51 protein-coding genes (1 of these 51 running past the window's edge) are annotated in these 57,671 nt (G+C 50.3%); 25 read left to right on the forward strand and 26 right to left on the reverse strand.

Annotation, left to right across the window (positions count from 1 at the left end; translation table 11 throughout):
- The 10 genes from A0129_RS05910 to A0129_RS05955 all read right to left on the reverse strand — a co-directional run.
- The coding region (locus A0129_RS05910) for a DUF932 domain-containing protein (protein WP_291713272.1) at window positions 1–627 on the reverse strand (627 nt) is incomplete at its 3' end.
- A gap of 118 nt (window positions 628–745) precedes the next feature.
- Entirely contained in the window at window positions 746–913 is a 168-nt protein-coding gene (locus A0129_RS05915; RefSeq protein WP_291713274.1) for a hypothetical protein, read from the reverse strand.
- Between the two features lie 467 nt (window positions 914–1,380).
- Window positions 1,381–3,156 (reverse strand): ATP-dependent helicase, encoded by a 1,776-nt coding sequence (locus tag A0129_RS05920; protein WP_291713276.1) that lies wholly within the window; start codon window positions 3,154–3,156, stop codon window positions 1,381–1,383.
- Complete coding sequence (locus A0129_RS05925) at window positions 3,153–4,997, reverse strand: AAA family ATPase (RefSeq protein ID WP_291713278.1); 1,845 nt, start codon at window positions 4,995–4,997, stop codon at window positions 3,153–3,155. Before A0129_RS05925 ends, A0129_RS05920 begins: the two co-directional genes overlap by 4 nt.
- Before the next feature lie 22 nt (window positions 4,998–5,019).
- The gene (locus A0129_RS05930; RefSeq protein ID WP_291713280.1) at window positions 5,020–6,066 is read right to left on the reverse strand and encodes a hypothetical protein; all 1,047 of its coding nucleotides are present in this window, start codon (window positions 6,064–6,066) and stop codon (window positions 5,020–5,022) included.
- Entirely contained in the window at window positions 6,063–7,325 is a 1,263-nt protein-coding gene (locus A0129_RS05935) for a hypothetical protein (RefSeq protein WP_291713282.1), read from the reverse strand. Before A0129_RS05935 ends, A0129_RS05930 begins: the two co-directional genes overlap by 4 nt.
- A gap of 237 nt (window positions 7,326–7,562) precedes the next feature.
- Window positions 7,563–8,519 carry a hypothetical protein gene (locus A0129_RS05940; RefSeq protein ID WP_291713284.1) on the reverse strand — a complete coding sequence of 319 codons (957 nt, stop codon included), beginning with the start codon at window positions 8,517–8,519 and terminating at the stop codon, window positions 7,563–7,565.
- 181 nt (window positions 8,520–8,700) lie between these two features.
- Window positions 8,701–9,330 (reverse strand): phosphoribosyltransferase, encoded by a 630-nt coding sequence (locus A0129_RS05945; protein ID WP_291713286.1) that lies wholly within the window; start codon window positions 9,328–9,330, stop codon window positions 8,701–8,703.
- Between the two features lie 297 nt (window positions 9,331–9,627).
- Window positions 9,628–10,710 (reverse strand): inovirus-type Gp2 protein, encoded by a 1,083-nt coding sequence (locus A0129_RS05950; RefSeq protein WP_291713288.1) that lies wholly within the window; start codon window positions 10,708–10,710, stop codon window positions 9,628–9,630.
- Window positions 10,711–11,051: 341 nt separating this feature from the next.
- The gene (locus tag A0129_RS05955; RefSeq protein ID WP_291713290.1) at window positions 11,052–12,329 is read right to left on the reverse strand and encodes a DUF3987 domain-containing protein; all 1,278 of its coding nucleotides are present in this window, start codon (window positions 12,327–12,329) and stop codon (window positions 11,052–11,054) included.
- A gap of 431 nt (window positions 12,330–12,760) precedes the next feature.
- On the opposite strand from A0129_RS05955, the gene A0129_RS05960 reads away from it, so the two are divergent.
- Window positions 12,761–13,723: a hypothetical protein gene (locus A0129_RS05960; protein WP_291713292.1), complete on the forward strand. Its 963-nt coding sequence runs from the start codon at window positions 12,761–12,763 to the stop codon at window positions 13,721–13,723.
- 13 nt (window positions 13,724–13,736) lie between these two features.
- Here A0129_RS05960 and A0129_RS05965 read toward each other — a convergent pair whose 3' ends face one another.
- The 4 genes from A0129_RS05965 to A0129_RS05980 all read right to left on the reverse strand — a co-directional run bounded on the left by A0129_RS05965 (window position 13,737) and on the right by A0129_RS05980 (window position 18,438).
- Window positions 13,737–15,065: an integrase family protein gene (locus A0129_RS05965; RefSeq protein WP_291713294.1), complete on the reverse strand. Its 1,329-nt coding sequence runs from the start codon at window positions 15,063–15,065 to the stop codon at window positions 13,737–13,739.
- A 296-nt stretch (window positions 15,066–15,361) separates the two neighbouring features.
- Window positions 15,362–15,748 carry a GFA family protein gene (locus A0129_RS05970; RefSeq protein WP_291713296.1) on the reverse strand — a complete coding sequence of 129 codons (387 nt, stop codon included), beginning with the start codon at window positions 15,746–15,748 and terminating at the stop codon, window positions 15,362–15,364.
- A 113-nt stretch (window positions 15,749–15,861) separates the two neighbouring features.
- A complete protein-coding gene (locus tag A0129_RS05975; protein WP_291713298.1) occupies window positions 15,862–17,463 on the reverse strand; it encodes a hypothetical protein in 1,602 nt (533 codons plus the stop codon).
- Between the two features lie 69 nt (window positions 17,464–17,532).
- Window positions 17,533–18,438 carry a LysR family transcriptional regulator gene (locus A0129_RS05980; RefSeq protein WP_291713300.1) on the reverse strand — a complete coding sequence of 302 codons (906 nt, stop codon included), beginning with the start codon at window positions 18,436–18,438 and terminating at the stop codon, window positions 17,533–17,535.
- A gap of 104 nt (window positions 18,439–18,542) precedes the next feature.
- Here A0129_RS05980 and A0129_RS05985 point away from each other — a divergent pair, with 104 nt between their 5' ends.
- The gene (locus A0129_RS05985; protein ID WP_291713302.1) at window positions 18,543–19,421 is read left to right on the forward strand and encodes a sterol desaturase family protein; all 879 of its coding nucleotides are present in this window, start codon (window positions 18,543–18,545) and stop codon (window positions 19,419–19,421) included.
- On the opposite strand, the gene A0129_RS05990 is transcribed toward A0129_RS05985, so the two are convergent.
- The 5 genes from A0129_RS05990 to A0129_RS06010 form a co-directional block, all read right to left on the reverse strand.
- Window positions 19,402–19,992: a TetR/AcrR family transcriptional regulator gene (locus A0129_RS05990; protein WP_291713304.1), complete on the reverse strand. Its 591-nt coding sequence runs from the start codon at window positions 19,990–19,992 to the stop codon at window positions 19,402–19,404. The two genes, A0129_RS05985 and A0129_RS05990, sit on opposite strands and share 20 nt — an antisense overlap.
- Window positions 19,993–19,998: 6 nt before the next feature.
- Window positions 19,999–20,829 (reverse strand): SDR family oxidoreductase, encoded by an 831-nt coding sequence (locus A0129_RS05995; RefSeq protein WP_291713306.1) that lies wholly within the window; start codon window positions 20,827–20,829, stop codon window positions 19,999–20,001.
- A gap of 61 nt (window positions 20,830–20,890) precedes the next feature.
- Entirely contained in the window at window positions 20,891–22,120 is a 1,230-nt protein-coding gene (locus A0129_RS06000; protein ID WP_291713308.1) for an oxygenase MpaB family protein, read from the reverse strand.
- 55 nt (window positions 22,121–22,175) lie between these two features.
- Complete coding sequence (locus tag A0129_RS06005; RefSeq protein WP_291713310.1) at window positions 22,176–24,257, reverse strand: FkbM family methyltransferase; 2,082 nt, start codon at window positions 24,255–24,257, stop codon at window positions 22,176–22,178.
- A 104-nt stretch (window positions 24,258–24,361) separates the two neighbouring features.
- Window positions 24,362–24,601, reverse strand: coding sequence for a DUF2798 domain-containing protein (locus A0129_RS06010; RefSeq protein WP_291713312.1), 240 nt, complete (start codon window positions 24,599–24,601; stop codon window positions 24,362–24,364).
- 119 nt (window positions 24,602–24,720) lie between these two features.
- Here A0129_RS06010 and A0129_RS06015 point away from each other — a divergent pair, with 119 nt between their 5' ends.
- Window positions 24,721–25,191, forward strand: a complete 471-nt coding sequence (locus A0129_RS06015) for a hypothetical protein (protein WP_291713315.1) — start codon at window positions 24,721–24,723, stop codon at window positions 25,189–25,191.
- Here the strand turns inward: A0129_RS06015 and A0129_RS06020 are convergent.
- On the reverse strand, window positions 25,116–26,819 hold the full coding sequence (locus A0129_RS06020; protein WP_367189776.1) for an acyl-CoA dehydrogenase family protein: 1,704 nt from the start codon (window positions 26,817–26,819) through the stop codon (window positions 25,116–25,118). The genes A0129_RS06015 and A0129_RS06020 overlap by 76 nt on opposite strands.
- 162 nt (window positions 26,820–26,981) lie before the next feature.
- Between A0129_RS06020 and A0129_RS06025 the strand changes: the two genes are divergently transcribed.
- Together A0129_RS06025 and A0129_RS06030 are read left to right on the forward strand one after the other, a co-directional pair.
- Entirely contained in the window at window positions 26,982–27,305 is a 324-nt protein-coding gene (locus A0129_RS06025) for a hypothetical protein (protein ID WP_105028705.1), read from the forward strand.
- A 74-nt stretch (window positions 27,306–27,379) separates the two neighbouring features.
- Complete coding sequence (locus A0129_RS06030; RefSeq protein WP_171098443.1) at window positions 27,380–27,583, forward strand: YjfB family protein; 204 nt, start codon at window positions 27,380–27,382, stop codon at window positions 27,581–27,583.
- Between the two features lie 24 nt (window positions 27,584–27,607).
- On the opposite strand, the gene A0129_RS06035 is transcribed toward A0129_RS06030, so the two are convergent.
- The gene (locus tag A0129_RS06035) at window positions 27,608–28,213 is read right to left on the reverse strand and encodes a TetR/AcrR family transcriptional regulator (protein ID WP_291713319.1); all 606 of its coding nucleotides are present in this window, start codon (window positions 28,211–28,213) and stop codon (window positions 27,608–27,610) included.
- A gap of 127 nt (window positions 28,214–28,340) precedes the next feature.
- Here A0129_RS06035 and A0129_RS06040 point away from each other — a divergent pair, with 127 nt between their 5' ends.
- From A0129_RS06040 to A0129_RS06055, 4 genes are all read left to right on the forward strand, one after another.
- Window positions 28,341–29,483 (forward strand): acyl-CoA dehydrogenase family protein, encoded by a 1,143-nt coding sequence (locus A0129_RS06040; protein ID WP_240965909.1) that lies wholly within the window; start codon window positions 28,341–28,343, stop codon window positions 29,481–29,483.
- Between the two features lie 180 nt (window positions 29,484–29,663).
- On the forward strand, window positions 29,664–30,980 hold the full coding sequence (locus A0129_RS06045; RefSeq protein WP_291713320.1) for a hypothetical protein: 1,317 nt from the start codon (window positions 29,664–29,666) through the stop codon (window positions 30,978–30,980).
- A 168-nt stretch (window positions 30,981–31,148) separates the two neighbouring features.
- Window positions 31,149–31,385, forward strand: coding sequence for a hypothetical protein (locus tag A0129_RS06050; RefSeq protein ID WP_291713322.1), 237 nt, complete (start codon window positions 31,149–31,151; stop codon window positions 31,383–31,385).
- A gap of 129 nt (window positions 31,386–31,514) precedes the next feature.
- Window positions 31,515–31,838 (forward strand): hypothetical protein, encoded by a 324-nt coding sequence (locus A0129_RS06055; protein WP_291713324.1) that lies wholly within the window; start codon window positions 31,515–31,517, stop codon window positions 31,836–31,838.
- A 5-nt stretch (window positions 31,839–31,843) separates the two neighbouring features.
- Here A0129_RS06055 and A0129_RS06060 read toward each other — a convergent pair whose 3' ends face one another.
- On the reverse strand, window positions 31,844–32,653 hold the full coding sequence (locus A0129_RS06060; protein ID WP_291713326.1) for a sulfite exporter TauE/SafE family protein: 810 nt from the start codon (window positions 32,651–32,653) through the stop codon (window positions 31,844–31,846).
- 151 nt (window positions 32,654–32,804) lie between these two features.
- On the opposite strand from A0129_RS06060, the gene A0129_RS06065 reads away from it, so the two are divergent.
- The 3 genes from A0129_RS06065 (at window position 32,805) to A0129_RS06075 (ending at window position 34,652) form a co-directional block, all read left to right on the forward strand.
- Window positions 32,805–33,554: an MBL fold metallo-hydrolase gene (locus A0129_RS06065; protein WP_291713328.1), complete on the forward strand. Its 750-nt coding sequence runs from the start codon at window positions 32,805–32,807 to the stop codon at window positions 33,552–33,554.
- An 87-nt stretch (window positions 33,555–33,641) separates the two neighbouring features.
- Complete coding sequence (locus A0129_RS06070) at window positions 33,642–34,235, forward strand: isochorismatase family protein (RefSeq protein WP_291713330.1); 594 nt, start codon at window positions 33,642–33,644, stop codon at window positions 34,233–34,235.
- An 87-nt stretch (window positions 34,236–34,322) separates the two neighbouring features.
- Complete coding sequence (locus A0129_RS06075) at window positions 34,323–34,652, forward strand: H-NS histone family protein (RefSeq protein WP_291713332.1); 330 nt, start codon at window positions 34,323–34,325, stop codon at window positions 34,650–34,652.
- A 71-nt stretch (window positions 34,653–34,723) separates the two neighbouring features.
- Here A0129_RS06075 and A0129_RS06080 read toward each other — a convergent pair whose 3' ends face one another.
- Both A0129_RS06080 and gltX read right to left on the reverse strand, forming a co-directional pair.
- On the reverse strand, window positions 34,724–35,938 hold the full coding sequence (locus A0129_RS06080; protein WP_291713334.1) for an O-succinylhomoserine sulfhydrylase: 1,215 nt from the start codon (window positions 35,936–35,938) through the stop codon (window positions 34,724–34,726).
- Window positions 35,935–37,356 (reverse strand): glutamate--tRNA ligase, encoded by a 1,422-nt coding sequence (gene gltX / locus A0129_RS06085; protein ID WP_291713336.1) that lies wholly within the window; start codon window positions 37,354–37,356, stop codon window positions 35,935–35,937. The genes A0129_RS06080 and gltX overlap by 4 nt, the downstream gene beginning before the upstream one ends.
- Before the next feature lie 71 nt (window positions 37,357–37,427).
- Between gltX and A0129_RS06090 the strand changes: the two genes are divergently transcribed.
- From A0129_RS06090 to A0129_RS06110, 5 genes are read left to right on the forward strand one after another with little or no spacing between them, the layout of a single operon-like run.
- Window positions 37,428–38,069, forward strand: a complete 642-nt coding sequence (locus A0129_RS06090) for a DUF882 domain-containing protein (protein WP_291713338.1) — start codon at window positions 37,428–37,430, stop codon at window positions 38,067–38,069.
- 40 nt (window positions 38,070–38,109) lie between these two features.
- Entirely contained in the window at window positions 38,110–40,392 is a 2,283-nt protein-coding gene (locus A0129_RS06095; protein ID WP_291713340.1) for an ABC transporter substrate-binding protein, read from the forward strand.
- Window positions 40,392–41,369: an ABC transporter permease gene (locus A0129_RS06100; protein WP_291713341.1), complete on the forward strand. Its 978-nt coding sequence runs from the start codon at window positions 40,392–40,394 to the stop codon at window positions 41,367–41,369. Before A0129_RS06095 ends, A0129_RS06100 begins: the two co-directional genes overlap by 1 nt.
- 12 nt (window positions 41,370–41,381) lie before the next feature.
- The gene (locus A0129_RS06105; protein WP_291713343.1) at window positions 41,382–42,779 is read left to right on the forward strand and encodes an ABC transporter permease; all 1,398 of its coding nucleotides are present in this window, start codon (window positions 41,382–41,384) and stop codon (window positions 42,777–42,779) included.
- A 4-nt stretch (window positions 42,780–42,783) separates the two neighbouring features.
- Window positions 42,784–44,622 carry an ABC transporter ATP-binding protein gene (locus A0129_RS06110; protein ID WP_291713345.1) on the forward strand — a complete coding sequence of 613 codons (1,839 nt, stop codon included), beginning with the start codon at window positions 42,784–42,786 and terminating at the stop codon, window positions 44,620–44,622.
- Window positions 44,623–44,626: 4 nt separating this feature from the next.
- Here A0129_RS06110 and A0129_RS06115 read toward each other — a convergent pair whose 3' ends face one another.
- Window positions 44,627–45,874: a transglycosylase SLT domain-containing protein gene (locus A0129_RS06115; protein ID WP_291713347.1), complete on the reverse strand. Its 1,248-nt coding sequence runs from the start codon at window positions 45,872–45,874 to the stop codon at window positions 44,627–44,629.
- Window positions 45,875–46,038: 164 nt separating this feature from the next.
- Window positions 46,039–46,812: a hydroxyacylglutathione hydrolase gene (gloB, locus tag A0129_RS06120; protein WP_291713349.1), complete on the reverse strand. Its 774-nt coding sequence runs from the start codon at window positions 46,810–46,812 to the stop codon at window positions 46,039–46,041.
- On the opposite strand from gloB, the gene A0129_RS06125 reads away from it, so the two are divergent.
- From A0129_RS06125 to A0129_RS06160, 8 genes are all read left to right on the forward strand, one after another.
- Window positions 46,803–47,621 (forward strand): class I SAM-dependent methyltransferase, encoded by an 819-nt coding sequence (locus A0129_RS06125; RefSeq protein ID WP_291713351.1) that lies wholly within the window; start codon window positions 46,803–46,805, stop codon window positions 47,619–47,621. The two genes, gloB and A0129_RS06125, sit on opposite strands and share 10 nt — an antisense overlap.
- A gap of 33 nt (window positions 47,622–47,654) precedes the next feature.
- On the forward strand, window positions 47,655–48,095 hold the full coding sequence (gene rnhA, locus A0129_RS06130; protein ID WP_291713367.1) for a ribonuclease HI: 441 nt from the start codon (window positions 47,655–47,657) through the stop codon (window positions 48,093–48,095).
- Window positions 48,092–48,814 (forward strand): DNA polymerase III subunit epsilon, encoded by a 723-nt coding sequence (gene dnaQ / locus A0129_RS06135; protein WP_291713353.1) that lies wholly within the window; start codon window positions 48,092–48,094, stop codon window positions 48,812–48,814. The genes rnhA and dnaQ overlap by 4 nt, the downstream gene beginning before the upstream one ends.
- Window positions 48,815–48,825: 11 nt before the next feature.
- Entirely contained in the window at window positions 48,826–51,123 is a 2,298-nt protein-coding gene (locus A0129_RS06140) for an AsmA family protein (RefSeq protein WP_291713355.1), read from the forward strand.
- Window positions 51,124–51,228: 105 nt separating this feature from the next.
- A complete protein-coding gene (locus tag A0129_RS06145; RefSeq protein ID WP_291713357.1) occupies window positions 51,229–52,968 on the forward strand; it encodes a patatin-like phospholipase family protein in 1,740 nt (579 codons plus the stop codon).
- Window positions 52,969–52,998: 30 nt separating this feature from the next.
- Window positions 52,999–53,574 (forward strand): 3',5'-cyclic-nucleotide phosphodiesterase, encoded by a 576-nt coding sequence (locus A0129_RS06150; RefSeq protein ID WP_291713359.1) that lies wholly within the window; start codon window positions 52,999–53,001, stop codon window positions 53,572–53,574.
- Window positions 53,575–53,797: 223 nt separating this feature from the next.
- A complete protein-coding gene (locus A0129_RS06155; protein ID WP_291713361.1) occupies window positions 53,798–55,438 on the forward strand; it encodes a ShlB/FhaC/HecB family hemolysin secretion/activation protein in 1,641 nt (546 codons plus the stop codon).
- Window positions 55,439–55,449: 11 nt separating this feature from the next.
- Window positions 55,450–57,671, forward strand: the 5' portion of a protein-coding gene (locus A0129_RS06160) for a filamentous hemagglutinin N-terminal domain-containing protein (protein WP_291713363.1). 3,157 nt of this gene lie beyond the right edge of the window; only the first 2,222 of its 5,379 coding nucleotides appear in the window; the start codon lies at window positions 55,450–55,452; its stop codon lies off the right edge, out of view.

Here is a 57,671-nt window from a genome sequence, read left to right on the forward strand (position 1 = left end):
GTGTTTGAACCGATCCCAGCCAGAAATACTAATTCCAAGCTTACGTTTTACTTCTTCTGCATCAAAGGTTGTGCTGTGCGGAACCTTAACTGCGTGTGCTTTGTCTCCCACCGCCAAAGCCAGTGTGTTGTTACAAACTACACGTACACTGGTGAATTGGGCAGTAGTGGCCAATGTGCCGTCGCAGGCTGTGGCCAATAGCAAATAACCATTGATTAGGTCATTGCCCTTGACGGAAATACTGTCACCAGTACGTGCCAAAGCCCATATCTTTCGTCCACCTTTGAGCACCCCGGCTGTTTCCATTTCGTAACCAGCAATCTCTGTGAGGTCGCGGTAGAACTCAAGAATCTCCTCTGGTTGAACAACCTGGTAGCGGCTGGATACCACTGATAAAGCAGCCTTGGTGTCTGAACGGTATAGAACCTTCTGGTCTTCAAACGGAAGAATGATTGATTGGGATTCATCGCTCGCCGTTTTGTAATGAACAGGCGAATCCAGAATTTCAAAATTTAGTCCGGCCTTTTCTGCCCAAACTTCCAGTGGTTGTTTGGGTTCCAGTTTTTCGCCCAAACCGTGCCAAGGGGTTGCGTTAACGTATGCCATTGTTTCGATTAGATGTGCCATGGTAATTCTCCTAAAGACGACAAAAAAGCCAGAGCCCCGAACACCCTAATGTGTTGGGACTCTGGCTTATGCCGTTGTTAAATTGGGGCTGTTGAAGTGGATCGAGTTGGTTTGTTACTTACTTGGAAAACAGGTAAAGGCAGTCTTCGCATTCCAGGTTGTCTAGCAGGGTGTCGTCGATGACTTCACCCAGGGCGGCACCCGCCATGCAACCGGTTGTTGCACCGATCAATGCCCCAACAACAGCCCCCAGGCCGCCGCCGACTGGGCTAATGAATGAACCCACGGTCAACCCGACACGAGCGCCACTAAAGGCACTCGAAGCCCCTGTGATAGCGCCGGTTATTGTTCCTGCTAACCCGCCAGTTGTTTTGGCAATTTCTCGGGCTTTGATGTGATGGGATCCACAGCGAGGGCAGGGTGGTAGTTTGGTAAGTGATTGATCTGTAATGGATAAGTGAAGAGGGTTTGTGTCCATATTTTTCCTTCAATGACAGTTTGAGAGGAAGCACCGTTAGGCCTAGATGGCATACCTGGTGCGGCTCAGAGAAGGAATATGTGGTTGAGATTATTTTGATTAGAGGTGCTAGCGGCGCATTTATCTAAGTTAGACCGAGGATAGGCTATTCATTTTTATTAGTTACTTGAGCGAGTTGATTTGGTATTGGTGCATTGTCAAACATACCGCAAGCTTATTCTCACTGTTCTTTCGACGGGTGATATCAATTTTGATTGACTTTGATCTGTCAAGTTTTACAAGTCTCGCCTTGTGTAGGGTACTTGGCCTGCGGCTAATATGGCCGTGCAGCGATTGGCGAAAGCGACTGGCACAGCGAGCGCGCTCAGATGCTGAGCACGCGTCAAACCAACGTAGAGAACACGCTTGGCCTCTGAGTCGGTGCGTGTTTCCCACGAATCGAAAAGAGCTTCACTTCGATTTTCACGAGTATGATTGGGCGGAATCACGACACATACTGCCCCGTACTCATGACCTTTCACTTCATGAATTTTTGCACACGAAAGGCCAAGTTCTGGTGGTATTCGAAGATGGTTCGACCACTGCTCGTTGGCTGGTCGCCGAAAGAAATTGCGCACCGATACACCAGTTGGTGTCGGCAAATCTAATCTTTCCATTTCTTTGTGCACGCAGTTGATCCAAGCGAGCCGATCAGTATCGCTATCACCACAAGCTCTGGGAAGACTGAGTAGGAAGCTCAGCGCACGTCTTCGATGTGCCCGTCGATTCAAACCAAGGCGTTCGATGGCCCTCGATAAATACTCGTTTGGCTTGCTGAGCCCCATGAAATCTAAAAGCAGCATTTCCACTACCTGAAGCACAGCCTCCCTCGTCCGCGCTGTCGTAGCGGGTGACCAGAACTCCGCCACTTTACGCGCCAGCGATTCGATTCGCGAGTTACCGTTTGGATCTTTGGTGATCACCCCAGCAGCCTGCAGCGCGATTTTACCTGCATGAGCTAAGATAATAGCGTCTGTTACCTCCAAGCCAAGTTCAGTAACTTGATCTAGGAAAGCCTGACCGATCGTAGCCATTGGGCTACGGCCTCCGTATGTTAGAAGCAAAACGGGATGTTCAACATTCACTGTATCCCCAAGTGAATGATCTACTTGACCAGAGCTTTTGAGTGTGGCGGCCAACCGGCAGACTACTGGACTGCTACGAAAATTGCCAGTTAACTGGATATGCGAGTCAACGGGATATGTTTCCTTAAATTCTAGAATCCTCGCAGGGCTGCCATGACGAAACTCGTAGATTGATTGATCGGGGTCACAGACGAAAGTAACATGTACACCGTGCGCTCGTAGCCATGAAAGGATCTGCAAATCAAGCGGATTACAATCCTGACCTTCGTCTACCATGATCTCGTGGAAACGAGCTGCCAAAGATCGTCCTAGTGTTGTACCGTTTACTGGATCGCGAATTAGTTTCAGTGCTTGAATGCGGGCGTCGGCAGCACTCATGTAACCAGCTTGCAACAAGCCACGTCTACGGTGCGCAGCCGTCTGTTGATATCGGACTTGATGCAGGCGCACGTGATTTTGCAGCCCAAGATGTCCAATCTTGCTTGGATCAATAATATTGGTTTCCGGGTCGAACAAATCTAAGCTAACTGACTCACCTTTAAACGCGAATTTTCCAGATAGCCGAATTTCCACACCCAAAGTGTTCCAACTGTCGAGGATGGTTGGTCGTATCGAGCGTGTCGCTGCGCAGTGTGGAAGTACAACAAAATGCCGTACGAAAGCATCAAGTGTTCCCATGAAACTGGGATGCTTCAATAGTGAATCTAATCCTGCGATCTGGCAACGTTCGCGAAACTCATCTACTGCGGAGTTTGTGAACGATAACACTGCTACACCACGCCGCGGTGGTAACTCGGAGACGATCCTTGATAAGCGAGCAAGGATCGTGCGGGTTTTTCCAGCGCCAGGGCAAGCATGAACAAAGACCTCGCCAACATGTAAGGCGAATGCATCTTGCTCAGCTGTTAGTCCGCCAATACCGGTCATGCTTGGGATGCGCTACGAATCGCATTGACCAAGTAGTTAGGCACTACAAATTCATCGCCCACAGCAATACGTGACGCGATAGCTTGGGCCAGGTCACCCTTTCTGGTCTTTTTTACCTCAATAAGCTTGAGAAATGCATCAGGGCGTTTGTCTAACTCGATCCGCTCGATTTTGTCTTCCCAGTCGCTGCGCGACTTGCGGTGCAGACTAAGAAATACTTGCTTGAGAAAGACCTCGTTTCCAGCGCTGAAAATCTCATGTTCTAAAGTGTGCTGATTGGTTAGCACAGTCAGTGCTTGCGATGCGCCATGTGTTGCAGCAAGGTTTTCCAGATCAACTTTTCGATTTCCCAACACAGTTGGGTCCGCGTCGGTGATAACTATTAATCGATCAGCGATGCGAGCATCGCCATGTGGACGTAGCAGCACTTCGACATAAGGGCGAAAGTCCACTCCGTCGATCGGTACAATTACCGCACCCTTGAAGCGGAGCCATCCGTCGGTATCATCATTGAGAACGAGCTTTTGGGCTATCACCGGCAAAAGAAGAGCCTCCGCAATTCCTTCTACAAGGATGGCTCTATTACCGAACAGCAGCGATGAGCGTGTTACGTCCAAGTAGCGGCTGATTTTATCTAAGGTTTTTGGCTTCAGTCCTAGTTCCGCAATAGGTACGCTGACAGATTCTGAAACCGTTACCCCGTTTTGTTCGCTTCGACGAGAACGCATAACCACCAGATGTATAGGAGAAACCCATGCTGTCAAGTTCGGCGAATGGGTAGTCACAACGATTTGGATGCGGCCTTCCGGCTTGCCTGGCTCAATATTGCAACTGGTCGACCTACGCGCTTGGTCTAGAAGAAATTCAAGAACGAGTACCTGCAGCTGTGGGTGTAAATGTGCTTCAGGTTCCTCAACGAGGAAAATTGTGAGGTCCGCCTCTTTTGCCTTCGTTAGTTCAACGACCACAGTAGCCATATAGAGTAAGTTGGAGTAACCCAAACCAGAAGCGCGGATGTCTTCGGGCACTAAGCCAGTGTCGGCTAATCGAAACCTTAAATCTCGGGCAACATCGAGTAATGTTTCAGTGCAAAAATCCAGAATCGCTGTTTGGGGACGAACTCCGTTAGTAAGCAAACCCAAGGCTGTGCCTATCTCAGCGTTCATCGTCATAAGGACGTCAGGTCTGTTTTCTCCGCGACTGACTCCAGTCAAAAAGTCTTGTTCTTGGTTCTTTGGTAAAAAATTGCGTAGTAGTGCCATGACTCGGGTCCCGCTACCTGTGCCAAGTGCTTGATACGCATCGCGCAAGGGAGGTAGATAAACATGCCTTATCAGGTCAGATGAACCCGCCTCAGGCTCGTTGGTGTCAAAGCGTCCAGCCCAGAAAGTAGTTTTACCCCTTGGGAGACGTTCTGAACGCGATTCATATCGATAGCCGAATACAGCTTCGCTGTTAGTGAGATCTGGTACCGCTGAAATCAACAGCCCTTTCTGTGTATCGCTTAGGCCCCGGAAAGCGCCTTCAATTTGAAAGTTCGGGACAGCCGCGTGTCGCCTTATATCCTCATCCTCAGGATAACGCTCCCTTCGTCCGCTCAGTGGCAAGGTAAGCAACCGGATCGCATCAATAACGTTGGATTTACCTCCATTATTTTCACCAACCAAGACAGTCAGATCGGGTCGGAGACTGACTGTCACATTGTCGCAAGACCGAAAACGTGAAATTGTTAAACCGCCTAAATACATAAAGACTTCCTTTGCCAGATAAACAAGCTTGGAAATTTGATTTGAATTTCCTTCTCGACCACGCGTACGGTTGCCTACAATCGCTAACCGCAATCAGCCCTCTCCTCGTTATTGTTTAAGAGGGAGAGAACAACACACGATCAATGCCCCAGTAGTCGAGCAGGCAAAAGAGTGTGCTGCGGAGTTCGACACTAGCTGATTCATGCGAGTTAAAGTCTCTCTTCATTGCCAGTTGCTCAAACTCTCTAGCAACGGTAAACAAGGTCCGAGCAACTTCGTTCTTTGAGAAAAAATCACCTAAGACCGCTGTGTTCAGGTGAGTCAACTGTTTCTCAACACTTGATCTCACTTGCCGTGAAATTGTCAGCCCATCGTTCGCATGTTCTTCAACCAATCCCATTGCAACATTCAAGACTTTTTTGAAGCCCGAACTGCCCCTGGAGCCATATGTGAAACCATCTTTCATAAGCAAGCTACGTTCTGACTGCTCGTGGAAGGATAGCTCCTTCATGCAGTAGTCAACTGCAATTGCAACAAAAGAACATAGTAAGTAAAGACACCTAAGAGCAGTTTCGCGCTGGGTGCCCTTGGTGATTGATTGCTCGGCAAAGAATTTCCCTTGACCAAGCCATTCATTGCAACTATCGAACGAAAGTGATTTAGCCAGTAAGCTTTTAGAAAGAACAATTCTTCCACGCCAGTCCCCGTCCAGCTTACTAAGTGAGTATTCATTGATCTTGGAAAAAAACTCTTCATCCGAGAGTCTTGTCTCATTTGGTTCATCTGAATTGGCAAGTTTCCCAAGAAAGGTACCGTCGAGAACCAGCACTCCAAGGTCTCGGCCAAAATTTTTGACTTCTTGACGCCTATCTGTCGTTGCCACGATCGCATTCGTTGCTTTCGTGGCAATACGAAGTCCCCTAATCCAGAAGATTCTTTCTATAGCCTGCGGGGTTTTTTTGTTTTTGGCATCAACCAAGGCGATTTCACGCGACACGGAAGACGTGCGACTGTATAGCCACAGATCAATATCGGTTACGTCAAAACCCTCGTACACAAAAGGGACGCTCCGAACAACGTAATACCCAGCTTTGAGGAAGTAGCTACGCAGCAACTCCTCCATTTTCGGCCCCTTGGACAAGACTCGTTGACTTTTACTCATAGCCCACCTCCAGTCCGGAGGACAGAAAGCATGTCGTTAGTTGCTTTCGGGCTCATCTTGGTTTGCGTCCTCCGAACTTTTTCACGATTGTGCTCAGGGCCACTGAATGTCGTAACGGCGGCAGTTGGTAGTGAGTTTAACGAATGCTCGCTGATATCACCCTGTCGAATCACTTGAAGAGCCAACTCACCAACTTCTGTCTTCAGAAGACGTAGCATAGGGCCTGTTCTTCCCTTCTTGGTTCCTTGTTTTACCTCGACCACTCCCTTTAATTCGAGCACTTTGTAATCTTCAGCAATCGCCCGGACTGGACCAATGCTATCGCCGCGCACCAAAGCACTTAACAGAGCATCAACCATTTGGATTTGTCCGCGCTCGTAATAGCTCTTTGTCATGCCATATGTGACGGAGCTTATAAAAGCTTTCGCAAGGTCGAAGGCATCATCAACCATCGAGTTACTGTATTTTGAAAACGCCGACGGCAAAGTCAGGAAACCAACGTCCTCGGTTGAGTTGCTGACAACACTAATGTCGAATAGGCCGATCGCCGTAACTTTTAGAAATAGGGCCTCACCCAGACAATGTTTTGCATGGTCGGTACTAACACATGCTTGTTTACGCAATGCTTCGGTAAGCTCATTTAGCTTTATCTGTTCTGCCGCGCTCAACGAATCTAATATGGCTTTGATCTTTTGTGTGGTGTCGCGGCGAAACAGGTTACCGTTGAACAACAGCGTCTGATTACTATCAATTTTCTCAGCGTCGACAAAGCCAATCTGCTCGGCCTCTAAAAATAGCTGGCTAAGATCGGCGGTAGCTAACTTGTATGTATCTGCCAAATCACTGGCAACATCTTTTGCAAGAATTGGCGTCATTGAGGCTCGCTCTGCAAGCGCGATTGAAGCAACTTCATTTGCACTGGGGCTGAGCGATTCGAAGAGATCGGAAGTGTGCTGCAACGCAGTGGCGGTTGTCACGCCAAGTACGGCAACTCCGCTGGATGATTTGTCGATCAGCTTCTGCTGCTGCAATACTTCGATTAGCTTTGGAAGCTCAAATGTTGTATTGATGTTGGCTGCCTTCGCTAAAACGGCTAGCCTGTCATTGTTGACAGTAATCTCCCTATTGGCGGAAATGGTTGACAAAAGTATTCCAGCCTTCCCAGCCAAATAGGTTTTCTCGTACCCAGATTGGTTTGTGACTCCTTGCAGTTTATTTGTATGATGAATCAACCACGATCCTTTGGTTTTCTTATCCATTTTTCTTCCTTACGCTGGGAATTAATTCCAGATGGTCTCTAAGGTACCCGCGTTACTTAACTCCTAACAACATATAGACGGCGTTCCAGATACTGCGGGATCTAAATCCTAACATCGACCAAGTTTTGTGAACCAATGCACAAACTTTGCGCCTATGCTCGTGATTCATCAGTATTCTTTTTGTCAATAAGCGTAACGGCCCAAGCTATCGTGATACGCGATTATTCACTCCTAAATTTATTGAATAGATTTTAGTCGATCGAGTAACTCTGCTTTAGAAATCCAATTGATTTGCTGTTGATCAATTCCGACGTTAATGTTCATGCTAGCTACCCCAGTAGAGTGAGTCCATGGAGAAAAAAAATCGACTTCCCCCTCAGGTCGAAGGAAGCGGCAATTTTTTGAACCAATTTTGTTTGCAATTTTTAACGCGGTAAGGATATTGTTGATCGACATATAAACAAGTTGATGCTGTTGGAGAATTCTGTCTAAAGACCAATTTGTTGATATTGTTTTTGCCTGAATGTGATGGTTGCCCAAGTTAGAATTTATAGGGGTAATTTTATAAAACGTAGCCCCATATTTTGAACTCCCCAGGGACTTCATTTTTTCAGGTGGGGCCGGAGTATTTGGGTCCTCTTGCTTTCCAATTGAAAGACCAAATCCCCCTGATCTAGTTCGGAAACCGTGCTTCATCGCATTGTATTCATCAACGCTATCTTGATTTAAAAAGTCTGCAGCCATTCTCGCCCAAAAGTCAGCGAACCCTTCTATCGTAGTTTTCTGTCGATCAGTTCTTGGCATGTAATGTCTGAAAACGAACTGGGAAATTTCATGCCAACTTACCTCCCTAACTAGTAGTTTCACGATGAGGGATTTATCAGAGTTGGCAATTCGATTCACGACTTTACGTAATGTTGAATTTGAGCATTTCGCCAGCCAAGCCTGTGGACAGTCGGGTGCCTGAACATAAGCGCCTATCATGGAGAACATGGTTTCCGTAGCGTGATGTAGCGATAATTTAATTGCCATCACTGCGCGTGCTTCATCGACGGCTTCAACATGTTCGTTGAAAACATATTCAAAGTAATCGGGATCAATGCCCTCAAGAAATTTCTGAGCCTGTCTTTCGAGATTGAAATCCCAGATGCAATAGGGTTCATCGTTTACGGCGAATACACTAGATTGCATCATAAATGGATAACATCATTCAAATAAATTTCGAGGGCAATTGTTGCCAAGTACAGCAAGGACGCTGTATCTGCATTTGTGGATTTCCGAGAGAGTTTGGCACTAAGATAGAACAGAAAATATCGGCTGAAGCCCTTGAAGACAAGCCCGTCAAGAAACCTTGCTTTTGATCCGCTTCACAATCTCAACCTTGCTCTGCTTCAATAATCCGATGTCGGATTGACTCAAAACTCTCGATTTTTTCAAGATATCTTGCTTCTGATTCAGTAAGGCAGTCGAGGCCGTGACCGAACTTACCCAGCCACCAGTTTTCGAGGTCTTCTCCATGCTTCTCTCTAAGTCTTTGTAATGTTTCAATTTCTAATCCTATTTTCGCCGAGTAGGGCTTTCCGGTCAACACGGTAGCTGCTACAACACGCCCTCCTTGACTCAAGATATATCCTCTGAGGTTCGCCAAGGTACCTCCTTGGCCTATGAAATCGTCAACGAGTAGGTAGTTTCTGTCCTTCACAATCGTTCCATCAAACATCGCTTGGTGAGCCATACGGTGCATTCCACCTGCACCTGTGTGACTGACAACGTTAATTTGAACGACATCGGTGTCTGACTCAAACCCAGTTTTTTCCTCCAGCAGTTCTGCCAAAGCTGCAGGAATAGCATTCACGCCACTTGACTCCACAGCGTGAGCCGATACCAGAATAGGTTGCGCACTAGCGTAGTTTTTAGTCAGTTCTTCAATCACCGTCAGGGATACAAGATGATTTACCAAAACAAAAGCAGCATCTGGATCACCCGATTTCGAGGCAGGGTACATCGGGTGCGTCTTAACCGCGCTTTCAGACGCATGGATTGATACGGGTGGAAACCCGTTCCAGGGGTATCGGGGTGGGAAGCTCATGGTGTTATCGCTTACTTGTTAGTGCCGAAGGGGCTGTCATACACGGTATCCAACAGTATTGTCCAAAGTGGGGAATGGGTATGCCCCCTCGTTGCATAGAACGTTTCATGAATCTCCAAATCATCAACGTGTTTCTTCTTGATTTGAGAAAAGTCTGTGAAATCAGGACGCTAAAAATTATTTCGTGAGGAAAAAAAACTACTCACACCTAGGTTATTTCGAAATTTTGGTTCGTTTACGTCCTCTTGGGTCTTTGGTGGGGTCTTTGGCAAACTCCGCGCGAAACAAATGATCTCCTTTTTGCTTGCCGAATTCGATCGCTTGATCGGCTTTGGCAAGATAGCTGAGAGAGTGGTAAAGATTTTTCCTTTTCTGTACGTCGAAATGATCCACTTGGCCCAGTGCCCAACGCTGATACTTTTCATAGAAGGCCTTATTCTTGTTGCAATTGTGAAAGTAGCCTTGCCCCTTTGTTATGACATCTGCCCAATACCGACCTATTTGGTCCGCGTAATACTCATGCTTGTCCACCTTTGATCCGTCAAACAGGAAACATACGTGGATGTGGTACCCGGCTTCACGGGCGCATTCAATTTTCCATATGTACCCCACAAGCTCTCTAAAAAGTAGAGGTTTTCCCTTCCGGTTGGTAAATAGCCGTTTGCGGTCTGCAGCAACGCGTTCAAAGCAGACTTTTCCGATTGGGGATCTAGCTAAAGGAAGATCGTCTATAGCCAAGAGGCTGGAGTTATCAAAATCAGCGAATTCATGATTACTCCAGTAGGCTTGATGATCATCTGCACGACTTTTCAATAACTCATGTATGACTTGTTCAGCCTCTTCATGTGTTAGCACCGCCTCTTTGTAATGAAAGTCTAGCCGAACGACCATGAGCCTGGCATATCTTGCAAAGAGCGTGTCCAACAATTGATTTATTCGTCTTACACGTGCGGCAGGTTTGTTCCTCCAGTTTCCTATTTGCTTCTTGAGCTTGCATTGAATCGCATTCTTCCTCATTGTTGCCACGAAATCGTCGAATATTTTGACGATTTCGTCACTTGGTTTGCCAGCTCTGAACATAGAAAGATTTTCATGATATTTACTGATTTTATGTCTTCTATAATTTTCAAAGAAATATTGAATTTCAGGACAAAACTGATAGTCGCGAGTAAACATGTTGGCGTAGTGGCCTAAGTCGGGTAAGTGTTTTCCCAGTTTGGTGACCTCATAATCATTTTTTAACTTAGATTTTGTTTTTGTGTAGAAGTATTGTGATCGATAAATTACCTCGTTCATGAATGAGATTAGTGAGTATATTCCTTCAAGATGGTTGTTTAGTATGAGTTGTCTATTTTCCTTTAGTGTCAGAGTGTGATTGTGAGTTGATATTTTCATGGTTTTTATTAATTATCATGTTGATCTTGTGAGTTGATGGTCTTCTGTCTTTGCTCAGGTATTTGATTGTTATCATTAATTAAAATATAAGAAATAAAACAATCTTATTATTTAACCATAATTAAAGGTTTATGAGATTAGTGTTTATTTGTGGTTTTTCCTTGGTGGTTTAGTGATTTTTTATAAATCTTTTTGATTTTTTAATATGCTCAAAAATTCAGACGCGAGATGTGAATTAAAAGTTAAAAAATATTAGATATCTCTATCCAAATACGATCTTCGTTATCTTTAAATGATCTAATCTTCCCCTCTGATCCTAAATGAGCCAATACTTTGTCAAGTCGATATTTCGTTAAACCTAGGTTGATACAGCCAGAACGAATGTCTTTAAGCGGTAATCTAAAATATCCCCATTGTTGAAAAAATTGTCGAACTGAGTTTTCAACTGTCATTATGTCTTTCGTGAACTCTGAGGGTTTTTTAGGTTGGTTGCAGATGATCTGAAATGTGTTACTCCAATATTGATCAAATGAAATAGCGGTTGATACAAAATGCTCTGACACCTGATCTTTGGTTCCTGATTCGAAAACATGCATTGCGGTTGCAAATCTTCTAATTCTCTCGCCGCTACGGCTTATGTACTCTTGTATTTGCTCTGTGGTCACCTTATCTCTTGGTGGAAAATCAATGGGCCTAGGCGTTCTCTCGTAGTCCTGAAGTAAGCGTTCAGCTTGCTCTGTCAGAGTTAGTTGTGTCCTAGATGGATTGGCTTGATTTGCTTGTTGAATATTTGCGGTTAGCAAGGCTTGTATCGTTGCTTTGTAGTGGCGAAGTGTCTGATCTGAAAGTTGAACCATTGAGGCCATACTTTGCGTAACTCTCCATCCCCCTTGAGCAAAACAAAATCGATTTACTAGACCATTACTTCGCTTCCCGATACCTAAAAGGCTCTTGATTTCGTCAAACACCGCAGGTTGACCAGCTAAGTGTGCTGAAAATCGATAGTCCTTCAGTTTCACGTTGCCACTTTTGACTCGCGCGTGGTGAAGCGAAGTGCTGTCTAGTAACTTGTTTAGTCTCGCTTGGGCGGAGTGTCCTTTTAATAGGTTAGTGATCGCGCCAAATTCCTCTGAAATTAAGGTGCAATAGGGCCAGGCCATGAGGGTTGAAACAATTGCCTCCTTTGATGTGTCTTCAAGAAAAAACTCTGGCGTAGATTTCGAACTGGAATCTTCGACAAGCTCCCCTAAAGCCCTCTCGATCGGATCCTTCAATATTTTGTTGATCAAGCTCTTTCCTGAAACTGGTGGGGCTATCAAAAAACCGTTGTTGCCAATCCTGGAATCTACGCCGTTGGGTAACCGAACATCCGCGATTCCTTGCGTGAGGGTTGTCATGAATTGCTGAACAATTGCTGAGACGATTACTGGATCAACCTGTCCCCCGCTTAGGTCCGATTGAATCGCCCCAAGAAGTCCAGGTAGTTTCGGCACGATAGGTTGATGGGGTAGGTAGTTCATTGGCCCTCTCCCTGTGATAGAGCGTCGGCTGGCATATCCGGCCAAAGCAGTTTTCTATTCTTGAGCTTGATTGGTGTGATTCCGAAGTAAGACCCAGTTTGGCTGTGGCGCTTCCGAACGGTTTGCGCAGCTACCAAACACTTAGCTGCGAATTGGTCCGTCGATAGTGTGTAGACGGGGGGTGATTGTTCCTGCATTGATGTCTCCTAAAAATGTGATCTAGAGGCATTCCCGTGCACTGGTGGGGATGCGACTGGGTTGGATCTTAGGTGGGAGAAGAGGAAAAATCGAGGTGCATTTGGGTCGCCCCAACCCTACCCTTTTTAACTTTCAGAAAGGTAGGGTATTCACTGGCTTGTTAAAGAATCTTCTAAAAGTGTCGATAGATAAATATTGTTACTTAACCTTTTGACACAAATTTCACTCTACCAATGAGCAAACCAAAGCTAAATAACTGGGTTTATAGATATATTCAGAGTGCTGTTAATAACGCGCTCCATCTCGAGTATGCGATACGTGCTGCGGAATCACTTTATCCAAAGCAAATGATTTATTTAAATTTATTGAAAGAGGAGTTGATTGCTTATTGGTTAAACAAGTCAAAAACTTTAAGTGAGATAGAAGAGTTAAAATTAATTGATATTTCTTTTGATCGATTACAATTTCATTCAATAATAATAAGAAGAAATGATATTTATTTGAGATTTAATAGTTCTTTGCGGGTTGAGCTTGAAAAGCTTTATGATGAATTTATCGATAAATATTTTGATATCGAGATAGCTCCATTTAAATTATTTAGGGCGGTAGACTTGGCATGCGGTAATAATATTTTGAGCATGTATAACGAAGCTAAGCGATGTATGGACATTTCGAAAGATTTGGTATTGAAACCAAAAGATGACTTTGAACTCGATAGAGAGTATGTTATTAGGGAGCCCGTGCATGTTCATCCAGCGTTAACATTTTGCGGCAGTGATCATTTTACTTATGAAGGAAAATTTGGTGCATATTTCAATTTGAAATATGATTTATCGGCAGAGGATTTATTTTTCACTATGCGCGAATTTATGTATCAGTATGCATCTTGGTGTAATGCTGATCTGAAGTTAGGTCGATGGAATTCAAGATCTTTGGTTAATTATTATTTTGATAATGAATTTTTCGACTGTGGGGCTAATGAAGTAAAGGCGCCAAACGGATTGTTAGGGCCTATTTTAGGGTTGTATTGTTACGATAAGCGAGAAAGGCAAAAATTGAAGCCTAAAGTTGCAATTAACGAAACTACAAAAATCCATAAATTTACTTTTGAAACGATGCAAAAAAGGTACAAGAACACTCGAAAAAAGATTAGTCAATATAAAAATAAGTTTAAAAACTTTCCCGATTATTATTAAAATAATTGCCTTTCTAGGCCAAGCTAGCTTCATTTAGTATCCAGTCTTCAATTTGCTCATGCCACTTGCGTAGCAAGTCGATCGGCCGTCTGCGGTAATGTTTTTCAGCAATCGCAGATGGTTTGTGCCCTTGAATTTGTGCAACCACTCCTACAGGCACTTCACACCACTCGGCAAGAGTGCCAAATGATCTCCGTAATCCATGTAGAGTGATGTGAGGAATTCCTGCCTTCTCCAAAGCTTGGTTATGTGCAATTCGAGGTTCGGAAATTTTGCCATCGGCTGAGTTTGGACTGAAAAAGACCCATTCGGATTGTCGGTGCCTTTCCGCAGTCTTACTTTTTTTGCTCCTCAGCTGGTCATTTGTAATTTGTTCCTTGATTTGTTTCAGTTCGAGCAGCAGCGATGCAAGGTATGGAGTCAATGGAACGGTACGTCCGCCTGTTCCTTCAACTTTGTCGTTCAGGGTGATTGTTTTCCAAGTGAAGTCAATATCGCTCCACTTCAGCGCGGCCCATTCCTCGCGACGTGGGCCAACAATCAAGAGTCCCTGAAGGTATGCGCTCATTATCGGATTTCCGAGGGAACGTACAGCTGAAAACCATGCCTGAAGCTGTTCTTTCTGCAGCGAGTCACCTTCTTTGGCTTTTACCCTCGGAAGTGCGTCTTTCACGCTTCTCGCTTTGTAGGCATCGCTGGAGATTGATGTTGCAAATTCAGGATGCTCTGCTGCCCAACGTATGAAACCTCTGACCATCCGAAAGGACAGTGCAACCATGGTGGGCCTTTTTTCTGATTCCTTTTGTAGCCATTCCGTCAAGTGTGGGCCCGAGAGGTCTTTCAGTTTTACGTCCAACAATTGCGCGATTGGCCCGGGTTGAATTACTCCATTACCTTTGGCACGTTTCATCCCACCTCGTTGCGAATGACGAAGGTGATCTTGTAGTGTTCGAGCACCCCAGAATGGCTTTCTGGACTCGATGTAGAGATTCCACGCTTCTTCAAACTGAACTTCCTGCCGACGCGCTTCGTCTCGCCTTGCCGAATGCGCTGCTTTTTTTTCAGCGATGTGTTCTCTCGGATCAATACCCTGATCCACAAGGGTTTGCAGGTATCGTGCTCGTTCTTGTGCTAACTCGATCGACCAGCTTTTCACGTCACCGATTGTCGTACGGATTGTTTGACTATTGAATTTGGACTGAAAAATATACGACTTGCTTCCGCCAGCAGTAGCTCTCAAACCTAGCCCTGGAGATTTGCTATCCCAAACGAAGGTTTGTGACTTGCCAGGATCACAGGTAAAGCTAGAAATTCTTGAAGAGGTGAAATTGATCTTTGCCATTCTTTGGAGCCGTTCGATATTTGCCAGATTCCATGTAACCAGCATGTAACCCGATTATGGCTGCTTTAGTCAATGTGAGTCAATCTCTGAAAAAATAAAAAACTGTATAAGTATTTGAAAAAAAATAAAATATAAAATAAATGCAAGTCAATCAATCTCAATCAACTCAGAAATCCTTCGGACTGTTAATCCGCAGGTCCCTGGTTCGAGTCCAGGTCGGGGAGCCAAATACAAAAAGGGCTTAGCAAACGCTAAGCCCTTTTTATTTTTTCAGCATAATTCCGCATTCCAAATCTTTACTGTTTCCCCGGCCTGAATGGTGGTGCTTTGGGAAACTGAAATACACCTGCAGGAATTTCCGTCTCGGGTGCCTTCTCGCTGGTCCACACATGGGCCATGGGGTTGAACTCAAAGGGTGGCAACAGTTTGTCGGCAGCCACACCCAACAGGCCAGTCAGTGCATCCACTGTGGCGTAAACAAAATCGTTGCACTGGCTGCATCGGCGGTATTGCTTGGGTTTGCCTGAGCCGCCTGTCATGTCAACCGCCAGAAATTCGCCTTGTGCGCATTGCTCTTCGGCTCTGAAAAAAGCGGCTTTCGCATACGGCATGCCGCTCACGGTTTGGCAATCCCGACAATGGCACACCAACTGTGCGACTGGCGCTTGGGTAAAGTTAACCATCAATTGGCCGCATTGGCATTGTGCGCGGAAGGTATTGTTCATCGAGAGGGTCTCACCAATATGGAGATCAAATCACTAGTCAATCACTGGTACATAGGGCTTTCGCAACTCAGTCAGCGCTGAGTCGATTTCTCAGGATAATTCATCCGGATGTCCTCACTGAAGTACAGTTGACCGTCGCGTGTCGAGAACCTTCTCGCACTGGCAAAGTGGAAGCTCATCCGTTCAGCCCACTGAGAATCATCAAGTAAGCGAAGATCGGCATCGTCATATCCTTGCTCGCCTGGTTTTTTCAAGAAGCGGTCAAACCAGGCTAATGTGTAATGGGTAATCATGGGCTTGGCCCAGCCACCTTCGCAGGCATTGTTTTCAATCTTGGGGCACCAGGATGTCGCTGGCAAGGCAGGGCCCGGTGAATAATCCAGGTGAGTACTTCCGGCAATCGTGATGTTGTAAACCGGCACATTGGCAGCTGCCCATTCCTTGAAACCAGACAGGTGCTCATCGCGAGCTGTATCACGTAAGAACGGCACAGGTGTAAAGCCGTATTCCGAAGTGAAGCCCAGTGCGGGTACGCGCGGGCTGATTGCCGGTGCATTCTGGGGAAGCAGTAGGTTGTCGGCGACTGGGTTTGAAGTGGCTGCCTCCGATGCGAGCAGGCTGGTTAAAGTCGCCGATGCAGGCGAATTGCGCGAGCCAAGCGCATCCCAAGCCACGATCGCTTTCAGCGGGTTTTCAGGGCTGAGCAAACCAGGCCAGGGCTGGCTGTCAGCTGCACCGAAGCTTTGAGCCCAGCTTACGCCGGCTGCGCCATAAGAATGGCCCGCCGCCCCGATGCGTGTTTCATCGAGTTGTTGGTGAAACGGATTAAAGGCAAGGGTTTTAGTGGGGTAGGTGCCTTTGCAACTGGTTTCGTGGGGGTATGGTTTTGTGGGGGAAGACATTAAAAAATCAATGTCATTGACCAAGCCTTCATAAAACACCGTGCCGTTGAAGTTGCCGCCCTGTTCGCCGGTTGGGGTCGAGAAATCAGACTTTCCTTGACCACGCGGGTCGTTGGTTAAAACCATATACCCTGCGCGAACCAGCTCCTGTGCAGCCCACCAGTACAGTGCTTCATTCGCTTGAACCGAACCGTTTTTGATAATAATCGCTGGCAGTTTTCTGTTCCCGGTTTTTCTGGGTTTCCACACTTGTCCGCTGATTCGTGCACAGCCTTGGTCGTAATACACCACAGGCAGTACCTCAGCTTCCTGGGTGTAGAACACGTCGCCGTCGGGGCCATTCACACCTGGGTATCGAAACGGGTCGCCCACACAGGGGCCTGCTCCGCTTGCACACAGCGGTGTAAGCCCAGTATTGCCAAAGGCGGGAGGAAGATTCCAGCTAGGGTCCCGTGCACTGCGTTGCAAAGTGGCCTGAATGTTGGCCGCGGTTTGTTGAAGTTGCCGGGTAACAAATCCGGGCATGAGTTGCTCTATATTTGCTTCCAGCGTTTTTGCTGCATTCGATAATTCGCATTGCAGTAATTCAGCCGAAGGGTAACTGGCTTGGTCGCAGCGCAAGTCCAATTCAAGATTAGCGTTGTTGGCGGTGATCTGGCTGGAGGTTGCCGTGCTTTGTGATGCGGTCGTGTCAGTGTTGTCTGATCCGCATGCGCTCAGTAAAAGGGCATTAATGATTAATGCCAGTGACGTGGTGATTTGGATTTTCAATCGTGTCTCTGAATGGGAATTATTTGATCTGCTACCCTTATAAGCCGGAAACAGATTCGACAATGCGTACTAATCAAATGACTGTTTGGCGGTTTGCCTGAACTGCTCAATCGCAAAATCGGCCACGGGCGACAAAGCCCGGTTACTCAAGTTCACAATTGAAATGTTCGAGAACAGTCTCGGAAAATCAGTGGTGTTGAGTTGTACCAACTGCTTTTGGCGTAGCCAGGGTTTTGCAGCGATGTCTGTGGATGCAACCACAGTGTCGGTATTCAGGGCCAGTTGGTGCAGCAGATGGACATCGTCGCACTCCAGCGCCAGTTGGGGCAGGTTACGCTTGCTTTGTTGCAATAATTGCCCCAAGCCTGCTTTGAGTGGATCGGGCAGTTTCACGGAGGCAATGCCATAGGTCCAGGCGTCTTCGAAGGTGTGGGCTTTGTGGGCCAAAGGGTGATCGTATCGCGCATAGAGGTGACCGTACTGGCGCATCAATGGCTCAATGTGCAGAAAGGGTACGGTCACCATGTCGCCGGTGTCGGCGACAAAAAACTCAATTTCCTCTCGTGTCAGCATCGTCAGTAATTCGGCGGGGCTTGCTATTTCAGTTTGTAACGCCACCTTCGGATACTGAACACGAATTTTCTCGATGACACTTCGAGCCAGTGTGGCGCTGGGAAAAGGCCCTACACCGAATGACAATTCACCCACCTCGCCGCGTTGGTACAAGAGAATGTCACGCTGAACTGCGCGAGCCTCCAAGATCAACTGGCGGGCGCGATCAATCAGAAATTGCCCAGCCGGGGTGGGGCGTATGTCGCCGCCTTTGCGTTCAAACAGGACCAGGCCTGTTTGTTTCTCCAGCGCTTGAATACTTCGGCTGAATGCCGGTTGGCTTAGATGGACTTTGTCGGCGGCCTTTGCAAAATGCCTTGCCTCGTCCAGCGCCAGCAGGTGTTCCAGTTGATTCAGATTCATGGCAATTGATGCACCCAGTGCATTGAAAGTAGACTAATTATGCATTGGACGAATAGGTGTCACAAGGGTAAATTACAGGCGTACCGTTCATTACAGGGGTCCCAATGGATGCCGCACAATTTCAAAATGTCCTGATTGGCGTGGCCATTGCTGGTTTCGCATTGATGGAATTTGCGAGTCGTCGTTATCAGGCCACTGTGCATGCCACTGCAAATGACACCAAGCTTGACCTGTTGGTGTTTGTCAGTGTGGTGGCTATTTCCCAGCCACTTGCCATTTTGGCGACACAGAATGCAGGCCAAACCTGGTTTTCAGAATTTCAAGGTGCGTTGGCAGACTGGCCTTGGTGGGCTATGTTTGCCCTGCTGTTGTTGGGTGATGATTTGACCCAATACCTGTGGCATCGGGCGTCGCATTCGCCCTTTTTGTGGCCGTTGCACCGCGCGCACCATTCTGCGCAATACATGAGCGTGCGCATGACCTTTCGCAACAATTTCTTTTACTACCTGATGATGCCTGGCTTGTGGATATCAGGTGCCCTGCTGTTTTTGGGCATAGGGGTTTGGGTGTATGGGTTTTACCTGACCGCGAAGCTGACGATAATTCTGGGGGCGCACTGTGCCTGGCGCTGGGACGAGCCGCTTTACAAAATCAAGGCTTTGCACCCTGTGATGTGGGTTGTGGAGCGCACCATTTCGACGCCCGCAACCCACTGGGCACATCATGCCTTGACCAACAAAGACGGCATCGGCAACTACACAGGCAACTTTGGCAACATGCTGTTTTTGTGGGATGTAATTTTCGGCACAGCGCACATTACGCGCAAATACCCCGAGCACATTGGCCTGATGGACGATCGCATTCACGGCCAGGAACATTGGGTGCATCAAATGTTCTATCCGGTGGTTCATTCAAAACGCGCGGACTCTGCTTTGCGAATTGGCGGCACCATTTACGATGAAACTAAGCATTCAGGAAGCTGACCACCATTTCCACCAACTCCAGTTCCAGTTCCTCGTCGGTGATGAAAGGGCTGGGTTCGCTGATGGCGCGGATCATGGTGAACACAATGGCATTCGCGATAACGAAACTTCGAATCTGAAGCCGTTCCGGGTTGCTGGCCAGTGGGTTTTTCAGCAGGTACATGCGCATGAAATCCAACAGCGTGTCTTGCAGCAGACGCACCACGTTTTGGGTCGGCAGGCGGTACCAGTTGCGAACCAGTTCAACAGCCAAACCGTCGTCAGCGCGCAAAAAACCCATGCCGAAGTGAACTGACTTCTCAACCATGTCCCGCAGGTCGGTGGTTTTCTCCAGCACCAGTTTGTTCAAGCCCGCGCGAAGATTCAGTGTGACCATATCGAGCATAGCCTCGATAAGGTCTTCTCGCGAATCAAAATATTGATATAGCGAGCCCACGCTGACACCGGCCAGCTCGGCCACGTGGTGCGTGGTGAACTTGTCCATGCCATTGATTCGGATCGATTGTGCGGTGGCATCCACCAAACGCGCCACCAGTTCCTTGGAGCGTTGCTGCTGGGGAATTTTTCGCATGGTCTGTCAGAACTTGCCGATGTAGAAGTCCCTTTGAATTTCATTCACGCGTGCGGGGTTGTTGGCGTAGTTCGTGAAGTCGGAAATGCCGGTTTCACGCAGCACTTCCTCGTCCAGCCAGCTTGTTTTGGCAGCGAATCGATCACGCTGTGTAATTAACTCAAAGGCTGCGTCGGCCATCACTTCAGGTTTGCGCGACACGTTCAAGCCTTCTTCGCCGCTGAACATGCCCACAGCGGCAGTGGCGATCAAGGTGGCAGGCCACAGGGTTTTGACTGCGATCCCTTTGGCTTTCACTTCTTGCTGAAACCCCATGCTAAGCAGTGTCATGGCGTACTTGGTGGTGGTGTAGGGAATGAACGCACCCAGCCAGCCCTCGTCCAGGTTGAGTGGTGGGCACAAATTCAGCACGCTGCCCTGGCTTGCCTGCAGGTAGGGCAGGCATTCTCGCATGGTGATCAAAGGGGCCCGGGTGTTGAGTGCGTGCATCAGGTCGAATTTTTTGGTTTCAGTGACACCCAGGGGCGTGATTCCCAAAAAGCCGGCATTGTTCACCAGCAAATCAATGCCGCCGAAGTGTTGTGCTGTGGCCTGTATGGCGCGTTTGATTTGCTCTTCGTCGCGCACATCGGTTGCGATGGGCAGGGCTTTGCCACCGGCTTCAATGACCTCTTGGGCCACCGAATGAATGGTGCCCGGCAATTTGGGATTGGGCGTGTCAGATTTTGCGGCAATGGTGATGTTGGCGCCTTCGCGGGCCAGTCGCAAAATGATTTCCCGACCAATGCCACGGCTGCCGCCGGTGATGAACACAGTTTTATTCGACCAGCTTCCCATAATGCCCCGCAAATTGAATATTCAAACGAGCGTTCAGTTTAATACGACTTTTTGTTCGTATTCAACTCGCATTGACAGAACCTGGGGGCACGGCCTGTTCGGTTTGTCGCTGTTGAAGTTCGGCCACCGCAATTTCCTGGGCTCGTCGGCCGTGTTGTGCAAAACGGCTTGAATAGCCCGGCATACAACGCCCGAGTGCATGTATTGCAGCGCGAACCGGGAGGGCCATCAGCGCGATAAGGGGCCCCAAAGGTGCACGAAGCCCCAGTTTGTAAAACATGCGTGGTCCCAACAGGTACCAGGATGAACTGAGGTGTTGATGATAGGCGAGCTGCCGTCGCAGTACTTGTAGATGTGTATAGTTGCGGCTGAGCGGTTCACGGGCTAGTGCACCGGCCAGTCGATGGGAGGACTCGTCGGGTGGGGAGTGCGTGAATAAAAACTGACGCAGGCGAACCAGTGCTTGTGCCTCGGTGTCCACAAGCCATTGTTCTTTCACACCCATTTGCCAGCCAATCAGTTTCCACAGTTGCATCACGGCCCTGGAATTGCGCGGTGTGACCACAATACCCATTTTACGAAGGCCCAGCAGCATGACTGCACTAAAGCCCAGATAGGTAGCTGCCATGTCCACCTGATTGATGGGCAGGCCCCATTGCCTGGAATCCCAATGGGGGCTGTTGATCAACTGGTGTCGAACCAGGGCGTGCATCCATCGCACGCGCAGTGTGGCCAAGGCGCCATCGCCACCCGCGATATTGGCTCGTGGATTGATCACTTTCAGCCACCATTGCGCTGTGCTGGCCAGTCGGGGTGCTGCGCCTTTTTCAAGTTCGCCCGTCAGTATCAATGTCTTGTTGAAGGCCACCATCAGGTATCCGCCCATCAGGGCCATGTCGCGCAATACATCGGTGGCAGCCCGGCCGGTGCTGTGAATGAAGTGCACACCTTCCTCTATCAGTTTCCAATCAACCCAGTCGGGATTGATGCATGTGGATTGAATCAATTGATGAAGCGCGCCACTGCCGCGAAATGCCAGTGGATTTTCTGAGCTCAGGGCTTGATGAAATTCTCGCCAATCCGCTTTGTGGGTGGATCCATCCAGACGCGCCTTGATGTATTCATCCATGACCGGGTCGCCTTCAAAAAGGCCGTGATGCAATGTCGCGTATTCCTCTGGCGTTGGGGCGAATGGTCGACCCAGCAGTTTTCGGATCAGCCAGGGCGTCTTTGTTTGCGTAAGCTGAAAAGCTCGAAGGCGTGCAGGTTGCGGATAGTCAATGGTTGTCATGGGGCATCAACATGCAGTGTGAATGCCCCAGACTAAAGCGAGTCTTTATTCGCATTCAAGTCGCGTTTTGAAACCAGCGTTTGTCCATGGCGATCAGGTCGAACTCGTAGCGATAAAACACATAATCCTGAGCCAAGAGATCTTGTTCCAGGGCCTGCAGTTCTTCGGCGTTCAGGTTCACGACTTCGAGGTTGATGATGGTGGGGCGGAATTTCGAGAAATCCAGTTGCTTGAACACGGTGTAATCGTAGCCTTCGGTGTCGATCTGAAACACATCGATATTGGGCAGGGCGTTGCGCTCAATCAGGGCCATTAAGGGCATGCACTGCACCTCTTCAACGGTCACATGCTGTTGATAATCCTTCAGCTTGATATCGCTGAACGTGGACATCCCCTTAAGCCAGTCTGGCAGCTTGTGCTTCAAAATGACTTCTGGCGAAATCCGGTACAGCTTTTTGATTTCAACCTGTTCGGTGATGGCGACGTTTTCAAAGGCAAGCCCTGCGCAGCCCTTGTAATTGTTGCGGGTGCGTTCCAGCATGTCGGGCAGGGGTTCAACCAACACACCATGCCAGGCAAAGTTGCGAACGAATGGGTGAATCGGGTCGTAGCTGACACCATCCATGGCCCCGACTTGCAAAAACCGCACTGGTTTTTTCTGTTGGCTGATGGCCAGAAATGCATCGCTGGGTGTGGAATAAGGAAGTTGACCGTGGCGTTGTTGCAGCTCGCGTTTGTAATCCGCGTAGGCCCCAGCAGCATGCTTCTGGTTGGTGACCACCCAGGTCAATGCGTGCTCGCCGTGATTCACATCCATTAACTGATCGGGTGCAGTGCTTGCAAAGCGGATTCCCCATTGATGTTTGAGCGATTCGTGATGGCAGGCTGACAGGGCAATCTGATCGAGAAACCAGAGTGATTTTCCTTTTTGCAAATTGTCTTCAATGAATGCCACCACTTGGGCAATGTAACGCTGCGCGGCCGGTGTGTTGTTCAAGTACACCATGCCAGCGGCCACGTGCTCCCAGAACGGTGCAGCTTTGGGCTGGCACACAATCACGTCATGGTTGCTGGCCAATTTACCCATGGTTTCTTTCCAGGGTTTGCGCCACAGGGCATCGGCGTCCAGCAAGATGACTGGCGCATTGAAGTGCGAAAGCAAAGCCTGGCTGGCTGCAAACCGCCGAGTTGCAAATTCAACCACCTTGGTCGGTGATTTCAGATCGATTGTTTCCTGCGCTGCAGTAATTTCAAGTTGCGGATACTTGGCAGCCAGATCGAGTACATATTGAACAACGCTGGCATTGGGTGTGTACAAGTGAAAATGAACCAGCAAATCAGCGTGGTTGTGTTCAAGCACCGAGTACACCAAAGCCAGTGCATGTTCATAAAAATATTTGTCGTCACAGGCGATCAGCAGCGTGGGTTTGCTGCGGTGGTTTTCTGTGGGTTTGAGCAACCAGTGGTAGGGAAATTCGGGTTTGTTTGAATTGGCAGCTTGCGCCAGGCTTGCGAAATCGACAGGCTCATCGGGTAGTGCACCCAGCTTGTACATGCAGGCCATACTCATCAGCTTGATCAATGAGTTGCTTTGATGGGCACCGGAATCGACCAGCTTTAGAAGGTAGGGCAGCGCTTCTTCGTAACGCTCCTCCATCGTGTAAACCATGGCCACAATTTGTTGAAGGTGCGGTGAAGTGTCGACTACTTTTTCATTTTTACGAACCAAGGCCATGGCTTCGTCAATTTCACCAATGCGATAAAGCACCTGAATGGCGTTGATCAGGTATTTCACACTGGGGACTTTTTGCAGCACACGCACAAGCCCGTCGCGAATCCCTTTTTTGTACGCCGCGGGCATTGGGGTTTGAATGCCATTGCGGTGCTTGTCCATCGACAAATGCGATTGCGCAATCAGCATGATCATTTGCCGCAGTGCCTGGTCCTTGATTGCGGGCAGGCCTGACTGCACACCGTGCAGCACCTCGGCGCAATGAACCGGATCGCAGGCGTTGGTATCGATGAGCGAAATCAGTGTGTCTTTGGGTATTTTCCCGAATTCATCAAAGAAGTAGGTTTTCACCAGTACGTCGCGATAATACTGGTGCATGTCCTGAGTGCGTTTGAATTCCGTCACGTGCTGGGCTCCTGGCCTGTAACTTGGGTTTTGTTAACCGCAAGAATAAGCTGAGCCTAGCCTCAGTCAAAACCGGAGGAAAGGGGGAATGCTGGTTCAGTGCATTAGTTCAGCAGTTGGGCCGTAATGCGGCGTGCAATCGGCGCCAGCAAATAGATGGCGGGCACCGCAGCCAGGTAACCGATCAGGTATGTTTTTCCCCACGTGGCCAGAAAATTGCCTTCAAAGCCGAAATTGCTGGCGGTGGTGACGAAGGTGACAATGCCTACCATGAGAAATCCCATGATGAGTGCAAAGACAAGCTGGAACAATTTTCCGGGTTGGGCTTGGGGTAAGGCGTTCATGTTGTATTGTGGTGGTGCTCGAATTTGGGCATTTTAGCGACAATTGCTGGTGGTCACCCTCAGGGTAAACACCCTCACTTTTGCGGACGGATTGTTCTTTTTGAAAAGGGGTTGTCTTCATGGAATTTCGGGTGGCTCCGGAAAATCGAACTGCGGCGGTGTTTAACGTCGGGCGGCATGTGTTGGTGGATGCCTCAGGTGCGGGGCAGGGGCACTACTGCATGGCGGCGGTGTGCATGGAGAATGGCGAGGTCATTGAATTGCACAGCAGACCTTGTGAGGCCTTCAGTTCGGTGTTGGCCGAGCAAGAGAGCATTCAATGGGCCGTAAGTCTTTGGCCCAATGCCATGGTGTGGAACGATTGCGTACCCGCGATTGAAGCATTGTTAAGCCAGCAACCCGCCTTGGCGGGTAGATTGTTTTGGCCCACACCCCGCATGCGAAAGCCCTTTCACGACATGGTGCATAGCCTGTCAGTCCGGGCTCGGAGTGTGGCCACTCCAGCCCAATGGAATTACGCTTTCACAACGCCTGGGTCGGCTCGCTCAATGATCGATTTCACATTCAGGCCTTTGGGCAGGGCGCCATAGTTGTGGTGGCCCTGGGCCGCCAGGCGACTTGCGCAAAATGCTTCGCTCACGGCTGCGGGTGCATGGCGCACCAACAGCGATGCTTCAAAGGCCAAAGCCATTTGGTCCACCATGGTTCTGGCGCTGTATTGCAGGCCATGCATATCGGTCGGGTTTAACTGCATGAATTGTTGATTCAAGCCATCCAGGTAGTGGTCAAGAATGGAATTGCCCCCCCGTGCTTTGTTCAATTCTGCATTGAAGGCCATGAGCACCGCTGGGGTTTTGCCAATGGCGCGAAGTACATCCAGGCATTGCACGTTGCCGCTGCCCTCCCAAATCGGGTTGATCACACTTTCGCGGAACAGGCGTGGGTAAATCGAGTTTTCCATCACGCCGCTGCCGCCAATGCATTCCATGATTTCATAGCTGTGTTGTGGGGCGCGCTTGCAAATCCAGTATTTGCCCACAGCAGTGGCCAGGCGGGCCAGGTGCGCTTCATGTTCGTCGCCGTCTTTCTTGTCAAGCGCTCGGGCCATGCGCATGGAAAAGGCCATGGCGCCCTCGTATTCCAGCTGCAAATCGGCCAGTACGTTCTGCATCAACGGTTGATCGATCAGTTTGGCGCCAAACGCCGCGCGTTGTTTGCAATGGTGAATGGCATTGGCCAAGCCCGCACGCATGAGGCCCGCCGAGGCACCCATGCAATCAAAACGGGTCAGGCTGACCATCTCGATGATCGTGGGCACTCCGCGACCTTCCTCGCCAATCAGCCAACCTTGGGCGCCGCGAAACTCCACCTCGCTAGAGGCATTGGACTTGTTGCCCATTTTGTCTTTCAAACGAATGACGTTCAAAGCGTTTTTCGTGCCATCGGGTAACCAGCGCGGCACCGCAAAACACGAGACGCCAGCGGTGGTTTGCGCCAGTATCAAAAACACGTCGCACATGGGGGCAGACAAAAACCATTTGTGCCCCACCAGTGAATACATTTGCCCGGCACCTGGCTGGTTCACAGGTGTTGCCGTAGTGCTGTTGGCCCGCACATCCGAGCCGCCCTGTTTTTCGGTCATGCCCATGCCCACAGTAATGGACTGTTTTTCATCGATGGGCACATTGCGGGGGTCATAGCCGCGATTCAATATTTTGGATTCGAAAATGGCAGCCACTTCCGGCTGTAAGCGAAAGCTTGGAATGGAGGCAAAGGTCATCGTGACGGGGCAGCCGTGTCCGGCCTCCACCTGGCTTTGCATGAATGCCTTGGCACCGCGCACCACATGTGCGCCCTCGCATGGGTGGGTCCAGGGCTGGCTGTGCAAGCCCTCTTCAAGGGCTGATTTCATGAGCTCATGGTAAGCACCGTGGTAGCGCACTGAATCGACCCGGTTGCCAAAGCGGTCATGGGTGTCCAGCTCAGGGGTGTATTTGTTGGCCAGAAAACCCAGCTCCAGGTATTCCGGTTTGCCACACTTTTCGCCAAAAGCGGCAATTTCAGACACGCCCCAAGCGCCACCCTCGCGCTTCACACCTTCGAGCAAAGCTGCATCAGTGGTAAACAAATTGTAGCTGTGCAATTCGTTGGCAACATTCTGTACCTGGTGGGTCTCGCCCACGATTGGGCTGGCTTGCAATTCTTTGGCGGTTTTCATGGCATTCATCCCGGTGATTCTTGGAGCATTTCTTAATAATTACTCAATTTAATCATAAATGCAAATACTTGTAATTAAAGGGGTGCAATTACACCCATTCAGTGCTGGTTTTCTGTACAGCGCTATGGTAGAACGAAGGTGTGCTCACCACGGAGAAACACCATGGCAACAACGCATCAAGTTGAAATTGATCTGAACACCCTTGTGATGCTGGTCAATGAAGTTGCCAAGGAGGACCCGCTTGATTATGGGGACTTGGCCGTGGATGAAATGGCGCTGCGACATTCTTGTTGCCTGGGCGCTTTGAACATTCTTCAAAATGCAGCCATGTTTAAGGCTGAAGACCTGATCTATGTGCTGCTCAGCTCGATGGCCAAACTCATTGAGGAAAACGTGTTGTTGCATGCGCAGAACGTAGAGCGCGGCGAGCAAATTCGAAGTGAACTGGTGGTTCAAATACTGGACCGTGCCAAAAAAGGGCACTAAAACCCCGGCCTGATAAAGCACTCAAGTTTCAGCCCAGGCTGCCGTTATCGAAATGACAGATACGGAGAAAAACAATGGATGTGTCCCCCGCCGCCATGGTGAATGCCACGGTTCAGATGCAGCAAGCGCAATCAATTCAACAGGGCCAAATTGCAGTGTTCAAGAAAACCATGGACATTGCTGAGTCGTCCGTGGCGCAACTGATCCAGTCAATTCCCCAGCCACCCGCGCTGGCCACCAGTGGTAATTTGGGTACGAAATTGAACGTGTACGCCTGAACATCAGGCGATAGGTGGCTTTGGTCAGGCTTTGGTGGCCAGCATCAAGAAGCTTTGTTTTGCCGCTTGCTCAAGTTGCCTGCGGCTAAGGCTCGGGTCGTTGTCCTGGGCCAATTGTGAAACCAGCCCATGTATTTGAACAACGATCATTGCAGCCCTCAACTTGTATTCTGCCTTGCTGATTTTTGGCTCCAGGCCGTAAATCAGTTTGAAAATCTCTTTTCTCTCTCTGGCGTAAACAGCCTCGACCAAACGTGCTGCAAAAGGCAAGCGGTTTGACAAGGCATAGATTTCTGCCAGTACACCAAAGGTTTCAGGCCGGCGAATTTCAATCAGAATCAAATCAATGATCGTTTTGAACCGCTCAAGCTGGCTTTTGTCGCTCATCGCATTCATCACTTGCGCAACCGCAGCCTGGTAGTTGTCCATCACATAGGTCAGCAAGGCTTCAACCAGCGCTTCCTTATTAGTGTAGTAGTGCTGCACGGTGCTTAGCGAAATGCCCAATTGTGTAGCCACGCCGCGCATACTTAAGCCCGCATAGCCCTCGCTGGCCAGTATGGCCTGTGCGGTGCGCAAAATCTCCTGCGAGCGAATGTGACCCTTGTCAGTGGTGGCATGTGTATTCATGTGCGTACTTTAACTCAAAAATTGCCCCCAATATGGACCTCATTATTGACAAACAGGTCACGTGACCTATAATCGATTCACTGCAACCGGTCGGTTGACCTATAACTTTGAGAGTGTGAAGAGACAAATGAGATACCCCAAGCCCAGCTGGATGAATTCCGACCTCGAACTGTATCGTTCCAACATCCGCCGTTTCGTTGAAACCGAGATCAAGCCCAATCAGCACAAATGGGCCAAACAACAGCATGTGGACCGTGAACTTTGGACCAAGGCCGGAGAAATGGGCTTGTTGTCGGCAGATATTCCCGAGGAGTACGGCGGTGCCGGCGGCGATTTCACGCACATGGCCGTGTTGTTTGAAGAATTGGCCTACAGTGGTGACCGTTCATTCGGTGTGCATGTGCATGCAATTGCAGCCCAGTACATTTTGAACCATGGCACTGAGGAGCAGAAACAATACTTCCTGCCCAAGATGGCCAGCGGCGAAATGATTGGCGCGATTGCCATGAGTGAACCTGGTGCCGGTTCAGACTTGCAGGGCATTCGCACCAGCGCGGTGAAAGAGGGCAATCACTATGTGGTGAATGGTTCCAAGATTTTCATTTCCAATGGTTATCTGGCCGACGTGATTATTCTGGTCACCAAAACTGACCCAAGCGCAGGCGCCAAAGGCACCACGTTGATGTTGCTGGAGACCAAGAAAGCCGAAGGTTTCAAAGTAGGTCGAATTCTTGAAAAACTTGGCCAGAAAGGGCAAGACACCTGCGAGTTGTTCTTTGACAATGTGCGCATTCCCGCCCAAAACGTATTGGGTGCTGAGGGAATGGGATTCATGCAGTTGATGGTTGAGTTGCCCTACGAGCGTTTGATGCTGGGTGTGGGCGCCATGGCTGCGATTGAAATGGCCATTGAAATTACCCTGGAATACACCAAAGAGCGTAAGGCTTTTGGTAAATCCATTTTCGAGTTCCAGAATACACGCTTCAAAATGGCAGAGCTTAAATCTCAGGCGGTTGTAGCGCGGGCTTTCATTGACAACTCCATTGAAAAGCTGGTGGCGGGAAAGCTGGATGCAGCAACTGCATCGATTGCCAAATTGCATTTGAGTGAACTTGAATGCAAGGTGATCGATGAATGTCTTCAGTTCTTCGGTGGCTATGGTTACATGATGGAATACCCGATTGCGCAAATGTACGCGGATGCCCGCGTTCAGCGCATCTATGGTGGTTCTAGTGAAATCATGAAAGAGATTATTGCCCGGTCGCTGTAAGCTGTTTTGACTTAGAAAAAGCCCGTCGATTGACGGGCTTTTTTTATTGACGCGATGTTGATCAATACTTGAACGATTATTGTGTTAAACATTATTAACAAAGTTTAGTAACAATCTTCGAATCTGAATATCCGGTCTCTGTGTATGACTTGTATCCGAAAACTTACAGGTATACACACCATGATCGATCAAGTTCCAGTTGCGAAAATTCAAACCCCGAATGCGACCCCAACCATCACCCGCAATGGCCAGGTTGTGGCTGATGCGGAGCTGTTTCAGTGGGGCGATGAAATTTCAAACACTTCGGCCACTCCCATGGAAATCCGCATTCCTGCGCGTGGACCTGGACAAGGCGATACTTTACTGGTGCTGCAGCCTGGCGCGGCAGCGCGTCTGGAGGAGATCGGTTCAGATGTAGCAGGAGCGGCTTCGCGTACCAAAGTGGTGGCGCTGACTGAGGGTGTTGAACTTTACGACATTGATGACGATATCTCATCTGCCATTCTCGAACAGGGCACAGGCGAGATGTCAGGCCTGGTTGGTGCTGGTTTGTTGGCTGGTGGTTTGGGCGGAGGCGCAGCCGCTGGTCTGGGCGCAGTGGCTGCAGGTGCATTTTTGCTCGGCGACGACGATGACAATGGTGGCGCTGGGCAAAGTGGTAGCGGTGCTGGTGGTTTGGCCGGTGGTGTCGAATCAATAGGTGATGGCCTAGAGGAAACGCCCTTGGCACCTGTGGCCGGGGCGACAGATGCAGTCTCGGACGGCCTTGGTATGGTTGGCGGCGCGATTGGTGGTATTTCGGATCAAGATCCAACCGGTTTGACTGATGTGCTTGCAGGCGTTGTAGGCGACCCCAGCAGTGGCGATGGTTCCGATGCTGGTGGGTTGGTTGGTGCTGTAAATTCAATTTCGACTGGGCTGGACAGTGGCACTGAAAACACGCCCTTGGCACCATTGGTTGATCCCCTGACAGAAACCTTGGGTTCGGACTCTGGCGCTGTGGATGGCGTTGCGCAAGGTTTGGCCGATGTGGGTAACACCCTGGCTGGTGATGACAGCCCATTGGCGCCGGTCACCTCGGACATCCTTGCTCCGATCGTGGGCACGAGCGACGACACCAGTGACACCAATGGTGTTCCCGGTACCCTGAATGAAGTCAGCGAAGGGCTGGCTGACCTGACTGCTGAAGACGCAGCGCTTGCACCTTTGGATCCGGTCACGAGCGCGGTGGGAGACGGAGTCAATACCTTGGCCGAGGGTGTTGAAACACTGGGTGGCGCTGTGGCCGATGCCTCTGCCCAAGACCCCACTGGCTTGATTGGCACGGTGGGAGAGGTGTTGGGTGGCGATAGCGTCAGTTCTGGCGATTCGGGCGCAGGTACGGCACTGCCGACAGACGCATTGCCACTGGATATGCTGACCGGTGCCCTGCCAATTTCAACTGACGGCGGAGGACTGGGGCCGCTTGATTCATTGACTGGTGCCTTGCCTGTTTAAACATTACCGCGAGGTCCGACTTCAAATCCCCCGACCAAAACAGTTGGGGGAGAGTTTAAGAAAACAAGCCACCCTGGAAAAATAATCGCGTTGGTCACGCGTGATGATTAGCCAGCCATGAATTCGTTCAGAATGCTTTGGGTAATCTGTCAGTAAACAGGGGGTTTTGTGAAGGTCATACTATTGTTAATTGGTTTAATGGGATTGATGTCCAATGGTTATGCCGGTCGCCCCATTGAAACTGACGACGCGTCGGTGACTGCCCATCGAACCTGCCAGCTTGATTTTTGGACAGAAACATCGTTGGAGGTTCGACAGGACAATTTCAATGGGGGCTGTAATTTTTTGGGCAATGGTGAGTTTAGCCTCGGGCTTGGTGCCGTACATGGCAATCAGGAAGATTAAACTCTGAGTTCCCTCGGTTACAAGCACATTTTCAAACACTTCACTGACAGCACTGCGGGGTATGGTCTGGCGGCCAGCAGAGAGTGGGGGCGCCTGAAGTCTACCGATGAGTCTTCACAAGAAACACTGTTGACCACGATTGCGTCTGTGCCTTTGAGGGGCGAGGATTTACTGCTTCACCTGAATCTTGGCTATTTGCAATACAGAGATCAAATTCAAAGCGACAACAGTGTTTTCAAGGCAGCGGCGCTGGATTACTCATTCAATGAGCGTATCGGGTTTTCTGTCGAAACATTCTCAGGTGTTGAGGACAGTTTGAGCTGGCGAGTCGGCGCCCGGTACACCCTGATCCCTGATTTTTTGCAAATCGACGCAAGTTATGGCAGCGATTACGGCACTTTCCAGGGTGCAAGGGCATTTACCGTGGGTTTTGGGATCACCCCGGGTTTCTGACACTTTCAGGTATTCTTGATCACCATCAAAATTGCAACCACAACACACATCGCACCAAATGCCTTTTTCAACTGGGCACTTGGCATTTTGTTTGAAATCAACCGGCCACCCAACATGCCACTCAGCGCGGCAGCAGCAAAAGTAATACCCACTTCATAATTGAATGCACCGGCGTTTGCGCTGTTCAGCACTCCGAATGTCGACACAATTGCGATCACTGCCAAGGAGGTCACGGTGACTGACTGTACGCTCAGGTTTGTAAAACGCTGCAGGGCAGGAACCAACACAAAACCTCCGCCCACGCCCAGTAAACCGGACAGAAAACCTGCCACTGCACCTGAGAAAACAAGGGCTCGAGCGCATGGCCAGGTCCAGATAAACCGCCCGGTCTCGGGGCTGCGGATACAGGGACATTTGCTTTTTTCAGAATCAGGCGGTGCGTCAATTACATTCATTTCAGAATTGGCTGCACCCCGAAACGCATTGAATGCAACCCACAGCAGCACTACCGCGAAGGCCAGCCCCAATGCCTGTGTGTCGACTTGTTGGGCCACCCAAAAACCTACAGGCGAGAGGAGCAAGCCCACAAAACCCATCAGGGCCGCTGCTTTGTAGCGAACCTCACCCGCACGTAAACCCAGCACTGCACCCAGCGTGGCGGCAAGGCCCACGGCCAGCAGGCCAATTGGTGATACTTCTTGCACAGGCAGGCCCGTGGTAAAAACCAGCAAAGGCACAGCCAGCACACCACCGCCTGCGCCAGTCAGTGCCATGACCAAACCTACTAAAAGCCCCAAAGCCAAGGTACCAATCATGCAATTGCCTGTTTTAAAAATGTTCTCGGAATGCGTTGAATGTTGAACATATTGCCAGTGTGTCCCTGAGTATCGTGCGGCAGGCGACAAGAACAAGAGAAGGGTCTATTATATGCGTATTTGCGCATATATAAGGTATTGAGGTTAGAGAATGATTTTCAAGCAGCTTTTTGAGCCTGTCTCCAGCACATACACCTACCTCGTGGGTTGCGAGCAAACAGGTCAGGCCATTTTGATTGATCCTGTTGTCTCGGTGATGGACCGCGACCTCGCCATATTGAATGAGCTCGGTTTAAAACTGGCCTACACCCTGGACACACACATTCATGCAGATCACATTACCGCTGCGCTTGAATTGAAACGAAAGGTAGGTAGCAAAATCGCAGCGCCTGCCTTTGACCGCCTGCCATGCGCTGACCATGCGATAGAGGAGGGGAAACCATTTGTTGTGGGCACTGTGCGAATTGATCCCCTGCACACACCTGGTCATACGGATGGTCACTTTTCTTATCACCTTGGAGAGCGGGTATTTACTGGCGATGCTTTGCTGATTGATGGTTGTGGCAGAACTGATTTTCAGAACGGGGATGCCCCCACATTGTATAAAAGTGTCAAAGAGAAACTTTTCCGCCTGCCAGAAGATACTTTGGTGTATCCCGGACACGATTATCAAAATCGACGTGTTTCTTCGATAGGGCAAGAGAAAAACCGAAACCCTCGCCTGGGTGAGCAAAAAACTCTTCAGGAGTTTATCGAGATCATGCGTAATCTGAATTTGCCTTATCCCAAATTTATTGATTATGCGGTGCCAGGCAATCGTCTGTGTGGGGTTTGTCCCAGCCATTTGCCTGAAGAGCTTGAAATCTATTGTCAACAGATTACAGAAAGTAAACAGGGGTGATTCAATGATTGACTTGTTCGTTGGTGGGTGTATTTGATATGAATTACCTTGTATGCTCTCGTTTTGCACTCTGATTTTTCACATCGAATGTTATTGAATCACGAATCCAGTCAACTTGTTCTAATCGATTATCAAGAAAAACTGATGCCGGCCATTCACCAGGCCGATGATGTTTATAAAAATGCCCTGATATTGGCCACCTTGGCCAAAAAGCTGCGTGTACCAGTTTTTGGTACCGAGCATATGCCCGACAAAATTGGTCCTTTTGTACCCGCTCTGGGTGCCCTGTGCAAAGCCACCATGCGCAAAACGCACTTCAGCGCTTGCCCGGAAGGTTTGCTTGATTTGTTAACCAGCAAGGCGCCCGCAGGCAATGCGCGCAGTTTACCGAAGCATTTGCAAAAGAATAATCAGGAATCGGAGAGATCCAGTATTGTCATTGCAGGTGTTGAGGCCCATGTTTGTTTACTCCAAACCGCGCTCGATTTATTGAATGAAGAAATGGAAGTCTGGGTGGTTACCGATGCTTGCGGCTCTAGAACCGAAAGAAATCGGGATGCAGCCTTTGATCGCTTGGCAGGTAATGGCGCCGAATTGGTAACTACTGAAATGGTGGTTTTTGAGTGGTTGGAAAGTGCAGAAAATGAGCATTTCAAATTTGCACTTGACCTCATTAAGTAATCAATTTAATTTCACGTTTGTGATTAATAATAAATTTAATTACAATCGGGCTTGTTAATGAATTTTTTGAAAAAGTAAAAAGTAAAAATGAAAAAACTAAACTTATCTGCTTTAAGTGCTTCTGAGCTTCAGCAATTGAAGTCAGACATTGAAAAAGAATTGAATGACCGCAGTTCCAAATTACAAGCCATTGAAGAAGTCAAGAAGCTAGCTGCTTCAAAAGGTTTGAAGCTCGAAGAGTTGTTTGCTGAACTGGGTGGATCCAAACCCAAAGGCAAACGTGAATTGGGCCCAGCGCCGGTGCGTTTCCGTCACCCACAAGATTCTTCACTCACTTGGTCCGGACGTGGCAAGCGCCCGAACTGGATGAAAGAAGCCATGGCCAAAGGCATGACGGAAGACCAAATGCGTGTCTGATGTTGTTGAGAACATAAAAAAGCCGCTGGCACTCACCAGCGGCTTTTTTATTGGGCACTTGGCTCGATTAGTTACTCGCCCAAGCCGCGAGCCAAATCTTTCTTCAAGTCAGCCACATCTTCCAGGCCAATCGCCAAACGAATAAGGCCTTGCTTGATGCCCGCTGCTTCGCGCGCTTCAGCACTGAGGCGCCCATGGGTTGTTGTGCCAGGGTGGGTAATGGTGGTTCGGGTGTCGCCCAGGTTGGCCGTAATCGACATCAGTTGACTGTTGTCGATCACATGCCAGGCCTTGGTGCGTGCGTCGTCCTCGTTGGCGGCTTTTACTTCAAACGACACAATTGCCCCCCCGGTTTTTTGTTGCCTCATGGCCAGTTCATGCTGCGGGTGGCTCTTCAGCCCCGGGTAGTATACTTTGCTCACGGCAGGGTGTGCTTCCAGCCAGGTGGCAATGTCGAGAGCCGCCGCCGACTGCGCCAGCATGCGAATATTCAGCGTTTCAAGGCCTTTGAGCAACACCCAGGCGTTGAAAGCAGACAACGTAGGACCCGCCGTGCGCAGCACGGGCAGAATCTTGTCTTTCAGCAAGTCCTTGGGACCGCAAATTGCACCCCCCAATACTCGGCCCTGACCATCGAGATATTTGGTCGCGGAGTGAATGATGATTTCAGTACCGAAATCGACCGGCTTTTGTAAAGCGGGTGTACAAAAGCAATTGTCCACGACGTTGTAAATGCCGTGTTTTTTTGCCAGATCGCTTAACCCCCTCATGTCAAGAATTTCGGTGAGCGGGTTCGACGGTGTTTCGCTGTAAAACAGTTTCGTGTTGGGTTTGATCGCCTTTTCCCAAGCTTCAATACTCGTACCGTCCACGAAGGTGGTTTCAATTCCAAAGCGGGCGAGAATATTCACGAACAGCTGCACAGTGGCGCCAAACAAAGCTTTTGAAGCAATGATATGGTCGCCGGCATTCAGCAAGCCCATACAAGCCGTGGTGATGGCCGCCATGCCGCTGGACGTGGCCAGGCAGTATTCCGTGTCTTCAAGCACAGCCAAGCGCTGTTCAAACATTTGCACGCTGGGGTTGGTAAAGCGCGCGTACACATTGCCTTCCTCGGTGCCCGCAAAGCGGGCAGCGGCTTGGGCCGCACTGTCAAACACGAAGCTTGATGTTAAAAACATCGCCTCCGAATGTTCGCCAAATTCAGTGCGGTGGCTGCCTGCCCGAATTGCTTTGGTAGCGGTGGCCCAGTCGGCCGGGTTTGCCTTGGGTTTGTTGTTGCTCATGATTGCAGTCCTTGCGCAATTCGAGTTTGTACAGTGTGCTTGCCCAATAAACTCATGACCTTGTCAATTGAAGGTGTTTGCGTAATGCCGGTCAACATCAAGCGCAGCGGCATTGCAAGCTTCGGCATTTTCAGGCCATGGTTTTTAATCGTGGTTTTCACCAAACCATTCAGTGCTTCCACGTTCCATTCCACGCCGTTCAGGCCCTCATTGAAATCGACCAGTGCCGCGCGTACACCTGCTTCGTTCAGTATGGGTGCCAGTTCGTCCGCGTTCACCTGTGGCACTTTGTAAAACAGCGCTGCCTCATCGCGCAATTGCACCAAGGTGGAAGCGCGCTCCAGCACCACATCCAGCACATCAGCCAATTTGGGACCCTCAGCTGTACTCACACCATCCTTTTCAAGGCGGGTTTGCAAATCCGACAGCAGCAGTTCTTTCGGGGCCTGTTTCATGTAGTGGGCATTCACCCACTTCAGCTTTTCCGGGTCAAATTGGGCGGCCGATTTCGACAGATTGGTCGAATCAAACCACTCGACCAATTGCTCACGGCTGAACAGTTCGTCGTCACCATGGCTCCAACCCAAACGGGCCAGATAATTGATCATGGCATCCGGCAAAAATCCTTCCTCGTGATATTGCACCACACTCACCGCACCGTGCCGCTTGGACAGCTTTTCGCCATCCGGCCCCAGAATCATGGGGATATGGCCATAAATGGGTTGCTCGCCGCCCAGTGCCTTCAAAATATTGATTTGGCGCGGGGTGTTGTTGATGTGGTCATCGCCGCGAATCACGTGCGTAATTTTCATTTCCCAATCATCGACCACCACACAAAAGTTGTACGTGGGCGTGCCATCCTGACGGGCGATAATCAGGTCGTCCATTTCCTCGTTGTTGATTGAAATGGGGCCTTTCACCAGGTCGTCCCAGCTCACTGCGCCGCTCAACGGGTTCTTGAAACGCACCACCGGCTTGACCCCCGCCGGTGGAGTGGGCAGCACTTTGCCTGCCTCGGGGCGCCAGGTGCCGTCATAACGAATACGTTGCCCATTTTCCCGTTGCTTTTCACGCATTTGATTCAATTCTTCTTGCGTACAGTAGCAAAGGTAGGCGTCGCCTTTTTCAAGCAGTTTGTCGATCATGGCCCGGTAGCGGTCCATGCGCTGCATTTGGAAAAACGGACCTTCATCATAATCCAGGTTCAACCAGGCCATGCCATCCATGATGGCCTGCACAGCCTCTGGTGTGGATCGTTCAACATCGGTGTCTTCCACACGAAGAATGAATTGCCCCTTGTGATGGCGGGCAAAAGCCCAGCTGTACAAGGCGGTTCTGGCACCACCCAAATGCAAATAGCCGGTTGGGCTAGGGGCAAAGCGGGTGCGGACTGTTTGATTTTGGCGATCTGTTGACATGGATTAGTGACTTTTTTTCAAAGAACTCATATTATAAGTTCAAGTAAATTCTTAGGTTGCGGCAATCAGTTATGGCAATACACAATTTCGACCGACGTTCATTCATCAAAGCAGTAAGCACTTTGGCTGTCATTGGCTCGGTAGAACCCTTTTTGAACCGGGGTGTATTCGCCGCGGGTTCCGATCTCGTCCCACCCCCTGATCTTTTCGATCCGGGCCTGGTTGACCTTACCTTTTGGCTGCAACCGCGCACACTTGAAATGGTACGCCCACAATCGGGCGAGCGCTTGAACATTACCTACTGGAAAGACGGACATCTTAACCCAATCGCCTATGAGCAGATTTGTGGTTTGCTTCGAGATGTGCAAGCAAATCAGGTTTTCCGCATGGACACCCAAATAATTGACACCCTCTGGGCTGCACAGGCTTTTGTGCGCCGTTACGGTTTTGTGGCTCCGGTTGAAATCACCTCTGGTTATCGCAGCCCGAAAACCAATGCGCGTCTCATTGAACAAGGTTTGCCAGCCGCCCGCAATTCCCTGCACTTGAAAGGTCAGGCCGTGGATTTTCGACTGCCAGGTCTTCATCCCAAAGTGCTGGGTGAACTGGTGGAGGGTTTCCGCGCAGGTGGTGTGGGCTTCTATTTCCGTGTGGGTTCAAAAGGTGGCTGGATTCACGCTGACACTGGTCCGGAGCGTGTCTGGCGTGGTTAAATAAGGCCATCTAAAAAAACAACAGTGCGAGGGTGGTTTTTTGGCAGTTTTCGGTCGCATTACAGGCAGTTTTGTAGCGGGCTTGGCTTTGTGCCTGTCGCTGGTTGCATGTGGCAAAGCGCCCAATAATCCTTATGTCGAAACTGCGGAAGACAAAAAGCAGAGCACCCTTTACACCGCCTTCACGGCGCGCCCCAAGCATCTTGACCCAGCCCAGTCCTATACCTCCGACGAAGCGGAATTCACCTACCAAATTTATGAGCCGCTGTTTCAATACCATTATTTGAAGCGTCCTTATCAACTCGAACCCCTGGCTGCGGCGGCCATGCCTGTACCTGTTTATCTGGATGAAGCAGGCAATGTGTTGCCCGACGATGCGCCCTTGGATGCCGTGAAAACCAGTGTTTACACGATCGAGCTAAAACGCGGCATTCAATATCAGCCGCACCCAGCATTCGCCAAGGATGCCCAAGGCAATTTCCTGTATCACCAGTTGGGCGACGATGCCCGCAAGTACAGCAGCCCTTTGCAGTTCGAGCAGCAGGGCACACGCGAGTTAACCGCACACGACTATGTGTATGAAATCAAGCGGCTTGCCAGCTCGCGGATCGTGTCCCCAATTCTTGGGCACATGGGCGACTACGTGCAAGGCTTGGGTGAGTTGTCAAAAACCCTGCAAGAACACGACAAAGCGCTGAAAGAGAAAATTCAGAAAGAAACTGGTAGCGCTTTTCCGCCCGCCACGGCTGATTTGCCCTGGCTTGATTTGCGCCAATTCGATTTGCCCGGTGCCAAGGCGCTGGATGACCACACGCTCGAAATCCGCGTAAACGGCAAGTACCCCCAGTTTATTTACTGGTTGGCGATGCCGTTTTTTGCGCCCATCCCTTGGGAGGCTGATGCGTTTTACAGCCAAAAAGGTTTTGTAGAAAACAACCTGGTGCTGGATTGGTGGCCCGTGGGCACTGGCGCGTACATGCTGACCGAAAACGACCCGAATTCCCGAATGGTGTTGTCGCGTAACCCGAACCATCGCGGTGAGCCGTATCCTTCAGAAGGTGAGCCTGGCGACGAGGCCAAAGGCTTGTTGGCCGATGCCGGCAAAACAATGCCCTTCATTGATCGTGTGGTGTTCACCCGCGAGAAGGAGGGCATACCTTATTGGAACAAGTTTTTGCAGGGGTATTACGATACTTCCGGTGTCAGTGCGGACACGTTTGATCAGGCAATTCGTGCCAGTGCCGACGGGGATGCAGCCTTGACGCCAGAAATGGCTGAGAAAGGTATTCGACTGGAAACTTCATTGTCCACCAGCATGTTTTACCTGGGCTTTAATTGGCTAGACCCGGTGGTCGGACCAGGAAAGTCAGACGAAGAGGCGCGTCGCGCCAGGTTGCTGCGCCAAGCCATTGCAATTGCGATGGACTGGGAGGAATTTTCGCAAATTTTCACCAATGGTCGAGCGGTGCCTGCCCACGGCCCAATACCGCCTGGCCTGTTTGGTTACGAGGAAGGTGAAGCAGGTTACAACAGGCAGGTGTACAACATTGTTGACGGCGCGCCGGTACGCAAGCCGGTTGAAGACGCCTTGGCCTTGCTGAAACAGGCTGGTTACGACAACGGAATCGATCCGAAAACCGGACAACCTTTGACCTTGGCGCTCGATACGACGGGTGGTGGTCCGGGTGACAAAGCGCGCTTTGACTGGTATCGCAAACAGTTCGCAAAGCTGAATATTCAATTAGATATTCGTGCCACCGACTGGAACCGTTTTCAGGAAAAAATCCGAAAGGGAAATGCACAAATTTTCTTCCTGGGCTGGAACGCCGATTACCCCGATCCGGAAAACTTTTTGTTTTTGCTTTATGGCCCAAACAGCCGTGCAAAAACTGCAGGTGAAAATGCCTCGAACTATTCCAACGCACAGTATGACGCCATGTTTGAGCGCATGAAAACCATGCCCAACAATGAGGAGCGTGCTGCGATTATTTCGCAGATGACCGATCTGGTCCAAGACGACGTGCCTTGGTTGTTCGCATTCGTACCGCAACAGTTTGGATTGATTCACGAATGGTACGGCAACGTGAAACCCAATGATCTGGCTCGCAACAGCATCAAATACAAAACGATCGACAGCGCCAAACGTGACCAGGCCCGAAAAGAATGGAATCAGCCCGAGTGGTGGCCAATTCCAGTGTTGATGATCTCACTGGCCTTGTTCATTTGGCCCGCTTGGGCCGCCTGGAAGCGCCGTGAGCGGGCCATGGGTATTCGTGAAGATTTGGCAGTGACTGTGGCAAACCGCACAGGGGGCAAGCGCTGATGGGTAACTATTTGCTGCGCCGTGTGCTGTATGGCCTGTTGGTGTTGTTGGGGGTGAACCTGATCACCTTTGTGCTGTTTTTTCAAGTGAACAGCCCCGATGATATGGCCCGTTTGGCATTGGGTGGCAAGCGGGTTGCGCAAGAATCGATTGAGCAATGGAAGCGTGAGAAAGGGTACGACTTGCCCTTGCTGATCAACAGCGAAGCGCAAGGCACAGGCACACTCACCGAGACCATTTTCTTTCAGAAGTCGGTGCCCATGTTTGTAGGCGAGTTTGGCAGCTCTGACGATGGTCGAAACATCGCCAATGAAATTGTGAAGCGTGCAGGGCCCAGCCTGGCTTTGGCAGTTCCAGTGTTTGTACTGGGTTTGTTCCTGAATATTGTGCTGTCCCTGCTGCTGACCTTTTTCCGGGGCACTTATCTGGATTTGACCGGTGTGGTGCTGTGCGTCCTGGCCATGTCCATTTCCGGTTTGTTTTACATCATTGGCGGGCAGTACCTGTTCTCTAAAACATTGGCACTGGTTCCAATCTCGGGCTATGACTCGGGCGTGGATGCGTGGCGCTTTTTGATATTGCCGGTCATCATTGGCGTGGTCAGTGGTTTGGGTGGCGGTACGCGCTGGTACCGCACCATTTTCCTCGAGGAGATCAATAAAGACTATGTCCGCACCGCACGCGCCAAGGGATTGTCTGAAGTTCAGGTGCTTGGGCGCCATGTGTTGCGCAATGGTCTCATTCCGATTTTGACTGGTTCGGTCACGGTCATTCCTCTGCTGTTTATGGGTTCGCTGATTTCTGAATCTTTCTTCGGCATCCCGGGCTTGGGCAGCTACACCATCGAAGCCATTCAGTCCCAGGATTTTGCAATAGTGCGGGCCATGGTGTTCATTGGTTCGGTGCTTTATTTGGTGGGTTTGATTTTGACTGACATTGCTTACACCATCGCGGACCCTCGGGTTCGCCTGGCTTAAGGAGAGCGGTCGATGATGCCCACTCTTCTGCTAACGGATGTACTGATCTGGCTGCTGGTTTTTGGCGTGTTGGCGTATGTCCGCAGTGTGCTGAAAAACCCGCTTTCCCGCGCTTCCTGGGGCTTGGTGTTTCAGTCGAAAATTGCCAGCGCCAGTTTGGTGGTGCTGTTGTTGGCGGTGGTCATCACTCTGTTGGACAGTGTGCACCTGCGCCTGAATTCTGAACAGCAAAGCCGATACGCCAGCCCGATTATTTCCGTGCTTGATTTGGCTTTGGGGCCCTTGGCCTATCAGCGCGAGAAATCGTACTCAGCACCTCTGGCCACTCGCGCCCTGAGCAAGGAAAGCATGGAGGTAAATGGCAAGCCCGTTCGTGATTATGCGCGTTTGCAGTTTGGTGGCGCACATTTGAGCGATGAAAGCATGAAAGGGCAAGATTTGCTCAAGCGAGCTTATCAGGGTGCCTTGGGTGGTGCAGTGCTGTGGGCATTTTTCCTGGCAGCCTTGTGGATCATTCGCAGGGCCATTGCACAGGCGGATCATCAAAACAGCATTACCGTGTTCACGGGCAGTGGTGCCTACCAGGCAGTGGTGTGGACTCTGTTCGTGCTCTGTATTGTGGGTGGCGTGGTATGGAAGTGGGCTGAAGCCTACCACGTGCTGGGTACCGACAAAGTGGGAGTGGATGTATTTTACATTGCGCTGAAAGGCTTGCGCACCGCCATGCTGATCGGGTTACTGACTACTTTGCTTACCCTGCCGGTGGGTATCGCCATGGGCTTGGCCGCAGGTTACTTCCGTGGTTGGGTCGATGATGTCATTCAATACATCTATACCACGTTGAATTCGATTCCATCCGTGTTGCTGATTGCTGCCACGGTGCTGATGCTGCAAGTGGCGCTTGACGCCAATCCAGATGCTTTTGCCTCGTCGGTTGAGAAGGCCGACCTTCGTCTGTTTTTCCTGTGTGCCATCTTGGGTTTGACCAGCTGGACCGGCCTTGCCAGATTGATTCGTGGTGAAGTGTTGAAAATGCGTGAGCAGGACTACATTCTGGCCGCCCGAGCCAGTGGCGTGTCCAGCGCAAAAATTCTGTTCTCGCATTTGTTGCCCAATCTGATGCACCTGATCTTGATTGCCATGGTGATGGACTTTTCAGGACTGGTGTTGGCCGAGGCGGTGCTTAGTTATGTCGGCGTGGGTGTGGACCCGAGTACATTCAGTTATGGCACCATGATTAATGCAGCGCGGCTTGAGCTAAGCCGTGAGCCTATTGTGTGGTGGAGCCTTGTGGCTGCATTCGTATTCATGTTGTTGTTGGTGCTTTCAGCCAACCTGTTTGCCGATGCCGTGCGCGATGCATTTGATCCGCGTGCGCGCCAGTTGAAACAATCTTTGGTAAGGGTGTAAGCGTATGAGTTTGCTCGACATCCATGGACTAACGACTCGCTTGGCCAGTGAGGCGGGTTGGGTGCACGCGCTCGACGATATTTCTCTGGCCATTGAAAAGGGACAAACCTTCGCCTTGGTGGGTGAATCAGGTTGCGGCAAGTCAATGACAGCGCTCAGTATTGCCCGCTTGCTGCCAGACAGTGGAGCAATTGTTGCCGGGCAGGTGAAGTTGAACGACAGTGGCGCCGGTGCTGACAGCACCGATGTGCTAAGGATCAGCGAAACCGCGATGCGCACCCTGCGCGGAAAGCGCATCGCCATGATTTTTCAGGAGCCCGGTACAAGCCTGAACCCGGTGATGACTGTGGGCGATCAGCTCTGCGAGATCATCTGTTTGCACACGGGTGCCAGCAGGTCTCAGGCCTTGAATGAAGCTGAAGAGTGGCTGGGCAGGGTGGGTATTCCAGAGCCCAAAAAGCGCTTGCAGCAGTACCCCTTCGAAATGTCGGGTGGGCAAAAACAGCGAGTCATGATTGCCATGGCCCTGAGTGTCAAGCCTGACTTGCTGATTGCGGACGAACCCACCACCGCACTGGATGTGTCCATTCAGGCGCAAGTACTGGATTTGTTGAAAACTCTGCAGCGAGAGCAGGGCATGGCCATGTTGCTGATTACGCACGACTTGGCGATTGTTAAACAAATGGCGGACACGGTGGGGCTGATGTACGCTGGCCAACTCGTTGAGAAAGCAAGCACTGCTGAATTTTTTGCGGCTCCACGCCATCCTTACGCACATGCACTGGTGAAGTCTTTGCCCAGTCAGGCCCAGCGTGGGCAAGCTTTGTACGCGCTGGAAGGACGTGTACCATCTTTGGTGAATCCCAAACCAGGTTGCCGGTTTGCTGCCCGTTGTATACATGCGCAGGACACATGCAGCCAAGGCACGCCGCAATTGCTTCAAGCCACCGAGACGCATTCAGTTCGATGTTTCTACCATGCTGATTTGTCATTCTCCAAGCCGGATTCAGGCGACCTGGACAAAGCCATCGGTGTTTCTGGAGGCGCTGCCCCACGTGTCGTATTAAAAACCGTGTCCTTGTCGGTGGCTTATCCTGAGAAGGGTGGTTTTCTGCGGAAGCGCTTCAAACCTGTTTTGAACAAACTCGACATCACCTTGCTACAGGGTCGTACCGTGGCCTTGGTGGGAGAGTCGGGGTCGGGTAAAACCACGGCAGCCCGCGCCTTGCTCGGATTGTTGGGCAGCAATGCGAAAGTGGACGGCGATGTGCTGATGGACAGCAGACCGCTTCGCCAGTGGGCAGAGCGTGGACCGAACGGCTGGCGTTCTAAAATTCAGTTTGTATTCCAGGATCCCTTCGCTTCGCTGAATCCACGCCATCGCATTGCTGAAATCCTGGAGGAGCCTTTGCTGAGTTTGCGCCCTGAGATGGACTCCGTAGCTCGCAAGGCCCGAGTATTGAAAGTGATTGACCAAGTCAGCATTCCAGAGGAGGCCCTGGCCCGTTTTCCGCATGAATTCTCGGGAGGTCAACGCCAGAGAATTGCGATTGCCCGTGCCCTGGTTTCAGAGCCCAAGATATTGATTTGTGATGAACCCACTTCTGCGCTGGATGTGTCGGTCCAGGCTCAAATCTTGAATTTGCTGAAACGCTTGCAGACAGAAACGGGTGTGGCCATGTTGTTCATTACTCATAACCTGGCAGTGGTTCAGTATCTGGCAGATGAAGTGGTCGTATTAAGGCATGGGGATGTGGTCGAGCGTGGCTCTGCCGAGCAGTTGTTCGCCAACCCTCAACATGCATATACCCGTCAATTGATTGATGCAGCCCCGGTATTGTGACTCGTCAGGATTCCCAATTGCCTGGCTTTGGGGCGTGTGGAATGTTCAACTTCATACCAGGTTTGATAAGTTTTTTCTTGCTCAGGCCGTTGAGTCTTTGTAAAGATTTCACACTCACATCAAAGCGTTGGGCAATTTCTCCCAAGGTATCCCCTTTTTGTACCGTGTAACTGCGTTGGGTTTTTGGGGGCTTGTACTGTTTCAGGCTGGCCTGGATTTTTGCGCTGTATTCAACTGGCACCAGCAAGGTATTGCTGTGAGCGGCGTACAAAACCGGTTGATTCAAACCTGGATTCAGTTTGCGAATCAGTTCCAGTTCGACGCCTGCCAAACGAGCAATTTCGCGAAGATCGACATCCGAGTTACGTTTTATTTCAGCAAAGTAAGGCTTGTTTGGAAACTTGGGTAAATCCAGGCCAAAGCGTTCGGGGCTTTGAATCAGGTTTTTAAGCGCTTGAAGTTTGGGAATGTAGTGCCGTGTTTCAAGGGGTAATTCAAGGTTGTCCAAAGTGGGTTCCAGACCGGCTTCCTGCGCTTTTTTGACGGCACGAAGCACCGAACCCTCGCCCCAGTTATAAGAAAGCAAAGCCAGGTGCCAGTCGCCATGCATGTCATAAAGATAGGTAAGGTAGTCCAGTGCAGCGCGGGTAGAGGCCAATAAATCCCGTCTTTCATCAACCCACTTGTTTTGTTTCAAGTCAAACTGACGTCCCGTACTGGGAATAAACTGCCACAACCCTTCTGCAGCGGAAGGAGAGCGAGCGTGGGGATTGAACTGGCTTTCAATGAAAGGCAAGATCGCCAACTCGGAGGGCATGCCGCGTTTGGCACATTCTTGGGCAATGAAATAAATATAGGGCTCAGACCGCTGCAACATGCTCTTTACCATGCGCTTGTTTTTCAGCAAGGCGCGTTCTCGCACTTTGACTGCCTGAGTTTCCAGATCGGGTATTGAAAATCCTTTTCGAATGTCAGCCCACACATCGCCGGGCTCTTCTGAAAAGTCCAAGGTTACTAGGTCATGGGGCCCGGACATTTTCAATTCAAGCCCCGGGTTTGGCGCTACCAGGCCGAACATCTGTACCTCCTCGTTGCCGGCATTCAGTGCTAATTCTGACTGCTGCGCATTGCCCCATGCCTGATTGGGCGTCGCCACAATCCACGCCAAAATCGCAAATATTGCCCGATAACGGCCAATACTGGCCACCGTGGCAAGTTGCTTGATTCCATTTTTGAATGAGTCAGGCTGCAAAGGATTGGGTTGCCGGGCAGGGCAAAGAGCAAAATGAAAGTGCATCCTATGTTGAACTTATGTGTAGGTCAATCGAGAGTTGACCCATGCCCCAGCCCGAGTGATACCCCTTGAATTATTTCAAATCAGTATTTTTGTAAAAAAATGTTAACTGGTGATTGCGATTAGAAGTGGTCTTTTGCTTCACGTATTTGTTTGAATTCAATGGGATTTTCAGCATTGATAAACAAATTGCTGAGCCGCTCAACACCCAGTGTTGTCGGAATAGTGCTTAAGCCTTGCTCCCGAATTCTTCGGACTTCAATTTCTCGTGCTTCAATATTTTTGGAGTCGGGTGAATAGGCCCTGGCGAATCTTATGTTCGATTCAGTGTATTCATGTGCACAGAACACACGGGTATTGGCCGGGAATTGATTGAGTTTTTGAAGGGATTCAAACATTTGTTGGGCACTGCCTTCAAACAGCCGTCCGCAACCTCCAGAGAACAGGGTGTCGCCCGGAAACATCCAGACTTCGTCACTCTTCATGGTGTCTTTCAACTCAATCACGTAGGCCAGGTGGTCCACCGTGTGGCCGGGTACTTCAAATACCCGAGCGATCAGGCAATGCACATCCACCATGTCACCTTCGCGTACGGGGCGGTTGACCTGTGCAACCCGTCCACTCGCCGGGCCATACACAGGAAGGTTTTTACCAGCTTTGCTCAACAGTGCGTCGATTCCACCCACGTGGTCCATGTGATGATGGGTGACCAAAATACCGCTAAGATGGAAGCCATGTGAATCCAGAAAATCTTGAACTGACTTACTGCAACCCGGGTCTACCACCATGCAGGCCTTGCTGGGTTCATGAACAATCGCCCACAGGTAGTTGTCCTGAAAGGCCGGGATACCGTAGACCGACCAATTCGAAACTTGAGAAGACTTGAATGATTCCATCTGAACCCCTGAACGACTTGAGTACGCAACAAGCCCAAATGTTAGCACTCGATGCCTGGTTGAATACGCCAGCGGGCCGGTACTTTACAAGCCGCGAGCAGGCCTGGATTGATTCAGTGGTTCCTGATCTGTTCGGTTTCCGGGCTGTGCAATTGGGCACTCGGCTCGTGGATGGTTTGAAAGAAAGCCGGATACCCCACAAGGCCTATGTGCAGCAGGGCTTGGTGGCCAGTAAACCCGATGGTGTGGAAGTGATCACGCCCGATTGTTTTGCCGAGTTTGAAGAATTGCCTTTCGAGAGCCAGTCGCTGGACATGATTGTGCTGCCCCATGTGCTTGAATTCTCTGAGGATCCGCACCAGCTGTTGCGGGAGGTTGAGCGCGTGTTGATGCCTGAGGGAAGGGTAGTAATCACCGGTTTCAATCCAATGTCGCTGTGGGGCCTGCGCCATGCAGCGCTAAAACGTTGGGCACCTGTGTGGCCAGAAGGTTGTGAGCCTATCCATTTAAGCCGTTTGAAAGACTGGTTGAAACTGTTGTCCTGCGAACCTGAGTTTGGTCGGTTTGGTTGTTACCGTTTCCCGGCATTCACCGAAAGGGGTTTAAGTCGAATGGGCTTCATGGAGCATGCGGGTGATCGCTGGTGGCCTGTATGTGGCGCTGTCTATTTTGTTTGTGCAGTCAAAAGAGTGCGCGGCATGCGCTTGATTGGCCCGGCATTCAAAGACAAAAAGGTATCTGCACGCCAACTAAAACCCGTGGCCAATAAGGCGCTGAATAAAACACCTACAATAGGCGACCGTGGATAAGGCCAACAGGATCGAATTGTGACTGAACAAAGAATTGCCAACGTCGTGATGTATGCCGACGGGGCTTGCAAGGGTAACCCGGGGCCTGGCGGCTGGGGGGTGTTCCTGCAATCGGGTGATCATGCCAAAGAATTGTGTGGTGGTGAATTGAACACCACCAACAACCGCATGGAATTGACTGCTGTCATCGAAGGGTTGAATGCTTTAAAAAAGCGTTGCAGTATCGACGTGTACACCGATTCGCAGTACGTGCGTAAAGGTGTACTGGAGTGGATGCCAAAGTGGAAGATGAACGGCTGGAAAACATCGGACAAGAAACCGGTGAAGAATGCCGATTTGTGGCAAATACTTGATGAAGCCAGCGTACGGCACTTGGTGCGATGGCATTGGGTGAAGGGCCATTCTGGCAACCCTGGCAACGAAAAGGCGGATGCCCTTGCAAACCTGGGCGTAGAAAAGGCGATGAAACAATGAGATATGTAGTACTGGATACAGAAACAACCGGCCTTGAAGTCAGGCAGGGCCACCGCATCATCGAAATTGGTTGCATTGAGGTCAATGGTCGGCAGGTGACCGACCATCATTTTCACCAGTACATCAATCCGGAGCGCGAGGTTGATGAGGGTGCATTCCAGGTGCACGGAATTTCCGATGAAATGTTGGCAGACAAGCCGAAATTCAAGCAAATTGCCAAAGACTTTCTTGATTTTGTGCAGGGCAGTACCCTGATCATTCACAACGCATCATTTGATATTGGCTTTCTGGATGGTGAACTTGAACGCTTGGGCTTGGGCAAGATGGCCGACTATGTCGAAGGCGTGATTGATTCACTGGGCATGGCGCGTGAAATGTTTCCGGGCAAACGCAACAACCTGGATGCGTTGTGCGACCGGCTGGGTGTCAACAATGCTCACCGCCAGTTGCACGGGGCGCTGCTGGACTCGCAAATTCTGGCGGAAGTCTATTTGGCGATGACCCGCGGGCAGGATAGCCTGGTGATCGATCTGAATGCGCATCACGACGACGATGGTGTAGAACGAATCAAACTGGGTGCTTTGAATCTGCCAGAGCCTGAACCCAGCGAAGAGGAGCTGGCCTTGCATGTGGCTTACCTTGCAGACATCGAGAAAGCGGCGAAAGCCCCTAGCGTATGGAGCAAAATCAGCCAGCCAGCTGACGAACAAGCGGTTTAAGGAGGTTTGCCATGAAAAAGGCAATTGCATGGGGTTTGGGTATTGTGGTGGGCGTGCCAGTGGTATTGGCGGCTACCGCAGCAATCTTGGTGAATACCATTGACCAGCAGGCCTTGCTGAACAAAGCCACTGCGGTTGTCAAAGAAAAGCAGCAACGTGACTTGGCCTTCACCGGCCCTGTTCAGCTCAAGTGGTTCCCGTCAATTGGTGCCGATTTGACGGGTGTCACCCTTTCTGAATTCCAAAGTACCGATCAATTTTTGAAGGCTGACAAAGTCAGTATTTCACTGGCCTTGTTGCCGCTGCTAAGTTCAGAGGTGGTGGTTGACGCGGTACAAGCCAGTGGTGTCACCGTGAATGTGGTGAAAAATGCCGATGGCAAGTTCAACTTTGATGATTTGAGCAATCCTGAGAATAAAGATGTATCCCAAGCTGAGCCTGAGCCAAATCCACAAGCCGATCAGCAGGCACTGAATTTTTCAGTGGATTCGGTTGCGCTTGAAAACCTGAATGTGACTTACGTCGACAAGCAGACGGGCCTGGAGGCCTCACTGAACAACTTCGCCATGCAAAGTGGTCGTATAGAGCCAGGTGTACCTACTGAGATTGAGTTGAACGGCAATGTGAAGGCCAACAAGCCGCAAGCCGATTTGAACATCAACTTGAATACCCGCCTTGAGTTTGGATTGGGTGAAAATCTGTATGCGAACTTTGAGAACCTGAAGTTTGCTGTGTTGGGCCAACTGGATCAGCAACAGGCCGATGTGAATGTGCAGGCCAGTACCCTGAATGTGAACCCGAATACCTTGGAGTTGAAAGCACAGTCGCTGGATGCCAAAGCCAAAGGCCAACTTCCGAACGTAGGTGCATTCGACGTCAGCCTGAGCTCGCCTTCTCTCGAACTCAGCGACACTGTGGCGCGTGGTGAGGCATTTAACTTCAAGGCTGACTTGAAGCAGCCCACGCGCAGTATCAATGCCACACTCGATTTAACCGGTTTGCAGGGCAACTTGAAGCAGGCGGTGTCTGCTGCCTTGACCACCACCCTGAACATGGTGGAAGGCGAGCGCACCGTGAATTTGCAGCTGGCCAGCCCCATGAGCTTGAACATGAAAAGCCAATTGATTGAGTTGGCAGCTTTGACAGGTCAACTGGATGTGAAAGACCCGGCATTACCAAAAAAACAGGCCAGCATGCCTTTGGCAGGGCGCTTGGCGGTGAACAACACGGAAAAAACTGCTGAGCTGGATTTGAACTCGAAATTTGAGGCCACCAGTTTTGATTTGAAAGCGGCCGTGAAGAATTTTGCCAAACCGGCGATCACCGCTGTATTGAATGCCGACAAGCTGGACATTGATGCCTTGCTGCCACCCAAGAAAAACACAGGCACCGAGACCACGGCAAGTTCGGGTGAGCAAGCCAAAGACACGCCTGTTGACCTGAGCCCGTTGCGTCACTTGAATCTGGATGTGACCGCCAACATTGGCGAACTGAAAGTGTCGAATATTCAAGCCCAGCAATTGAAAACAAAGGCAGTGGCGCGAGGTGGCAAGCTGACGATCTCGCCGCTGGATGCAAAACTGTACGGAGGTTCGACCACAGGTTTAATCACAGCGGATGCGAATACTCAAACCGTGACCGTGAACCAGAACATGACCAGCGTACAAATTCAACCAGTGATCAAGGCGCTGCTGGACAAAGACATGTTGGAAGGCAAAGGCAATGTGGGTATCAATATTCGAACCACAGGCAATACGGTGAATCAGATGAAAGCGGCTTTGGATGGCAAGGTTTCGGTGAGTCTTCAAGATGGTGCCATCAAAGGGATCAACCTGGCCGAGAGGTTCAGAAATGCAAAGTCGCTGTTAAGCAGTGGCAGTAACTCCACTCAAAAAACCGACACCACCCAGAAAACCGATTTCAGCTCAATGGCAGTCAGTTTTGACATTGCCAATGGCGTGGCCACTTCGAATGATTTGAATGTGATGGCTCCGCTGTTTCGAATTGGAGGTGCTGGGCAGGTGAATCTGGTCAAGAACAGCCTGGATTATCTGGCGCGAGCCTCAATCGTAGCCACCAGCACAGGGCAGGGCGGTAAAACGCTGGATTCTGGCTTGAATGGGGTCACCGTACCCGTTCGTTTGTACGGTCCGTTCACCGGGGTGCAATGGGAATTGCAGTTCAAGGATTTGGCCAAAGAAGCGGCCAAAGCCAAATTGCAGCCCAAAATTGATGAGAAAAAAGAAGAGTTGAAGGGCAAGGCTGAGGAAAAGGTAAAAGATGCATTGAAAGGTTTCCTCAATCGCTGAGTTGCGCCGACAAACCAACAAAAAAAGGGGGGGCATGGGGCTAAGTGCTTTGTGAGCCAATAGTTTGCTAACATCAAGGCAAATTATTTCTACAACGGTGCCCCTGTGTCTGAACCCGCTGACTTGCCAGTCATTGAGCTAAGTTACGCCATTGAGCTTTTGTCCAAAAAGCTCGAAATTCAGTCCGCCGAAGCTGAACAGTTAATTCGACTGGCAAAGCTGGTGCGCTTGCCTCGCGGCCAAACTTTGTTTGAACAAGGTCAGCCTAGCCATCATTTTTATCTCCTGTTGCAAGGTCAGTTAAAAGGGCAGCGTTTTCGCCCTGATGGTTTTCAAGACTTGACCCTTTCTTTTTTCCCGGGAGAAATGATCGGCGAGCTTGGTTTTTTTGATCAAGCCCCACGCACACTTTCAATCTCTGCTCGCAGAGACAGCGTATTACTTGAAATCGACCAAACTGCGCTCGAGAAGTTTGGTGAGTTCAGTCGCTCGGTTTATCACCACCTGATCCGAATGCTGGTATCCCGTTTCAAGCGTGAACTTGGCTACAGTGGCCCCTTGAAGCAACACCAGTTCATTTTGTTTCAATCGTTTGTTCGCCCCGAGGGTTTGGGCACCCAGGCGGTTGAAGGCTTTCAGTCCGCCATGGCCCGGCATTGTGAGTTGCGACGCTGGAAACAGCTTGGTGAAGTAACCCCGCCGAGTTCTGTCAGTGCCAAAGACTGGGTGGTTGAAATGATTGAGACAGAACCTCTGGAAGCATTGGACGATCGTCTGATTGAAGAACTTGATTGCATGGTGGTCATGCTTTGCGCAAGCACCTTGAACGATTCGCGCAGTTGCGAGTTGCTGAAAGCGCAGTTGAAAAGCGCCGACGACGATTTGCCGGTTTGGTTTGTACTGGTGCATGAAGCGGCTTGGGTTGAGCAATCGGTGGTGGAGAGAATACGAAGTACTTTTGGCGGCGGTTTCAAGCTGTTGCATGTACGGCGTGGTCACCACTCTGACAACGCGCGCGTGGCACGGCATGTTTTGGGCCTCACCCTGGGCTTGGTACTGGGTGGTGGCGGTGCCCGTGGATTTGCACATGCCGGCTTTTTTCAGGCCCTCGAAGAGGCAGGTGTTGTAGTCGACTCAGTCGGCGGCACCTCCATGGGGGCTTTGGTGGGCGCACTCATTTCCTCCGGGCGCTCAGCGGCAGAGGTTAGCAAGGCGCTCGCCATCAGTTTCAAGAAAGGTTTGCCATTCAAACTGACAGACTACTGGATACCCAAACATGGCTTTGTGAAAAGCAAGGCTGTCGACGAGGTGTATCAAAAAGCATTTGGTGATTCGTTAATTGAGGACCAGCCGATTCCGTTTTTCGCCATCAGTTGCAATTTGACGACGGGTAACCAGTTCCTGTTTGAACAAGGCCCGTTGTGGAAGGCTGTGCGCGCCAGTACTTCCATCCCGGTATTTTTTGAGCCATTCATGGCGGGCAGGCAGGTCATGGTGGATGGCGCCTTGGTGAACAACGTACCGGTCGATTGCATGCGTGCCCGTGGTGCACGAAAAATTCTGACTGTCGATGTGGGTCTTGAAGAAGACATCACCGCGCACATGGTCAATGACAGCAGTGTACAAATGCCCACCATGATGAAATCGCTCATGCGCGTCATAGAACTGGGTGGTATTGAGAAGTCACGGCAGGCCAAAGTGATCAGTGACCTGTATGTTCAACCCTCCATTGAAAAAATCGGATTGATGGAGTTTGAGCGAAGAGAAGAGATCGTTGCCTTGGGTTACGAGGCAGGGCGTCAGGCAATTCCGGATATACTGGGCTTGCTTCACAAAACTACATAACAACGCAGTCGTCATTCTTACGAGGCTTTGATGCAAAAACACTCTACGGTAGAGGTGTTGGGTTGCAGCGGCAGTATCGGTATTCCCGGACAAGGAACAACTAGCTTTCTGATCGACAGCGATATTTTGATCGATGCGGGCACAGGCCTGTGCGAACTTGATTTCGCCCGTCTCGAGCAAATTGAGCATGTATTGATTACCCATTCCCACCTGGACCACATTTGCGGTCTGCCCTTTTTGATCGACACGGTGGGTGTGGGGCGCAAACGCCCACTGCGTGTTTACGCCACCCTCCCCACAATCAGGGCCTTGCAGCAACATATTTTCAATGAGGAAATATGGCCTGATTTCTCGAAAATTCCTACGGCAGAGAACCCGGTTCTGGAATATGTAGAGATACAACCGGAACAGGAACTGCTGTTCGGAGAACGCCGAATTACCACAGTGGAGGTGGATCACACCGTTCCAGCCGTGGGTGTTTTTTTGATTACACCCACCGGGGGTTGGTGCTTCTCCGGAGATACGCACCAAACAGACCGGTTATTCACTCTTATCAACCAGGCAAAAAAAGGTAGATTATTTCTTTATCGAGGCTGCTTTTCCTGACAAAGAAAAATGGCTTGCAGATTTGGCCAAGCATTTGTGTCCAAGTTTGTTGTTTGGTGAGCTTCAAAAATTAAACGCAGCATGTGAAATCTGGATTAGTCACCTAAAACCCAGAGAGCACGACCAGATTCAAAAAGAGTTACAGCAGTATCCGGGAAGCCAGCCGCTGCGCATTCTATCGGCCGGAATGATTTTTAACATTTAACGGTTACACCACATTTCTATGAAATTCAAACTTTCCGCAGTCGCCTGTGCAGTGGTGCTGTTGGTCAATTCGCATTTGCAGTTCGCACATGCGCAAACCCCGGCTGAAAGCACGTCAAGTTCCATGTCCAGTGGCGACGAATATCAGGAACCCAGTTTTACAGTATCTGGTTTTGAAGTGGTGGGCCCCGAACTGGTGCCTCGTGCGCAGGTGATGTCTGTACTGGGCGGCTTTTCAGGCCGGGAAATTACTTTTTCCGATTTGCGAACTGCCACATCCGCTGTTGAGCAATTGCACGCCGAGGCGGGTTATGAAGTGGTTCGCGTACTGATTCCTGAACAGGAAATCAAGCCTGGCGAACGGCTTAAACTGCAAATTGTTGACGCGCGGCTGGATGTGATCACCGTGGCTGGTAATGACTATTTCACCGCGGAGTCGATTCAGGAAAGCCTGGTGGTGCTGAAACCGGGTGCCTTGATCAACACCGTGGACATGGATAAAAACCTGCGTTTGATCAATGACAACCCGGCGAAAATTGTGCGGGTACGCCTGGAGCCGAGTAACAAACCGGGCCTGGTGGATGCCAAAGTGCAGGTGTCGGATCAAAACCCTCTGGCAGCGTACCTGACACTGGACAATTCGGGTACCAATGCCACGGGTGATTTTCGGATGGGTTTGGCCCTGCAACACAACAATGCGTTCAACAGGGGGCACATGGCCTCGTTTCAATACGTGACTTCGCCTGGGCGGTGGTCAGATGTTGAAGTGTTTGCACTGAATTACAAAGTACCGTTCTACAGCGTGAGTTCCATGCTTGAAATGGCCTACAGCGACTCGAATGTAGATGCAGGCAACCTCAGCGTCGGAGCCAGTACCGTGTCGGTAGCCGGCGCCGGTACCACAGCTGCGATTCGTTGGGTGAAGCTGCTGGATCGTTTGGGCGGGTTCGACGCACGGCTTACCTTTTCTCACGAAATCAAGGAATTTGTGAGTCAAGTTCAATTGAACGGTTTTGGCCCAAGTTTGGTGCCTGAGCTGGAGAGCAGACCCGTTGGCGTGTCGTATTCACTCTCCGAGGCATTTGATTCTCGGCAACGTGCTTTTCAGATTGGATATTTCAAAAATTACGTCACGGGTGGCAACAATTCGACCGCCCAGTACCAAATGACCAACCCGGCTGCTGAAGCCAATTTCGACGTGATTCGAGCCAATGCGAGTTGGTCAGAGCAGGTCATGCCCGGCTGGCGCCTGACTGCGCAGCTGGATGCGCAACACACCGATTACTCACTGATTCCCGGTGAACAATTTGGTGCGGGGGGAGTGTATTCAGTGCGCGGTTTCGAGGAACGGGTGATTTCCGCAGACCGGGGAACCCGACAGTCACTTGAATTGATGGGGCCGAACGTCAGCAAAAGTTTCGGCAACTTGTTTGAACGTTTGCAGTTTGTCGGTTTTGTTGATGCGGCGCAGTTGAAATTCAACAACCCTGTGTTTGGCTCCCCAGTTGAGCCGCACCTCATGTCTTATGGTGTGGGTGCCCGTTTTGCCTTCTCGCCCAAGCATCAATTCCGAGTTGACCTGGCCAAGGTTGTGTCAGGTGTGCCTATTCAACCGCATGGTGACGTCATGTTGCACGTCACATTTGCCACTTCTCTGTAAGGAAAGACACCATGAAATCCAATCGTCTTTCGAGCCTTGGTGCAAATACACAGTTTCGGCGTAAAGCGGTGGCCTTGGGTGTTGCCATGGCCATAGCCAGTTCGGCTTATGCCAATCCCACTGGAATGTCGGTGGTTGCAGGGCAGGCCACCGCGCAAACCATGGGTAATCTGATGCAAATTACCAATACGCCAGGTGCCATTTTGAATTGGCAACAGTTCAATATTGATGTTGGGCAAACCACTCAGTTTATTCAACAGAATGCGGCCAGCCAGGTTTTTAACCGCGTTACCGGTGGTGATGTGTCCCAAATTCTTGGCACGTTGCAAAGCAACGGGCAAGTATTTTTGATCAACCCGGCGGGCGTGTTTTTTGGTCAGGGCGCTGTGGTGGATACCGCAGGCTTTTTGGCCAGTACACTCGCAGCGTCTGACACCGATTTGTTGAACGGACATTTGCGTTTCAAGGATTCCACGGGAACAGCGGGCAACATCGTCAACCAGGGCTCATTGACCACGCATTCGGGTGGCTCCATTGTTCTATTGGCCCCCAGTATTGAAAACAGCGGCATTATTCATGCCGATGGCGAGGTTTTGTTGGCTGCTGGTCATAGTGTGACCATTGTGGACATGAAGCATCCCACCATTGGTTTGACCGTTGCTTCCAAGAGCGGCGACAAAGCTGTGAACCTGGGTCAAATCATCAGTAAAAATGCCTCCCTGTTTTCGCACTTGATCAAAAACAGCGGTGTGGTTGAAGCCACCGGCGCCCAGGTGGGCGAGGGCGGTGTTGTTCGGTTCATCGCCCAAGGCGATGCATTGGTGGGTGGGCAGGTTCTTGCCGAAAGTACCCAGGGCCAAGGTGGTGAAATTGACATCACCGGCCAACGCGTGGCGGTGCTGAGCGGTGCCCGCATTTCTGCGGATGGCGCCACAGGCGGCGGCACAGTGCATGTGGGCGGTGGCTGGAAAGGGCAAGATGACAGCTTGGCGAATTCGCAGCAAACGGTGGTGCAGGCCAATACGCATATTTCTGCGAATGCCACAGTCAACGGCAACGGTGGTGAGGTGGTGGTGTGGGCCGACGGGCACACGGCCGTTGATTCTGAAGTGCAAGCCAAGGGTGGCGCACTGGGGGGAAATGGTGGTCGGGTAGAAACCTCGGGCAAGCAAAGCCTGGCAGTGAATGTGGCTGCGAACACCTCGGCAGCCAAGGGTGAGGCAGGGCAGTGGTTGATTGATCCCGCCAATTTGACGATTGTGGATCAAATTCCTCAAGGTGGTTTTAATCTGGAGAACAGCTCTCAAAGCCCGTTTTTTTCTACTGACGATATCTCGTCAACCTTCTCGCCGACTGAGTCATTTCTCTTGAACAGTACCGTAGTGGATGGTTTGGAAAACAACGGTTTTGTACAAATTTATACCACTGGTACGCAACCAGGCGACGGTAATTTGACCATTGCTGCGCCCATTTTGATTGATCAAAACAACTCTCAATTCACTGGAATTAATCCAGAACTGTTTTTGGAAGCCAAGGGCGAAATCAATATTGATGCTGCCGTGGGTCTGATGCCCGGCCAGCTGGCCTTTGAAGGTTTTGATTTGTTCCTGAGTTATGACATCGCCAAACCGGTGTATGTGGATGCTCCGCTTTACTTGGGTAACAGTGGCAACTTGATTTTGTCACCTTACGATGTTGGTACAGCCTTGCCCACCAACACCACGGGTCAGTTGCCACTCGACGGCGTGAATTTGTTGTCGGGAATGAACACAGGCTCAAGCAGCCCTTTGGCACTCAACCGAATCACTGTAACCAGCGCAGTGGCCACGGATCCGATGACCCAGCAAAGTTATATTGTCAGTCCGGAGAAAACAGTAAAACTCAATGTACTAGGTGCAAACCTTCAGGTGAATCAATTAAGCCTGTTTGGAAGTGAGGTAACCCCTGCCACTGACATTCGCGTTGGCGTAGACAATTTTGAGTTGCCAACACCCATTCAAGGGAATTTGCAGTACAACTCTCTGGACGCGAATAGCTTGACCGTAGAGGCAGGCAGTAATGTGTCAACTTTCACGCTATTTGATCCGGAATTGTCATTTGATTTAAATCCAAATACCAGTTTGAATCGCCTGATCTCCAGTGGTACGGTCAATTTCAACGGTGGCTTCAACGACATTGTCGAGATTGACACCAATGCAGGTACTTTGAATTTTTCAAACAGCGCCGGCAGCAG

Source organism: Limnobacter sp. CACIAM 66H1 (assembly GCF_001601825.1).
GTDB lineage: Bacteria > Pseudomonadota > Gammaproteobacteria > Burkholderiales > Burkholderiaceae_B > Limnobacter.

What these genes read in the sequence shown, in the direction of transcription:
- A0129_RS05920 (WP_291713276.1), bottom strand. Translation starts at nt 3,156, where the DNA reads ATGACCGGTATTGGCGGACTAACAGCTGAGCAAGATGCATTCGCCTTA.
- A0129_RS05930 (WP_291713280.1), bottom strand. Translation starts at nt 6,066, where the DNA reads ATGAGTAAAAGTCAACGAGTCTTGTCCAAGGGGCCGAAAATGGAGGAG.
- A0129_RS05935 (WP_291713282.1), bottom strand. Translation starts at nt 7,325, where the DNA reads ATGGATAAGAAAACCAAAGGATCGTGGTTGATTCATCATACAAATAAA.
- A0129_RS05940 (WP_291713284.1), bottom strand. Translation starts at nt 8,519, where the DNA reads ATGATGCAATCTAGTGTATTCGCCGTAAACGATGAACCCTATTGCATC.
- A0129_RS05945 (WP_291713286.1), bottom strand. Translation starts at nt 9,330, where the DNA reads ATGTACCCTGCCTCGAAATCGGGTGATCCAGATGCTGCTTTTGTTTTG.
- A0129_RS05950 (WP_291713288.1), bottom strand. Translation starts at nt 10,710, where the DNA reads ATGAACGAGGTAATTTATCGATCACAATACTTCTACACAAAAACAAAA.
- A0129_RS05955 (WP_291713290.1), bottom strand. Translation starts at nt 12,329, where the DNA reads ATGAACTACCTACCCCATCAACCTATCGTGCCGAAACTACCTGGACTT.
- A0129_RS05960 (WP_291713292.1), top strand. Translation starts at nt 12,761, where the DNA reads ATGAGCAAACCAAAGCTAAATAACTGGGTTTATAGATATATTCAGAGT.
- A0129_RS05965 (WP_291713294.1), bottom strand. Translation starts at nt 15,065, where the DNA reads ATGGCAAAGATCAATTTCACCTCTTCAAGAATTTCTAGCTTTACCTGT.
- A0129_RS05970 (WP_291713296.1), bottom strand. Translation starts at nt 15,748, where the DNA reads ATGGTTAACTTTACCCAAGCGCCAGTCGCACAGTTGGTGTGCCATTGT.
- A0129_RS05980 (WP_291713300.1), bottom strand. Translation starts at nt 18,438, where the DNA reads ATGAATCTGAATCAACTGGAACACCTGCTGGCGCTGGACGAGGCAAGG.
- A0129_RS05985 (WP_291713302.1), top strand. Translation starts at nt 18,543, where the DNA reads ATGGATGCCGCACAATTTCAAAATGTCCTGATTGGCGTGGCCATTGCT.
- A0129_RS05990 (WP_291713304.1), bottom strand. Translation starts at nt 19,992, where the DNA reads ATGCGAAAAATTCCCCAGCAGCAACGCTCCAAGGAACTGGTGGCGCGT.
- A0129_RS05995 (WP_291713306.1), bottom strand. Translation starts at nt 20,829, where the DNA reads ATGGGAAGCTGGTCGAATAAAACTGTGTTCATCACCGGCGGCAGCCGT.
- A0129_RS06000 (WP_291713308.1), bottom strand. Translation starts at nt 22,120, where the DNA reads ATGACAACCATTGACTATCCGCAACCTGCACGCCTTCGAGCTTTTCAG.
- A0129_RS06010 (WP_291713312.1), bottom strand. Translation starts at nt 24,601, where the DNA reads ATGAACGCCTTACCCCAAGCCCAACCCGGAAAATTGTTCCAGCTTGTC.
- A0129_RS06015 (WP_291713315.1), top strand. Translation starts at nt 24,721, where the DNA reads ATGGAATTTCGGGTGGCTCCGGAAAATCGAACTGCGGCGGTGTTTAAC.
- A0129_RS06020 (WP_367189776.1), bottom strand. Translation starts at nt 26,819, where the DNA reads ATGAAAACCGCCAAAGAATTGCAAGCCAGCCCAATCGTGGGCGAGACC.
- A0129_RS06025 (WP_105028705.1), top strand. Translation starts at nt 26,982, where the DNA reads ATGGCAACAACGCATCAAGTTGAAATTGATCTGAACACCCTTGTGATG.
- A0129_RS06030 (WP_171098443.1), top strand. Translation starts at nt 27,380, where the DNA reads ATGGATGTGTCCCCCGCCGCCATGGTGAATGCCACGGTTCAGATGCAG.
- A0129_RS06035 (WP_291713319.1), bottom strand. Translation starts at nt 28,213, where the DNA reads ATGAATACACATGCCACCACTGACAAGGGTCACATTCGCTCGCAGGAG.
- A0129_RS06040 (WP_240965909.1), top strand. Translation starts at nt 28,341, where the DNA reads ATGAGATACCCCAAGCCCAGCTGGATGAATTCCGACCTCGAACTGTAT.
- A0129_RS06045 (WP_291713320.1), top strand. Translation starts at nt 29,664, where the DNA reads ATGATCGATCAAGTTCCAGTTGCGAAAATTCAAACCCCGAATGCGACC.
- A0129_RS06060 (WP_291713326.1), bottom strand. Translation starts at nt 32,653, where the DNA reads ATGATTGGTACCTTGGCTTTGGGGCTTTTAGTAGGTTTGGTCATGGCA.
- A0129_RS06065 (WP_291713328.1), top strand. Translation starts at nt 32,805, where the DNA reads ATGATTTTCAAGCAGCTTTTTGAGCCTGTCTCCAGCACATACACCTAC.
- A0129_RS06070 (WP_291713330.1), top strand. Translation starts at nt 33,642, where the DNA reads ATGTTATTGAATCACGAATCCAGTCAACTTGTTCTAATCGATTATCAA.
- A0129_RS06075 (WP_291713332.1), top strand. Translation starts at nt 34,323, where the DNA reads ATGAAAAAACTAAACTTATCTGCTTTAAGTGCTTCTGAGCTTCAGCAA.
- A0129_RS06080 (WP_291713334.1), bottom strand. Translation starts at nt 35,938, where the DNA reads ATGAGCAACAACAAACCCAAGGCAAACCCGGCCGACTGGGCCACCGCT.
- gltX (WP_291713336.1), bottom strand. Translation starts at nt 37,356, where the DNA reads ATGTCAACAGATCGCCAAAATCAAACAGTCCGCACCCGCTTTGCCCCT.
- A0129_RS06090 (WP_291713338.1), top strand. Translation starts at nt 37,428, where the DNA reads ATGGCAATACACAATTTCGACCGACGTTCATTCATCAAAGCAGTAAGC.
- A0129_RS06100 (WP_291713341.1), top strand. Translation starts at nt 40,392, where the DNA reads ATGGGTAACTATTTGCTGCGCCGTGTGCTGTATGGCCTGTTGGTGTTG.
- A0129_RS06105 (WP_291713343.1), top strand. Translation starts at nt 41,382, where the DNA reads ATGATGCCCACTCTTCTGCTAACGGATGTACTGATCTGGCTGCTGGTT.
- A0129_RS06110 (WP_291713345.1), top strand. Translation starts at nt 42,784, where the DNA reads ATGAGTTTGCTCGACATCCATGGACTAACGACTCGCTTGGCCAGTGAG.
- A0129_RS06125 (WP_291713351.1), top strand. Translation starts at nt 46,803, where the DNA reads ATGATTCCATCTGAACCCCTGAACGACTTGAGTACGCAACAAGCCCAA.
- gloB (WP_291713349.1), bottom strand. Translation starts at nt 46,812, where the DNA reads ATGGAATCATTCAAGTCTTCTCAAGTTTCGAATTGGTCGGTCTACGGT.
- dnaQ (WP_291713353.1), top strand. Translation starts at nt 48,092, where the DNA reads ATGAGATATGTAGTACTGGATACAGAAACAACCGGCCTTGAAGTCAGG.
- A0129_RS06140 (WP_291713355.1), top strand. Translation starts at nt 48,826, where the DNA reads ATGAAAAAGGCAATTGCATGGGGTTTGGGTATTGTGGTGGGCGTGCCA.
- A0129_RS06150 (WP_291713359.1), top strand. Translation starts at nt 52,999, where the DNA reads ATGCAAAAACACTCTACGGTAGAGGTGTTGGGTTGCAGCGGCAGTATC.
- A0129_RS06155 (WP_291713361.1), top strand. Translation starts at nt 53,798, where the DNA reads ATGAAATTCAAACTTTCCGCAGTCGCCTGTGCAGTGGTGCTGTTGGTC.